A 57,671-nucleotide genomic window follows, 5' to 3' on the forward strand; every position below is an offset into this window, starting at 1 on the left:
TCTAATTTTAACTGTTCTGGTAATAATTTGAATGTTTTCCGATGGTATTTAGTCGCACCAAATTCACGAATAGCATCCCGATGTTGTTTAGTTGGATATCCTTTGTTTTGTTTCCAGTTGTATTGAGGAAATTCAGCATGAATTTTTTCCATAAACTCATCGCGATACGTTTTTGCTAATACAGATGCAGCAGCAATACTCATAAACTTGGCATCACCTTTTATAATAGTCTCAAAGGGAATTTCTTTGTAAGGTTTAAATTTATTTCCGTCAACAATAATGTATTCTGGTTGTGTATGCAATTGGTCGATAGCGCGATGCATTCCTGTAATGGAAGCTTGTAAAACATTTAACTCATCTACTTCTTCTTGATGGATAAATGAAACAGCGTAGGCCAAAGCATTTTCTTCAATAAAAGGCTTCAGTTCTTGTCTTTTTTTTTCAGAAAGTTGTTTTGAATCGTTAAGAAGAGGATGGTCGAATTTTTCTGGTAAAATAACAGCAGCAGCTACTACAGGTCCCGATAAACATCCGCGACCAGCTTCGTCTGTACCTACTTCTAAAGAAAAACCACTATAGTTGAATTTTAACATGTAACAAATTAACAGTTTTCAAAGAAATTATTGGCTTTTTTTCTCATTTTATTATTCTATTTTTGTTGCTATGAAACAATTATTTCCGCTATTATTTTTATTGGTATTACCAACACTTGTTTTTTCTCAAATTAGAAAACTAGATAAAGGTTTAGGAGGTTTTAATGGGGTGAATCAAAGTACAGATTCTCTTTCTAATGATGAAATTAATGTTAAGTTAAGCGGAAAGACAAAATATACAGATTATAAAGTTATAAGTCATACAAACGACACCACTTACATAGATACAACGCTTACGATTCAGAAAGTATATAAATTTAATTTCCGAAGAAAAGATAACTTTGAATTATTGCAGTTTCATAATCAGGGACAAACATTCAATAATTTAGCCTACGATTTTAATTCTGTTTCGCTTTTTCCAGATATTGGTTTTAGAGCAAAGCAATTTAATTATATGAATATTGAAGACATCGATTATTATCATGTACCTACGCCAACTACCGAAATAATGTATAGAACAGGACAAGAGCAGGGTCAGGTGTTAGATGCTCTTTTTACGTTGAATTTTTCAGAAAGATTAAATGTTAGTGTTGCTTATAAAGGTTTACGTTCGTTAGGACAATACCGTCGTTCGTTAGCGGCTACAGGTAATTTTAGAACTACATTAAGTTACCGAACTCCGAAAGAACAATATGCAATTAGAGCACACATAACTACGCAAGATTTTACCAATCAGGAAAGTGGAGGATTAACCGAGGCAATGTTGCAAAACTTTATTGAAAATGATCCAAACTTTATAGATAGAGCTAGGTTAGATGTAAATCTTAATAATACAGAGAATTTATTAGAAGGAACTCGTTTATATATAGATCATAATTATAAAGTGTTTTCAAGTAAAGATAGTACGAGTCAAAAAGATTTTAGTAATCTTAAAATAGGACATGTACTTACGTATGAAAATAAAACGTACAATTTTATACAATCTGCAACTACCGATTTTTTTGGAGAAGCTTATACTTCTGGAGCTTTAAATGAAGGAACAAAAAATAGGATAACCAATAATCAAGGATATCTTGAATTTAATTCGAAATACATCCTAGGAAGATTTAAGGTAAAAACTAATTATACGGATGTTAGCTGTGGATATGATTCTGTTTATAATCCGAATTCTGATATTCCAAAAATAAAATTAAAAGGGAAAGCAGTTTCTTTTGGAGCCGAATGGAATGGTAAAATAGGAAACTTTCAAGTAAATGCAGATGCAACTGTTGCTCCAGGAAGTGGTCATTTAGCAGGAAACTATCTTAAAGGTGACGCTTTGTATAAAAAAGATAGTTTGTTTACTGTAAAAGGGAGTTTACTAATAAGTTCTAAAGCGCCAAATTTCAATTTTCAATTATTTCAAAGTACTTATGATGATTATAATTGGAGTAATAACTTTACAAATGTAGATACAAGAAATATTGGATTTTCTTTTGATTCGAAATGGGGGAGTGCTTCTTTAGATTTTACAAATATTGAGGATTATACGTACTTTGATGAAGCTAATAGCCCACAACAATTTGGAGGGTCTATTACGTATTTGAAAGTGAAAGCAAATAAAGAATTTAAATACAGAAAGTTTGCATTAAATAATACGGTAATGTATCAAAATGTGTCTAATGGAAGCACTGTGTTTAGAGTTCCTGAATTTGTAACTAGAAATACCTTGTATTATATGGATGATTGGTTTAAGGGAAAGCCATTATTAGTACAAATAGGAGCAACGTTAAATTATTTTACAAAATATAAAGCCAATGCTTATAATCCGTTATTAGCTGAATTTACTTTGCAAAATGATACAGAAATTGGATATCCGACCTTAGATGTGTTTTTTAATGCAAGAGTGCGTAGAACACGTATTTATTTCCAAATAGACAATGTGACTTCCGGATTTACAAGTAAGAATTATTTCTCAGCACCTAATTATCCGTATCGCGATTTTTCTATCCGTTTTGGATTGGTTTGGAATTGGTTTATATAATTTTAAGAATAATTTTTCTTAAACCAAACCTTTTTCCATTCTCTTTTTAAAACTAAAAAGGCAACTTGTTCAGACAACAATGCTATGTCACTTCCGTCTAATTGTTTTATTTTTTCTTCGGAGATATCTATTATATAAAGCAGATTTAAATAATCAGAGAATCGTTCTTGTATAAGTTTGTACAGTGCTTCGTGAAGTATTTCTTTTAATTGAATAGGTTGTGTGTTGTCATCTAAATCTATTTCAATGTTTGCATACGTAAAATCCTTCTTCAATTGAATAATTAAATTATGATACAACTGATGTTTTTCAGAAGTTGAAACAATATCTTGTATCGATTTTAATTCCGATGACATATTATATAATAGGTAGCTTTATTTAGTAGTTAATTGTTTGATTTTTATGCGGAAAGCAGCAAATAATAATGTCATAAACGGACTTAAATAGTTAAATATCGCATATATCGCATATTCGCCAACGCTAACTCCTAAAACACCAGATTGGTATGCTCCACAAGTATTCCAAGGTATTAAAACAGAAGTTACAGTTCCAGAATCTTCTAAGGTTCTACTTAAATTTTCTGGAGCTAAACCTTTATCTTCAAAAGCTTTTTTAAACATTTTTCCTGGAATTACGATTGCTAAATATTGATCTGAAGCAATAGCATTTAATCCTAAACAACTAATTACAGTACTGGTAAATAATCCAAAAACTGAAGTAGCAACAGATAATAGAGCGTTTGTTATTCGTGCTAAAGCTCCAATTGCATCCATAATTCCTCCAAAAACCATCGCGCAGATAATTAAAAAGATCGTCCAAAGCATTCCATTCATTCCACCAGCACTAAACAGTTCTGTTAATTTATCATTATCGGTTTGTATTTGAGTATCTATAAAAACTGAATTGATGATTGATTGAAAGTTAGATTCAGATAAACTAGCTAAAACATCTGACTGAAAAATAAAAGAAAAAATTGCAGCTAAAATTACTCCAGTTCCTAATGCAATTAAAGGTTTAGTTTTTAATAAAATCATAGCAATAACTACTACAGGAACTATAAATAACAAGGGAGAGATATAAAATGTATTTTTAATAGAATTTAATAAATTACTTACATCTGCAGTTCCCGTAGTATCAATAGTTCCGCTTAAAATAGCAAATACAATTAGTGTGATAATAATAGTTGGTACTGTGGTATATGCCATGTATTTAATATGTGTAAACAAATCGGTTCCAGCCATGGCTGGTGCTAAATTTGTGGTGTCTGAAAGTGGAGACATTTTATCACCAAAATAAGCGCCAGAAATTACAGCTCCAGCAATCATTCCAGAAGGAATTCCTAAAGCACTTCCAATTCCAACTAAAGCGATACCTACAGTTGCAGACGTTGTCCAAGAGCTTCCCGTCGCAACAGAAATAATTGCTGCAATGATAACAGATGCAGGTAGGAATATTTCAGGACTCAATACTTGTAAGCCATAATAAACCATTGCAGGTATAATTCCACTCACCAACCAAGTACCTGCAAGTGCTCCTACTAAAAATAAAATCATGATAGGTACAAAAACACTTTTCCAGTTTTCCCATACTTCAACAACCATTCTTTGTACAGAAACTTTGTTAAAAAAACCCACTCCCGCAGCAACTAAACCTCCAATTAATAAAATAAACTGATTAGAATAATCTCCTAACCAAGTACCTTCTTTAAAAAAAATATTATAAGCTAATAATCCCATTAAAACGACAACAGGAATAAAAGCTTCCCATATATTTAACTCTTTATTGTCAATAATTTTTTGGTTATCAATATTAATCTCAGAAATATTCTTGCTGTCTTGCATTTGTGGTAATTTTTGGAGTGTAATGTTACGATTTTGTAAAGAGATACACAAGTGAAAACCGTTTGTTACATTTGTGATATATGGATTCATTAACTCAAATAGTTTTAGGAGCTGCTTGTGGAGAAATTGCTCTCGGGAAGAAGATTGGAAATAAAGCATTACTATTCGGAGCAATAGGAGGAACAATACCTGATTTAGACGTTATTTTAGGAAAAGTTTTTTATTCAAATTCTATAGATCAATTAGCGTTTCATAGAGGGTTTATGCATTCTATTGTCTTTGCTATTTTGGGTTCATTCCTTTTTGGGTATTTGGTTTTTAAACTTTATGATTCTGGGAAGAGAAAAAACACCACGACTGTAAAAGAATGGATTTGGTTATTCTTTTTATCCATTTTCACACATCCTATTTTAGACAGTTTTACACCTTACGGAACTCAATTGTTTTTACCGTTTTCTGATTATCGTGTAGCGTTTAACAATATTTCTGTTGTAGATCCTTTGTATACGCTGCCTTTTTTAATTTGTCTGGTTGTTGTGATTTTTTATAAAAGAAGTACTTTGAAGAGAAGATTATGGACAAAAACGGGGATTTATATAAGTACTGCATACATGTTGCTGACGATCATGAACAAATTATATATAGATAGTGTTTTTAAAAAGTCATTTAAAAAAGCTGGAGTAGAATTTAGTCGTTTTTCATCACAGCCAACTATTTTTAATAATGTTTTGTGGTATGGAATTGCAGAAACGGAAGAAAATTATAGTGTTGCTTTTTACTCATTATTGGATAAAAGTTCTCTGGCACAGAATGTATTAAGCTTACCTAAAAATCATGAATTGTTAGATATGAATAATTCAGATCTAAGTAGGTTAAGGTGGTTTAGTAATGATTATTATAATTTATTACCGATTGATAGTTCATCAGCAGTTCGTTATAATGATTTGCGTTACCCGTTACTAAATCCTGAAAATAAAAACTCATCAATATTTAGTTTTGAACTTAAAAAAAATGACAATCGCTGGGAAGCGTTGCCATTATTTGATAAAACTCCTACAGAAAATGATATGCAAAAGTTTTGGAAGAGAATTTTAGGCATTTAATTATAAGACACCAACTTTTTTCATGCATTCTTTCATCATTTGGTAAGTACGCTCAATGTCGTTATCTAATCCGATAGAAAAACGAATCAATCCATCAGTTAACCCCATCTCTTTTTGTTCTTCTTCTGGTATTTCAGAGGAAGTTGAGGTTCCTGGAGCAGAAAATAATGTTTTATAAAACCCTAAACTTACTGCCAAATAACCTAAGTTTTTCTCTTGCATTAATTCCATCAATTCATTTGCTTTGTCTAAAGAACCAGCATCAATGGTTAACATTCCACCATAGCCATATTCTTCATTCATCATAGATTTAAAAACATCGTGTGATGGATGTGATTTTAGTCCTGGGTACACAGTTTTTAATCCATCATTTTCAAACTTTTCAGCTAAAAAAGCAGCATTTTTACTGTGTTGCTTCATTCGTATATGTAGAGTTCTCATGTTTTTTAAAATTGAAGCAGCACGTAAACTATCCATTGAAGGGCCTAATAACATACTTGCTCCGTCAATTACACTTTTTAATGAATTTACAAATTCAGAAGTTCCGCAAACAACACCACCCATTGTATCTGAAGCACCGTTAATGAATTTTGTTAAACTATGAATAACAATATCAGCTCCTAATTGCGCAGGTGAAATTGATAAAGGTGAAAATGTATTGTCTACCACTAATTTTAAATTGTGTTTTTTAGCTAATACTGCTAAACCTTTAATATCTGCAACTTCTAATAACGGGTTACTTACAGTCTCACAATATAAAACCTTGGTGTTTTTAGTAATAGCAGCTTCTACAACAGCTAATTTTGTAATATCTACAAAAGTTGTTTGGATACCCATTCTTGGTGTGAAATTTTTTAAGAAAGCATAGGTTCCTCCATAAATAGTTCTACTCGAAACAATATGATCTCCAGCACCGCATAATTGTAATAACGTTGGTGTAATTGCACCCATACCAGAACCAGCAACATTAGCTGCTTCTGTACCTTCCATAGCGGCTAAAGCTTCACCTAAATACAAGTTTGAAGGAGATGAATGACGAGAATATAAGTAGCATCCATCTGTATTTCCTTCAAAAGTATCAAACATGGTTTTTGCGGATAAAAATGTATAGGTTGATGAATCTGAAATGGATGGATTTACACCTCCGAACTCTCCGAAATATTGTAAATCTTGAATCTTGTTTGCTGGTTTGAATTTCATGGTTGTTAGTTTTTGTCTCTCAAATTTAAGTTTTACATGAATATAAATCAATCATTTTGGCTTTGGGTAGAATATTTTTCTGTTTTTAAATGTTATTTTAGTTTTAATATTTGTTTTTTTGTTAAAATTAATTAGTAAATAGAAATATTTTCAGAATGAAGTTAGATGCAATAGATAGAAAGCTAATCAACTTACTGCAAAAAGATAGTAAGCAAACCACGAAACAGTTATCGTTACAATTAGATTTATCGGTAACAGCAGTTTATGAGCGCGTTAAAAAGTTAGAAAAAGAAAAAGTAATTTCTAAGTATGTAGCATTAATTGATAATCGTAAAGTAGATAAATCTTTTTTAGTGTTTTGTCATGTAAAGTTAATTCAGCATTCACGTGAATATTTATCTGTTTTTGAGCGAGAAATTTTAAAACTTGATGAAGTCTCCGAATGCTTTCACATTGCTGGAGATTATGATTATCTCTTAAAAATTTATGTAAAAGACATGGAGGAGTATCGTGAGTTTATGGTAAACAAACTCACAACAATTAAACATATTGGTAGTACACAAAGTTCATTTACGATTGGGGAAGTTAAAAATTCTACAGAAATAGCTTTATAATATTTCTTGCTGATTTTTATAAAATGAGTCTGTTTGTAACTTCATGAGGTCGCGAGCCATTTTTTGCTTGTAGTTATATAACTCTTCTTCTGTTTTTAAATCAGAGTAAATTTTATCGTTAAGATTAATATCAGTTTTTAAAATAGCTTCTCGTTGATGAACTTGTTGCTGTATCCAAGTTTTGACTATTGATTCTTGGTTTTCTAATTTATAATCATATTCACTTTTTGAGCTGATCAATTTTGCGAAAATAGGCGAGGTTTCAATAGCTAGAAATAATAAGAAAATAAAAAACGAAGGTAACCAAGGTAATTTATTTAAAGCATTAGTACGAGCCATGAGTCCGTCAAAATTTGAAATAATAGGTTGTGTTTTGGTTTCAGTTTCTTTTTGTTGTTGAATTAAACTAGCAATAGCTTCTTCTTTAACTTTAATTTTTCCAGCATTGTTATTTTTTAGTTTATTTAATTCTGCTAAAGCTACATTATGCTTTTCTCTTTTTTCTTTATAAACAGGTCCTTTTCCAAGTAATTTTGTTCCTTTTCTACCTTCTGCTTCTGCAATATAAGTTTCATATAAAGCATTTACTTCATTTTCTTTCGTAGTCAGTTCCTCTTTTAAAAAGTTTATTTCCGTGTTTATTTTTTCAATTTCAGGAGTGAATTGTTGTGCAATCTGCGTTTTATTATCAAGTGTCATTTGATTTTTTTCTGCTAACAAAACCTGATTGATTTCTTTTTCAAAGATTTTTAACTCCAACGGTTTTGAAATTACCACGGCTATTATCATTGCCAAAATCAACCGTGGAATGACCTGAACAATTTCCTGACGTTTAGAATTTCTCTTTTTTATGGTAGAAACAATAAATCTATCGAGGTTAAAAATTAATAGTCCCCAAAGAATTCCGAAGAAAATAGAAGTATAAATGTTGTCAAAAACAGTATATAAAGCATAACTGCTGGCTATGCTTGCCATTAAAGCAGTAAAAAACACGGTAGCACCAATACCAGCGTATTTGTTTTGTTCTCCATTTGAGCAATCTTTAATTAAATTTTGATCAACACCAGAACAAAGAAGGAAAAAATGTTTTATCATAAAAATAAGCTTACACTTTTATGAACGAGTAGATTATAAAAATGTTGCAAAAAAAGCCTCATTTAAGAGGCTTTTAACATTAATGAATTTTTTATTATTAAGTTTATGGGGTTGAAATAATTGAAACACCACTTTTAATGTCTTCACGAATCATTCTATTTTCCAAGTTATCAAAAAACTTACCAGATTTATATCTACAAAGTTCGATCTATTAAAAAGTCATCACTTTGTAAATGCTTAACTAATTTTTTTGTTATTTCCTTTTGATTTGATATCTAAGACAGTAATAGATTCATGTCTAGAGTAAAATAAACAGCTACTTTTCAGTTGATTATTTTCAAAAACTAGCGCTCCTTTAGATATGTAAAGTGTTTCGTTATGGCTACCAGTAATTTTGGTTGTTTCCCAAAAGATTTTAGATTTTTTTACATCAGTTTTATAAATTTATTGACTGAAGATAGAGACAGGAACTAATAATATATTTAAAAATAACACTATTAATCCTAATTTTTTCATTTTCCTATATTTTTGACTACTATTGTTTTGTTGATAGTTAATAAAGCTAATTACAATAGATTATTTATTTATTCAGACAATTCTGTGAAATATTTATAAAAGTATGGAATGGTTTCTATCCCTTTTAAATAGTTCCAAACACCAAAATGTTCGTTTGGAGAATGGATCGCATCACTATCTAAACCAAATCCCATTAAAATGGTTTTACTTTGTAATTCTTTTTCAAACAAAGCAACAATAGGGATACTTCCTCCGCTTCGTTGTGGAATTGGCTTTTTACCAAAGGTTTGTTCATACGCTTTACTTGCTGCTTGGTATCCAATATTATCGATTGGCGTTACATAACCTTGGCCTCCATGATGCGGTTTTACAACAACTTTTACACCAGATGGAGCAATACTTTCAAAATGTTTTTTGAATAATTCTGTAATCTCTTTCCAATCTTGATTTGGTACCAAACGCATAGAGATTTTAGCATACGCTTTAGAAGCAATTACAGTTTTGGCTCCTTCCCCTGTATAACCACCCCAAATTCCGTTTACATCTAATGTTGGTCGTATAGAGTTTCGTTCGTTGGTTGTATAACCTTTTTCGCCATATACATCATCAATAGCTAATGCATTTTTATATTTTTCTATAGAAAAAGGAGCTTTTGCCATTTCATCTCTTTCATCTCTAGATAATTCTTCAACGTTATCATAAAAACCTGGAATGGTAATATGGTTATTTTCATCGTGTAGTGAAGCAATCATTTTTGTTAAAACATTAATTGGATTAGCAACTGCACCACCATATAAACCAGAGTGTAAATCACGATTAGGACCTGTAACTTCAACTTCAACATAGCTTAAACCACGTAACCCAGTTGTTATTGACGGAATATCATTGGCAATCATACCCGTGTCAGAAATTAAAATAACATCGTTTGCTAATTTTTCTTTGTTTCTAGGTACAAACCAAGCTAAACTTTCTGACCCAACTTCTTCTTCACCTTCAATCATAAATTTTACGTTACAAGGTAAAGTTCCTGTAGAAGTCATGTATTCTAATGCTTTTACATGCATATACATTTGTCCTTTATCGTCACAAGCTCCTCTTGCATATATTGCTCCTTCTGGATGTGAATCTGTTTTTTTAATTATGGGCTCAAAAGGAGGAGAGTTCCATAAATCAATTGGATCTGCAGGTTGTACATCATAATGACCATAAACTAAAACGGTTGGTAAATTAGGGTCAATTATTTTTTCACCATATACAATTGGATATCCAGGAGTGTCACAAAGTTCTACTTTATCACAGCCGGCTTTTTTTAGAGCATTTAATACTGCATCTGCAGTATTTAAAACATCTTGAGAATAAGCTGTATCTGCACTAACAGAAGGGATTTTTAAGAGTTCGATAAGTTCGTTAATGAATTTGTCTTTGTTTTGAGAAATATAGGATTGTATGTCTTGCATTTTAAATATTAAAAAAATTTTATCAAAAATAAGAAAAATATTACGCATGTGCTTTGCAGTTTGTGTGTATTGTTTATATTTGCAAACCAATTTTTAGTAATTAACGCGGGCGTGGTGGAATTGGTAGACACGCTAGACTTAGGATCTAGTGCCGCAAGGTGTGAGAGTTCGAGTCTCTCCGCCCGTACAAATTTAAAACGCAACTAATTATTTTATAATTAGTTGCGTTTTTTATTTTTTAATAAATTTGCTCCCAATAAACTTATTAATTTACCTCTAAACCCTTAATTAAAAAAAGTGAAAAAGTTTTTAAAAATTGCTATAGTATCCCTGTTAATTCTTCTTATAGGTTGCACTAAGGCAGAAAATGAAAAGAAGTATGTTGTTGGTTTTTCACAGTTTACTTCAAATGATGATTGGAGAAAATCTATGAATCAATCTATGAAAATTGAAGCAAATTTTCATGATAACATGAAACTTTTAATACTCGATGGAAAAGGAAGTATTGATAAACAAATAGCGGATGTTGAAGAGCTTATTAATAAAAAAGTTGATGTTCTTCTAATTTCTCCTATAGCGCCTAAACCCTTAAAAGCATCAATAAATAAAGCTATAGAAGCTGGAATACCTGTAATTATTCTTGATAGAAATATTGAAGATGTTAACTACAATTCGTTTATAGGGGTTAATAATTATGAAGTTGGCTTAAATGCTGCAGAGTATATTGTTTCACTAAAAAAGAAAGCTAAAATTGTTGAAATAAAAAGCTGGGCAGGAACAGTACCAACTATTCAAAAAAGCTTAGGATTTAATGAAGCTGTCGAAAAAAACAATGATTTAACTATAGTAGGAACTACTCAAGATAGTTATAATGGATCAGGAATAAAAAAACACTTTAAACAAATTCTTGAAGAGAATGATGGTGTAGATTTTGTATTTGCTCATACAGATGCTTTGGCTTTACAAGCTTACGAAGTAGCAAAAGAACTCGGTTTGACTGATCAAATAAAGTTTATTGGTGTTGGAGGAGTGAATAGCCCTAATGGGGGGATAAATTTAGTTGAGAGAAAAATTTTAGAAGCGACTGTTTTTTATCCAACTGGAGGTAAAGAGGCAATAAATATAGCAATGAAAATCATCAACAAAGAAAATGTTGGGAAAAATTATGCGTTACCTTCTCTTATTATAGATGCTGATAATGTAGATGTTTTAAAAAGAGGATTGGAATTAATAAGTAGTCAGGAATTAGATATTGAAAAGCAACAAAGTAAAATTAATGATCAACTGCAGTTATATTCATCTCAAAGAGATTTCTTAAAATATACATTACTTTTTTTAGGATTAATAGGATTACTTCTTTTTTTAACATTACGAGCAAAACAAACATTATCAAAGCAAAAGAAATTATTAGAAGAATTAATTGATAAAATCGCAAATCAGAAAACAGAGATTGAAGAAATAGCTGAAAATTTGCGAGTAACTAATGAAGCGACTAATAACTTTTTCACAGGAGTTTCACACGATTTTAAAACTCCCCTTTCACTAATACTTTCGTCCACAGAATCATTATTAAGTAAAGGAGAAGAAAAAAAGCCAGAAGAGTTTGGACTTATCTATAACAATTCTAAGAGACTGTTAAGAATGATTAACCAATTATTAGATTTTAGACGTGTTGAAAGTAAAAAATTTAGGTTAAAAGCAGCTAAAACAAATATTTATTCTTTCGTGAAATCTATTTTCTCTGATTTTAAAAATGAAGCAGAAAAAAATAAAATCGATTTTTCTTTAACAACTAATACAAATGAAGCAGAGCTATATATAGATCGAGATTTACTCGACAATGTATTGTTTAATTTACTTTCTAACGCATTTAAGTTTACACCTATTAAAGGAAAAGTTTCTATTAATATTGATGAGGCTGATGAAGGGATTTTTATATCTGTTAAAGATTCTGGAATTGGAATTGTAGCAGCAGAAAAAGATAAAATTTTTAATCAGTTTTTTTTAGGGTCAAATAATAAGCAAACGAGTTCAGGTATTGGTCTTTATTTAGCAAAACAGTATGCGAAATTACATGGGGGAAGTTTAGAGGTTTTCTCAACGGAAGGGAAAGGTGCTGAATTTAAAATATATATTCCTAAAGGAAAAGCTCATTTTAAGCCTGAAGAAATCATTGTTGGCGACGAAATTAACACTAGTGAAACTATCGATTTAAATGCGTTCACATTTGAAGAAAATGAAGAAACTGTTCCTGATGAAAATAAAGAGTCCTTACTAATTATTGAAGATAATACAGACTTAAGAGGTTTTTTAAAAAGTAAGCTTTCTGAAACATATAATGTATATGAATCTGATGGAATAGATGCAGTTAATAAAGCAATAGAAATTATTCCAGATATAATTATTAGTGATGTTAACCTACCAGAAAAAAATGGTTTTGAAATATGCGAGGCGTTAAGAAACGATATTCGTACATCACACATACCAACTATTATTTTAACGGCTTTAACATCAGATGCTGCGCATTTACAAGGATTAAAGAGTGGTGTTGATATGTTTTTAACCAAACCATTTAATTTATCTGTATTAAATCAATCATTAAAAACACTTTTATATAATCGTAAGAGATTACAACATTTTTATAAGCAAAGTTTTTCTATTGAAGAAAATAGGGATAAAAAGGAAATAAGGTCTAAAAAGGATAAACAAAAGGATGTTGAAAGTGAATTTTTTAAGACTATTAATAACATTGTTCAAAAAAGTCTAGATGATTCTACCTTTACAGTTGAGATTTTAGCAGAAGAATTAAAAATATCAAGAGTTCAATTGTATCGTAAAACTAAAGCAGTTTTAGGAATTAATATTAGCGATTATATTCAAAATATAAGACTAGAGAAATCAAAAGAATTATTACAAGATAAAGAGCTTACAATTGCTGATGTAGCGTATTCAACAGGCTTTTCATCTCCTAATTATTTTTCTACCTCATTTAAAAATAAATACGGAAAATCTCCAAATCAATATAAAAAAGATAAAAAATAAGAAACAAGAGTAACATTTTCAAAAGAATAAAAAATAAATAACTGAAAATAAATAATTTAAAAAATTATGTTCCAAAGTAACAATTTCGAATGTAGTAAAAGTAACACCATAGTACATTTACATTATGTTCTTTAAGGAAAAGAATTGGTTTTGGGGATTATCAATTCTTACTAAAAAAACAAAATAAAAGATTGGGGAATATTTTATTTTGTTTCTAATTCATAATTAAAGATTCTGTAAAACGCGACATAATATTTGTGTCGTGTTTTTTCTTTTTAAGAACCATTTATTTAATTGTACTAATGTTACCTGGTTATAGAAATAAAACTTTTTTAATATTTAAAAACCTATAAATCAGCTGGTTTAAAAACATTTGTACAAATGAAACAATTTTGAAATAGTAAATTGTCTAGCGTTAGTATCTTTGCAGTGTAATAATTGAATGGTTAGTTTTATTTTTTATTACAAAGCAGAAAAAGAAAGCTGTATAGATTAGCTGGGGGGCACGATTTGTAGAGTTATTAAAATTTCTGAAAAAGAAAGAGAAAAAAAAGCAACACTTTTGTGTTGCTTTTTTTTGTTAAAATTTTCTTGAAGTATATAAACTAGGAAATAAAAATCATTGGTAAGAACATAAATGAAAATTTCGATAGCAATGTTACCTAGTTATAAAAAAACAAAACTTTTAGCAATATAAATGCTTGTAAATAAAGTTATTATAAATTATTTTCATAGATGAAACAATTTTGAAATAACATGTTCTAATACGTTGGTATCTTTGCAGTGTAATAATTAAATGGTTAGTTTTATTTTTTATTGCAATGCAGAAAAAGAAAGCTGTATAGATTAGCTGGGGGGCACGATTTGTAGAGTTATTAAAATTTCTGGAAAAGAAAGAGCAAAAAAAGCAACACTTTTGTGTTGCTTTTTTTGTTTATCTAAATGACCAGTTTTTGTAATTGCTATAAGCTTCCAATTTGTTTTCAATATCATCAGGAAGTTCAGGAAAAAAATCAATACCAGTTTTTTGTTCTAATTCATCAATAGAAACAACAAATTCATACAACGGACGATTACTATCTTCGTGAGGGAATAAAAAAGCAATAGCTTTTATTTCTGGTTCTGTATAATCTAAGATGACTTTATAAAAAGCTTTAGGAACACTTACTTTATCTTTCCCTATAGATTTTAAATTACTGTCAGTTAAAATACCACCAGTTACTACATATATGCGCTTATACTTTTTTGCCCAATAACGTGTTTTTTGTTCTAGAGTGTTCCAAATGCCAGAATTAAAATCATGCTGTTGAGGTGTAACGTTAGATGTGTAAAAAGTTTCATTATATAATTCTTCAGTCAGTCTTCTATCTCCGGCAGGGCATAAATGTCCGCGATCATAACCAGAATTTTTATAACTTCTCCAGTGTGCAGATTTAGTTTTCACTTTCGGGTCATAAATAAAATAAGGGCGTTTTCTATCGATATATGAAATATCAGTTTCCCTTAAGGAGTAGGCTACCCATTCTGCTTGTTCGTGAGCTTCACTGTAAGATAAATTATATCCTTTGTGATTTACGATAACTCCAGTAGTTGAAGTTGGTAAATAATTAAAATCTAATCCAATTTCTATCTGTTCATCACCCATAATGGTAGGGTAAGCCGAACTACTTTTTTTCTGCTGAAAAAAATAAGCAACAATTACAATTAGTAATCCAATGATTGATATTATTTTTCTGCTATTTTTCACTTTTCAATACTATTTCAGTAAAATCATGAGTTTTTTCAGCATCAGTAAAAATTTGTTGAAATTTTGATGGAGGTATCGTTAATTTACGTTGCACTAAATCTAACCATGCTCCATAAACCGTAACAATTGCAGATAATTTACCAGCGCCATTAAATACTTCGTGTTGAATTTTCCAACGTTCTCCTTTACTTGATAATCCTGTAATCTTTAAATTTACGCTGATATCCTCTCCCATATGAATTTCCTTTAAAAAGCGGGTGTTTTCTTCAAATAAAATCGGACCTACTTTTTCTCGAGTAAAATCATGTATGGTAATACCAAATTTATTAAAAAAACGCAGACGTGCTTCTGCACAATAATCATTATATGCTGTGTGACGCATATGTACGTTTGCATCAAAATCTGCCCAACGGGTAGTGAAATTTACTATAAAACTCATTTGTTTTTATTTTAGAAGAAGCGAAGTTACAAAGTTAGCTTTTCACATCCAACGCATCTCGAAGTGAATTTCCTAAAAGCATAAACGCCATTACTAAACTCATAATGGCAACTCCAGGAATTAATGCTAAAAAGGGCTTTCCTAAAACAATATAATTGTAGTGATTTTTAATCATAGCTCCCCAAGAAGGAGTTGGAGGCTGAGCGCCAATTCCTAAAAAACTCAAACCACTTTCAATTAAAATAGCCGCAGCAAAATTGGCTGCAGAAATTACAATAACTGGAGCTAAAATATTGGGTAAGATATGTTTAAAAATAATTCTAAAATTAGAAAAGCCAAGCGCTTTGGCGGCTTCCACATATTGTTGTTGTTTGGTAGTAATTACTTGTCCGCGAACGACACGTGCAACTTCTACCCACATAGTTAAACCAACAGCAATAAACACTTGCCAAAAGCCTTTTCCTAAAGTTAAGGTAATAGCAATTACTAATAGTAAGGTTGGAATAGACCAGGTAATATTGATAACCCACATAATAAAAGTGTCTATTTTCCCTCCAAAATAACCAGCAATTGCTCCGATTGGGATGCCTATTAAAAGTGAAATAAAAACAGCGACAAACCCAATAAAAAATGAAATTCGAGCTCCTATTAAGAGTCTACTGAGCAAATCTCGTCCGTATTTATCGGTTCCAAAATAAAAAGTTTTGTTATCAATGAATTTTTCTGGTTGATTATTAAAAAGTGAAAGATTAAACTCTTTAGTTAATCCATCAGAATATTTTACAACTTCTAATTTGTTCTTGGTAATTATATAGGATTTTATCGGAATTTCTGTAAAAGTTGATTTTCTTCCATTAGATAAAATGGAAAACCAAGATTGGTTAATTTCTCTTTGATTCGGAATTTTAAGAAGCTGTACTGAAAAACCTGGTGGTTTTGAATGAATTTCTAAATGCATTTGATTGGCATCACTACTATTATCGGGTGCTAAAGCATAACAAAAAACAGCAATAAATCCACAAAAAATAATAAACCATAAGCTAAACATACCTGTTTTATTTTTTTTGAATTTAATGGTAGCAAGCTGCCACAAAGATGTGGCTTGTTTATTTTTCACTAGTTTTTTGATCTTTCAAATTAATAATATCTACACTTGATGGGGTTTGAAAAACTTCTAAATCAAAATATTTTACAGATGCTAAAATATGGTCAAAAATATTAGCCATAACACGTTCATAATCTTGCCATACTTTTTCTTTACTAAAGGCATATATTTCTAAAGGAATTCCATTAGAAGTAGGTTCTAACTGACGCGACATTAATAACATGTCTTGATTTATCTGTGGATGATTTTCGATATACTTGTCTAAGTATACTCTAAAAGTTCCAAAATTAGTAAGATTTCTACCATTTAATAGAACAGATTTGTCAATATTATGTTCGTCATTATATTTTTTTACTTGATTACTAGTTTTTTCAATATAATCAGAAATTAAATGAATTTTCTTATAATACTCAATATCTTCATCAGTAAGAAACCGAATACTATTTATTTTAATTAAAATAGCCCTTTTTATTCTTCTTCCTCCCGAACTGTTCATTGTTCTCCAGTTTTTAAACGAATCAGAAGTTAAATAGTAGGTGGGAATACTCGAAATAGTATTGTCAAAATTTTGAATAATCACAGAGGTTAAATTAATTTCAACGACATCACCATCGGCGCCATATTTATCCATAGTAATCCAATCGCCAATTCGAACGGTATCGTTTATAGAAACTTGAATACTTGCAACAAAGCCTAAAATGGTATCCTTAAAAATTAACAAAAGAACTGCAGAGAAAGCTCCAAGAGCAGTTAAAAATTTAATAAGAGGTTTGCCAGTAAGCACAGAAAAAGAGGTGATAACTGCTATTAACCATAAAACCACCATAAATATTTGTACGTAACTTTTTAAAGGTTTGTCTTTAAAAGTATTTATAGTGCTTAAAAAATCTTTAGTGGTCATTAAAATACTTTTAACAAACCAAACAATTGAAAAAATAATTGCTATCGTTATAATGCGTTCAGCATAGTTTAGCAAATCAGGAAAATCGATAAGAATTCCTTTTAAAGAATTAAAAATAATAACAAAAATAACTATTCTTGATAAGCTTAAAAATACGCGATTTTTAATCAGTAAATCATCAAATTTTGTAGATGTTTTAGATGCCATTTTACTGACGATTTTTCTTCCGAAGTAGCGAAAAATTTTAAACAATAAAAACCCTAAAAGAGCAAAAATAATGAGATTAAATATCAAATTTAGATAAACAGAAGTAACTTCTGAAAATGAAAATTGATTTTTAAAAATCCTATAAAAAAACTTATTAAACATGGTTTCGTGATTTCTTAAAAAGTGGTTAATTCTTCCCCTACTTTTAAGTTGAATTTTCTTTGGAACAAATATACAACTCCGTATAAAATAGGCGTGTCTAAAGCAGCAATAATCACTTTAAATAAAAAACCACTAATCAGTAAGCTATTAAATATATTCCAAGGAATTACTCTAAAAGAGCATAGTAAAAAAAGTACTGTAAAGGTATCTATAAATTGAGAAGCGAAAGTTGAAAAATTATTGCGTAACCATAAATGTTTTCCTTTCGTAAAGTCTTTCCAGAAATGAAAAATACGGATATCGATAAACTGAGCAAATAAATAAGCTAACATAGAAGCTAATACTGCTAGTGGAGATAGACTAAAAACTTTAGAAAATATACTATCGCTAATAGGGGAGTTTTCGATAGCGGGTGCGTTATCAGCAAGAAAAATAATAAGCATAGAGAAAAAGGATGCGAAAATACCAGCAATAACAACTTGATTAGCTTTCTTTTTCCCATAGATTTCAGACAAAATATCTGTAATTAAAAAGGTAATAGGATATGGTAAAATTCCTACTGAAATTTCAAAACGATATAAACCGAAGGGGTTCCAGTAAAAAAATTTTTGAAAAATTAAATTAGAGGCTACTAAGGAAGCAATGAATAAAGAGGCTAATATTAAATATATATTTTGTGCCAGTAGTTTATTTTTCTCGGTCATTGAACGAAAATAACAAATTTTAAATTGATTATGTTTGCAGTATTAAAACAAACAACAAAATAAAAAATATAAATGAAAGCATATATTTTTCCTGGTCAAGGAGCACAATTTACAGGGATGGGATTAGATTTATATGAAAAATCACCTTTAGCACAAGAATTATTTGAAGAAGCTAACGATATATTAGGGTTTAGCATTACTGATATTATGTTTGAAGGGACTGCTGATGAATTAAAACAAACCAAAGTTACACAACCCGCTATATTTTTACATTCGGTAATTTTAGCAAAAGTTTTAGGAGATAATTTTAAACCAGAAATGGTTGCGGGGCATTCTTTAGGAGAGTTATCAGCATTGGTTGCTAACGGAGTTTTATCATTTCAAGACGGATTAACCTTAGTTTCTAAACGAGCTTTAGCAATGCAAAAAGCTTGTGAAATGCAAGAATCTACGATGGCGGCTGTTTTAGGTTTAGAAGATAAGGTAGTTGAGGATGTTTGTGCAGAAATAGATGGAGTAGTAGTAGCAGCGAATTACAATTGCCCTGGACAGTTAGTAATTTCTGGTGAAATTGAAGCTATAAACAAAGCGTGTGAAGTATTAAAAGAGAAAGGAGCAAAACGAGCATTGGTTTTACCAGTAGGTGGTGCTTTTCATTCACCATTAATGGAACCAGCAAGAGAAGAATTAGCAGCAGCAATTGAAGCAACTACGTTTAACGAGCCAACTTGTCCAGTATACCAAAACGTAACGGCAAGTGCGGTGACAAATCCTGAAGAGATTAAAAAGAATTTAATGATTCAGTTAACGGCTCCTGTACGTTGGACGCAATCGATTCAACAAATGATTGCAGATGGAGGAACAGAGTTTATAGAAGTTGGTCCTGGTAAAGTTTTACAAGGATTAATGCGTAAAATTGACAGAAATGTTACTGCTAGCGGAGCTAGTTTAGAAGAATAAATTTTAATTGAGTTAATAAAAAAGCGAACTCAATAAGTTCGCTTTTTTTATTCTTCAATTTTTATTATTTGATCAGATTGATTTTTCCAAATCCCATTTTCTAAAATAATTAATCCATGTTCGGGATGAGAATAATAATTTCCCAACTCAAAATTAGATTCTTTACCAGCTAGGAACTCTGGAATGCATATTTCTTGTCCGTTAACAGTATGCTCTTTATAGCCTTCGTTGCATCTGTCTTTATTACAGTTAAAAAAAAGAAAAGCAATTAGTAAAATTAAAAAGTATTTGTTTTTCGTAGTTATATATAAATTGATTATTGTTTTTCTTGCCATTTCCAAGCAGAAAGTAATGCTTCTTCTAATGTTTTTTCAGTTTTCCAGTTAAGTTCTTTATTTGCTATTGTGGTATCTGCGTAGGCAGCGGTAATATCTCCAGCTCGTCTTCCTACAATTTTGTAATTTAAAGATTTGCCAGTAGCTTTTTTAAAAGCATTAATTACTTCTAATACAGAGCTGCCAGTACCTGTCCCTACATTAAAAAACTCAAAATTTTGTTTGTTTTTGTTTTCTAATAAACGTTTTAAAGCAGCAATATGAGCTTTTGCTAAATCGACTACATGAATATAGTCTCGAATGGCAGTTCCATCTGGTGTTGGATAATCGTCTCCAAAAACTGAAAGTTGCTCACGAATTCCTGCAGCTGTTTGTGTAACAAATGGAATTAAATTCTGAGGAATACCTAAAGGAAGTTCTCCAATTTTTATACTGTCATGAGCGCCAATTGGATTAAAGTAACGTAAGGCGATAGCCTTTAATTCATAAGCATTACAGCTTTCCTTAATAATTTCTTCACCAATCTGTTTCGTGTTCCCATAGGTTGATTCGGCTTGCTTAACAGGGGCATTCTCTGTAATAGGCAATTCATCTGCTTGTCCGTAGACAGTACATGATGAGCTAAAAATAAAATTATCTAGTTTTCTATCGCGCATTTCTTGAAGCAAGTATACTAAACTCCCAATATTATTTTCATAATACTCTAGAGGTTTTTCAACACTTTCACCCACAGCTTTAAATGCAGCAAAATGGATAATTCCATCTACTTTATTGTTGTCAAAAAATTGTTTTACATCTGCTTTTATACGTAGGTCAATTTTATGAAAATCTGGTTTTTTTCCTGTGATATCTGTTATGTTGGCTAGTACATCAATAGTAGTATTAGACAAATCATCGATAATAACTACATCAAAACCTGAATTTTGTAATTCAACTACGGTATGAGATCCTATAAATCCTAAACCTCCTGTGACTAAAATTTTTTTCATAATTAATTTATTTCTCTATTTCAGCGCTTTTAATATTTAAAGTCTCTAAAATTTGATGTTCTTTAGGAGCTAAAAGAATCATGTAGATTAAAACGACAACGCCAAAGAGTATAAAATCTGGTTTTAAAAATAAAATAATAAAACAAGCCCCTTCTAAAATTGCCCATTTAATAATTGAAGCGCTTTGGTAAACAGCAAACTTTTCATCAATAGAACCATCTTTTTTTATATTGTTTAATATGTTTTTAAACATAAAATTACTCATTACATAAGCTATCGCTGGGATAAATGAATAAACTAAAGAAGAGTTGTCTATTTCTAAATTTAAAATATTTTTAAAATCACCTATTAAAAAATAAGTTAAGGTTACTCCTCCAACTAAAGCTAAGTGAATAATTTTTAATGTTTTTATTTTCTGATTCATAGCGAGTAGACAATTAATTATTTTATAAAATTGTTAATTGTTTTTGTAATGAATTCTAATTGTTCTTTATCTAGTTCTGTATGCATAGGCAAAGAAAGAACAGTGTTAATTAGTTTATTGGTAACTCTAAAGTCTTCTTCTTTATAACGATCGTCGGTATATGCTTTTTGCTTGTGTAAAGGAACTGGATAATAAATCGCATTCGGAATTCCGTTATCTAATAAATGTTGATGCAATTCATCTCGTTTTCCGTTTGTGATTTGTAAAGTATATTGATGGAAAACATGCGTTGTAAAATCACTAATTTTTGGAGTAATAATATTCTTGTTATCAACAAAAGCATCTGAATAATAAGCAGCAGCTTTTCTACGAGCATCACAATAAGCATCTAATAAAGGAAGTTTCGCTTTTAAAACAGCTGCTTGAATACTATCTAAACGAGAATTTACGCCAACAACATCATGGTAATAACGTTTATACATTCCGTGGTTTACCATTCCGCGAAGCGTATGAGCTAATTCATCATCGTTAGTAAAAATAGCACCACCATCACCATAGCAACCTAAGTTTTTAGAAGGAAAGAAAGAAGTCGTTCCAACATTACCCATGGTTCCCGCTTTTTTCTTGGTTCCGTTACTAAACGTGTAATCTGCTCCAATTGCTTGTGCATTGTCCTCAATAACAAATAAATTATGTTCTTTAGCAATTTCTAAAACGGCTTCCATATTAGCACATTGACCAAATAAGTGAACAGGGACAATTGCTTTTGTTTTTGGTGTAATAGCTTTCTTTAAAGCTTCAATATCTATATTAAACGTATCAGGTTCAACATCAACTAAAACAGGAGTTAATTTTAATAAACCAATTACTTCCACAGTAGCAGCAAACGTAAAGTCTGCAGTAATCACTTCATCTCCTTGCTCTAGACCTAACCCCATCATTGCAATTTGCAATGCGTCAGTACCATTGGCACATGGAATTACATGTTTTACACCTAAATATTTTTCTAAATCCGTTTGAAATGCATGAACATAAGGTCCGTTAATATAAGCTGATGAGTTTAATATTTCTTCAATAGAAGTATCTACAGTTTTCTTTATTTTTTGGTATTGACCTTGTAGGTCAACCATCTGAATTTTCTTCATAAAATGAATTATTTAGTACTTCAAAAATACAAACAATCTTCGATTGATAGGATACACAGCTTGAATTAATTTTGGATTATATATTTAAACGATGACTTGGATAAGTAGAATATTAACATTTCTATAAATCCTTATATTTGGTAAAATTCCTAACCATAATGAAACTACTAAAAAAACTGTTTAAAATAGTATTAATACTTATCGCCTTACTATTCGTTGGAGGGTGGTTGTTTACCGTAACACTGCATCCAAAATACAATGGTGAATTAGAACTTAGTAATCTTTCTGAAAAAGTTACTGTTTTTTATGATGAAGTAGGTGTGCCACATATAAATGCTAAAAATCAAAAAGACGCTTTTAGGGCCTTTGGATATGTGCATGCACAAGATAGATTATGGCAAATGGAAGTTATTAGAAGAATTTCCGCAGGAAGATTGAGTGAAATCTTCGGTAAAGATGTTGTGCGAGTCGATAAATTTATGTCGGGATTAGGTATTGAAGAAGCAGCATATAAAACGATTGCAGATATAGATAAGAACTCAGAACCTTATAAATTGACAATGGCTTATTTGGATGGGATCAATCAGTTTATAGAAAAAGGACCAACACCTTTAGAGTTTTACTTAGTGGGTGTTGAAAAAGAAAAATATACCATAAACGATATTTATAATGTTTTCGGTTACATGGCATTTAGTTTTGCGGTAGCGCATAAAACGGATCCTCTTTTAAATGAAATTAAAGAAAAATTAGGAGCTGAATATCTAGAAGAGTTAGGAATTCCGTTGTCGGAAACAACATTGTTAAAAAATACAAACAAACGAGAAATTAAAGCTGAGTTTTCATTAGCAGTTAATGAGATTATGGATAAACTGCCAATACCGAGTTTTATTGGTAGTAACTCTTGGGTATTAGGTTCAAATAGAACCAAAAACGGAAAAGTGATTTTTGCGAACGACCCGCATATAAATTTTGGACAACCTTCGGTTTGGTATCAAAGTCATATTAAAACTCCTGATTATGAAATGTATGGTTTTAATCTTGCATTGACACCATTTCCGTTATTAGGGCATAATAGAAATCATGCTTATGGTTTAACAATGTTTGAAAACGATGATATCGATTTTTATATAGAAGAAAATAATCCTGAGAATGCATTAGAATATAAAACACCTGAAGGATTTTTACCTTATAAAACTATAGATAAGGATATAAAAATTAAAGGGAGGCAAAACGCAGCGTATCAAATTAAAGTAAGTAAACACGGACCGATAATGAACGGTATTATTGAGCACTTACAAGATGAAAGACCGATTGCAATGAAATGGATTTACACACATTTGCCAAATAAATTATTAGATGTTGCTTATGAAATGTCACATGCTGAAAACTTACAAGAATTTAAAAATGGAGCATCTAAATTACATGCGCCAGGTTTAAATATGATGTATGGTGATGCTAGTAATAACATAGCTTGGTTTGCTGCGGGTAAGTTGTATAAATATAGAGATATCCTGAATAGAAAAATCTATTTAAACGGAGCGTCTGGAAAGGATGAAATAGTACGTTATTTAGATTTTGAAGAAAATCCGCAGGCGGTAAATCCTGCTTGGGGATATGTGTATTCTGCAAACAATCAACCAGATTCGATTGCAAATATGTTGTATTCAGGGTATTATTTACCAGAAGACAGAGCAAAACGTATAGTTGAAATTGTAGAGCCAAAGCATGATTTTACTAAAGAAGATGTGGCTAAAATGATTTACGATGTAAAATCATCAGTAGCACCAAAAGTAATATTAAATGCTACAGAAGTTATTACAGTAGATGATTTGTCAGTTTCCGAAAGAAAAGCCTTAGAAATTTTAAAGAAATGGGATGGAAATTATTTTAAAACAGAAGTGGCGCCAACGATTTACAATCGATTTGTATATGAATTTTTAGTCAACACTTTTAAAGATGAAATGGGTAAAGGTTTTAAGCAATTTATGGATGGAACCATGATTCAGAAAAAAATGATTGCTGTGCAAATGAGTAAATCACAATCGGTTTGGTGGGATGATGTCACTACAGAAGGTAAAATTGAAGATAAAAAAGAGATCATAACCAAATCATTTAAAAATGCAATTAGCTTTTTAAATGCTCAATTAGGAGAAAATGTGGAAGATTGGACATGGAATCGAGTTACTACTGTGGAGCATGAGCATCCGATAGGAAAAGCTGGCGGACTTTTGCGTAAAATCTTTAATGTAGGTCCTTTTGAAACCAATGGAGGAAATGAAGTATTAAATAATCATATTTTTAAATTAGATAGTACGGGATATTATAAAGTAACAGGAGGTCCTTCTACACGTAGAATTATTGATTTTTCTGACATTGAAAATAGCATCACCATTATACCCACAGGACAAAGTGGTAATGTGTTTAGTGATCATTACAAAGATCAAGCTCAAAAATATTTAGATGGGAAGTTTGTAAAAATGAAGCTGAATCAAAAAGAAATTGAACAATCAGAAAATAGGTTGGTGTTTTTGCCTAAAAAATAATTTAACTACAAATAGCAATAGAAAGAATCGTTACTGCAAAGATAAAAACTCCTCCAATTATTTTATTGTTGAAGTGATGAGCAAATTCATCATAATGTGTGCTATTTTTTTCAGGTCCGAACAAATATTCTGAATATTTGAATTTTGGCTTGTTGAAAATAGTTCTCCAAATTGAACCATAAAACCACCGTATAGTCCCACCTACGAAGTTTAGAATTGCTTCAAAAATTACGAAAAGAAAAAAATCTTCCAATACTAAACCTCCTTATAAACCTCTTCAAAAGGGATTCTAAAACGTTCGCCGTATACGCCTTCGGGTTTACGAATTCCGCAAGAAATAATCATATTTATTTCCGCAGAAAAAGGGAGTCCTAATACGTTTTTTACGCGGCAAGTATCCGAACCTTCCATAGGGCAAGTATCATAACCAATTGCAGCCATACTTATCATAAAGTTTTGCGCAGCCAAACCTGCACTTTTATGTGCAACAATTCTCATGTCGCTATTGCGTACTTGTCGGTAAATAGGTCTAAACATTCCAGTGATACTCACCAGTAAAAATTTTAACCAACCAAAAATCCCGAAGAAATCAGCATAGGTGAACGGAATTAATTTTCCGTAGTAGTTTCTTACCATTTTTTCTCTACTGCTTTGTTTAGATTTAGGGTTGTTTTTGCCATAAAGACCATCCATAAATTCTAAATTAGCTTTGGCGCGTTTACTCCATAAATCTTTTCGAACAACTACAATTACCAGTTGCTGCGCAGTTTTTGCAGCATTTTGGTTAAAACACATCGGAGCAATTTTTTCAAGAATATCTTTTGAAGTGATATGGTAAAACTCCCAAAGTTGCATATTACTGCTATTAGGCGCTAAAGTAGCTTGTTCGATACACTTTTTTACTACGGATGTTTCTATAGGCTTTTCAGCATCATAAATTCTTACGGAACGACGAAAGTTAATTGCCTCCGAAACGGTTTTTTCTTGCATATTTAAGTTGTTAAGGGATTTATCCAAACTTCATTAAGGTTCGTAACATTTTCATTTTTCCTTTGTAAGGAGCGTATCTAGTGGTAATATCCAGCCAATTATAGCGTTTTACAACTCCTTTTTTATGCGAAAAAGTATCAAAAGTTCGTTTTCCGTGGTAACCACCAATTCCACTTTCACCAACACCACCAAAAGGTAATCTGTGATTTGCAAAATGAACCGTAGTATCATTAATAGTTCCGCCACCAAACGAGTGTTTTTGTATTATTTTTTTAGCGAAATCATTTCTAGTAGTAAAAACATATAAAGCCAAAGGTTTTTCATATTTACTGATAATGGTATCGATTTCACTTTCATCAGCATATGAAATTACAGGAGAAATAGGTCCGAAAATCTCATCCTTCATTACTTCACTATCTAAACTTGGTTCGTCAACAAGTGTTGGCGATATATAACAGTCCTCTCGATCAACTTTACCACCAATAATAAATTTTTCATTTTCAAGTAATGATGCTAGTCGATCAAAATTTCGAGTATTAACAATACGTGGGTAATCTTTTGATGCTTGTGGGTCATCTCCATAAGCATTGTATAATTCAGCTTTAAATACTTCAACAAATTTTTCTTTGATCGATTTATGAATCAACCAATAATCGGGAGCAATACACGTTTGACCTGCATTGATAAATTTACCCCAAACTAAGCGTTTTGCGGCTAGTTTTATGTTAGCAGTTTTGTCAATAACACAAGGATTTTTTCCACCTAATTCTAGGGTAACTGGCGTCATATATTCAGCAGCTGCTTTAGCTACAATTTTACCCACTTTTACACTTCCGGTAAAGAAAATATAATCCCAACGTCTTGCTAATAGTTCTTGCGAAACTTCTACACCACCTTCAACAACGGCAACATGGTTTTTATCAAAAACAGTTTCAATTATCTCGCGAGTAACTTTGCTTGTATGTGGAGTTAATTCGGAGGGTTTTAAAATGACGGTATTTCCTGCGGCAACAGCACCAATTAAAGGAGCTAATGCTAATTGATAAGGGTAATTCCATGGCGCAACGATTAATACTCTTCCGTAAGGCTCTTTATAAATTTTTGCCGAAGAAGGAAAGTTTAATAACGATGGAGTTACACGCTCTGGTTTTGCCCATGAGTTCAGTTTTTTAATCGTCATCTTTAATTCTGATAACACAATGCCAGTCTCTGTCATTACGCCTTCATATTCTGATTTTTTGAAGTCATTATGTAATGCTTTTAAAATATCATCTTCTCGTTTTATCAGTTCTTTTTTTAATCGCTGTAAACATGCTTTTCTGAAAGAAATATCTTTGGTTTGTTGTGTTGCAAAAAACTCTTTTTGCGATTGCACAAGTTGAGAAATAGTCATAAAATTAAATTTCTTGTATTTTTTTATTCATCATTTTAAACCATAATGGTGGTATTAAAGAAAGTAACATCATTCCTGGGTAGCCTGTTGGCATTTGAGGGCTATCGGGTAACGATTTTAAAATTTGATAATGTTTACTTCCGTTATAATGATGATCTGAATGACGCGATAAATTAAATAATACTAATTTACCAATTACATGATTTGAGTTCCACGAGTGGTTGTGTTTAACGCGTTCGTATCTGCCATGTTTATTTTGAGTTCTTAACAAACCGTAATGTTCTATATAGTTTATAGTTTCTAGCAATAAAATACCCAGTGTTGCTGCCGCTAAAAAAGCAAGAACACCTTTCCATCCAAAGAAAAAATAAATTCCACCTACCAAAGTAAGATTACAAAAAGTGTAAATTAACATTCTGTTTTGATAATGAAACCAACTTCTATCAGAGTTTTTTAACCGCTTATTTTCTAGTTTCCATGCTTGAAAATAACTCATAAAATGAGAGCGAAACCAAAAAACATATAAGGGCTCGTTTTTTCGTGCTGTTGCTGCGTCGTTGGGCGTAGCTACATTAAAATGATGGCCTGCATTATGATAAGGTAAAAAATGACTTTCTAAAGAAGTGGTAAGTAAGATTTCTCCTAAAAGTTCATCAAAACGATTATTTCTGTGCCCAAGTTCATGACCAACATTTATACCTATAACACCGCACATAATTCCCATGGCAGAAATTCTTCCGATATAATCTAAGGTTGTTAACCCTGTATCTTGAATTACAAATAAAAACCAAGTTAAAAAACCAACTTGAACAGGTAGTGTTAGGTATAATATGTACGTGTAAAGATTATTGTTTTTTTCAATTTCTTCTTGTTCCTTGTCGAAGTTTTTAGCATCTATGTTAAAGAAAAGATCAGATATCGGTACTATTACAAAAACATAAATAAGAGGTAAAAAGGTAATCCAGCCTGTTGAGGTAAATGAAATATACGCTGTTAGAGGGATGGTGAAAACCAATAAATATTTTAAAGCTTTCATTTATAATAAGTTTGAGAAACTAAATATACGAATTAGTTACAAGCATCCCAAATAGGGTCGCTAGGGAGAGGAGCAATTATTTTAATTTCCTCTTTGTTTACAGGGTGTATAAAGTTTATTTTTCTTGCATGAAGATGTATGCTTCCGTCTTTATTACTTCTTGAGGCACCATATTTTAAATCACCTTTTATATGAGCGCCAATTGATGAGAGTTGGCAACGAATTTGGTGATGACGACCCGTTTCCAAATCAATTTCTAATAAAGAATAATTGTCGAGTTTTTTGAGGATTTGATAATGTAAAACTGAACGTTTACTTCCTTCAATTTCTTTTTGAAAAGCGGTTGATTTATTATTCTTTGGATTCTTCTTCAGATAATGAATTAGTGTACCTTTTTCTTTCTTCGGGTGATTTTTCACCACCGTCCAATATGTTTTTTTGATGGTTTTGTCGCGAAGCATTTTGTTAAGACGTTCGAGGGCTTTAGAAGTGCGAGCAAAAATTACAATGCCTGTAGTTGGTCTGTCTAGTCGATGAACGGTTCCGAGAAAAACCTCTCCTGGTTTGTTGTATTTATCTTTAATGTATTCTTTAACAACATCACTCAGAGGTTTGTCGCCAGTTTTGTCTCCTTGAACAATATCGCCAGATCTTTTATTAACAATAATCAGGTGATTGTCTTCGTGTAATATTTGAAGATTTTCTTTGGTAGAATGCATCGATAATTATTTAAAATCGTCTGCGACATCTTTATTTACTTGGTCAATAAAGTTGAGTAATTCATCTCTTCCTATGCTAGTAGAAGATGAGGTTAAAAAATTAGTAGGTTCACTTTCCCAAAACTCAAGTAATTTTTTCTTATAAGAAGCAATTTGTTTGTCTAGTTTTGTGGGAGCTAATTTATCTGATTTGGTAAAAACAATACAAAAAGGGAGGTTATTTTCACCTAAAAATTGCATGAATTCTAAATCTATTTTTTGTGGATCGTGTCTAGAGTCAATTAAGACAAAAGTACAAACCAGTTGTTCTCTTTCCTTAAAATAATTTTCTATAAAATATTGAAAGATGGTTCTCTTCTTTTTAGAAACTTTAGCGTATCCGTATCCTGGTAAATCAACTAAAAACCACTCATCATTTATTTTAAAATGATTAATTAGTTGCGTTTTTCCTGGTTTTCCTGAAGTTTTAGCCAAGTTTTTACGCTCCATTAACATATTAATTAATGAAGATTTCCCAACATTAGAACGTCCAATAAAAGCGTATTCGGGTATTCTGTCTTTTGGTGCATTAGTAACATTGCTGTTACTCATAACAAATTCAGCAGATTTTATCTTCATCTTATTAGATGTTACGTTCTTTTAACCAGTTTTGTAAAACTTCATTAAATTCTTCTGGGTGTTCCATCATAGCGGCATGACCACATTTGTCGATCCAGAATAAATCACTATCGGGTAATAATTTATTAAAATCTTCAGCAACTTCAGGTGGAGTAACTGTATCATTCTTTCCCCAAATTAAACAGGTTGGCTGTTTCATATTAGGTAAATCTTTAGCCATATTATGACGAACAGCACTTTTTGCAATTGCCAAGGTTCTAATCAATGTATTTCTATCATTAATTACATCATAAACTTGATCAACCAGTTCATCAGTAGCAATTGATTTGTCGTAAAAAACTTCTTCAGTTTTGTTACGAACAAAATCTTTGTCTCCTCTTCTTGGGTAATTATTTCCCATAGAGTTTTCGTACAAACCTGAACTACCTGTTAAGACCAATGCAGAAATGTCTTTCGGATAATGTTTTATGTAGTATAAAGCGATATGACCTCCTAAAGAATTACCCAGTAAAACGGCCTCTTCTAAGTTTTTAAACTCAATAAAGTCATGTAAAAATTCAGCTAAGTTTTTTACATTAGTTTTTAATAACGGAAGTGTATACAATGGTAACTCCGGAATTAAAACTTTGTAACCTTTTTGAGAGAAATATTCAAAAGTATCATCAAAATTACTCAAAGCTCCCATTAACCCATGTAATATGATTAATGGCCTACCTTCACCAGCTTCTGCATATGTAAACTTGCCTTCGGTTTTTAAAATTTTTGTCATTCAGTTAATCATTGGCTTAACCGCAAATGTAACTTTTTTTTATTAGATATCAATCTCTTTTAATCTTAGCGATTATCAACAAGAGTAACTTGCTGAGTGTCTTTTAAATACTGTATTTGGAACAACTTATTAACAAAGTGGTAAAAAGTGGTAAAAAGTGGTAAATATTTTATATTTTTGACAACAAACTATATTCTTACAGGTGATAAATCTAATCGGTACATACGAGTGTAAAGCTGATGCTAAAGGGAGGTTGATGGTTTCATCAGCGTTCAAGAAGCAGTTGGCTCCTGTGTTGCAAGATGGTTTTGTTGTTAAGAGGTCTGTGTTTCAGTCTTGTTTAGAGTTGTATCCGATGCAAGAGTGGAATTTGATGATGGCGAAAATTAATAAGCTAAATCGTTTTGTTAAGAAGAATAATGATTTTATTCGAAGATTTACAGCTGGAGTGAAAATGGTAGAAATGGATGCTTCAGGAAGAATATTAATTCCGAAAGATTTATGTGTTTTTGCAGGAATCGAGAAAGAGATTGTTTTATCGAGCGCGGTGAATATTATTGAAATTTGGGATAAAAATAAATATGAGGAAGTAATTGAAGATACAACGTCTGATTTTGCTGAGTTGGCTGAGGAAGTAATGGGAAATTTTGATGTAGATGAATTATCATAATCCAGTATTGTTAAAAGAGAGTGTAGATGCGCTTAATATCAAAGAAGATGGGGTGTATGTGGATGTTACGTTTGGTGGTGGAGGGCATTCTCGAGAAATATTGAGTCGTCTTGGGGAAAAAGGAAAGTTGTTTGCTTTTGATCAGGATCCAGATGCGCAACAAAATAAAATAGAGGATGAGCGTTTTGTGTTGATTGGGGAGAATTTTCGTTTTATTTCAAGGTTTTTGCGTTTTTACGGAATAAAGAAGGTGGATGGTGTTTTGGCTGATCTAGGTGTTTCCTCGCATCAGTTTGATGAAGCGGAAAGGGGGTTTTCGACAAGATTTGATGCTGATTTGGATATGCGAATGAATCAGAAATCTGAATTATCAGCAAAGAAAATTATTAATAAATATGAAGAAAAAGAATTGGCAGATATTCTTTATTTATATGGTGAATTGAGAAATGCTAAAGCGCTTGCGAAAACAATTATAGAGGCAAGAGAAGAGCGAGAGATAAGTACGAGTTTTCAGTTAAAAGAGGTTTTGCAAAGGCATCTTCCGAAAGCAAAGGAGCATAAAATATTAGCGCAAATTTTTCAGGCATTTCGTATAGAGGTAAATGAAGAGTTGGAGGTGTTAAAAGAATTTTTACAGCAGATTCCTGGACTGTTAAATGAAGGGGGTAGGTTGAGTGTGATTTCGTATCATTCTTTGGAAGATAGGTTGGTAAAGAGATTTATACAGTTTGGTTTGTTTGTAGGGGAGCCAGAGAAAGATTTTTATGGAAACATAGATGTTCCACTGAAAAAAGTTGGAAAATTAATTGTTCCAACATTAAAAGAAATAAAAGAGAATAACCGTGCTAGAAGTGCAAAATTAAGAATTGCAACATTAAAATAATATGACGACAAAAACTAGTGGTATATATGATTTGTTACGGGGGAGTTTTCTTACAGACGAGTCTTCTGTGAAAAACTGGCGTATTATCATGTTTGTAGTTGGGTTGTTGTTAATTATGATTTGGAGTGCACATTCGGCAGACGCAAAAGTAGTTCGAATAGCTGAATTGAATAAAGAGAAAAGGGAGTTGCGGGCAGAGTATATAGATACAAGTACTATTTTAATGCGGATGAAATTAGAGAGTAGTGTTCGTAAAAAAGCAAATGAAATAGGATTGGCACCTGCAAAAACACCGCCACAAAAAATAAAAGTAACAAAAAAACGATAAAAATTGACAGCAATAAAAAAAGGCATATTAAACAAGCTCTATGTGGTTACGGTTTTAATGACCCTTTTTTTAATCGTAATTGGAGTTAAGATTTTTGATCTTCAATATTTAAATGGAGATAAATATCGAAAACTAGCTAAAGAAACTACTGTTAAAAATGATACCATTTTTGCGAATCGAGGAAATGTGTATGCTTCTGATGGTAATTTATTGGCAACCTCGATGTCTAAATTCACGATAAGAATGGATGTAGTTGCAGTAGATGATAATGTGTTTGAGAAAAACATTGCTGCTTTGTCCAATGAGTTGTCGAAATTATTAGGTCATTCTTCAAAACACTATCAAAATAAACTTAGAGAGGCTAAAAAAAGCAGGAATCGATATTTGTTAATTGCTCGAAACATTGGGTATAATGACTATTCGAAAATGAAAGAGTTTCCAATTTTTAAATTAGGAGTGTATCGAGGTGGTTTTATTACAGAGCAAAGAACTGTAAGAGCACATCCTATAGGTAAAATTGCAGAAAGAACAATTGGGTATGATGATTATCGTGGAGGAGCAGGGATTGAAGGTGCTTTTGCAAAGTATATGGAAGGTAAAAATGGTTTGCGATTAAAGCAAAAAATTGCCAAAGGACAGTGGAAGCCGATTAATGATGTAAACGAACAAGAGCCAATCGATGGTCGAGACGTAATAACAACGATCGATGTAAACATTCAAGATATTACACATCATGCTTTGCTGAAACAAATGGAATATTTTGAGGCAGATCATGGTTGTGCAGTTGTTATGGAAACAAAAACAGGAGAAATTAAAGCAATATCTAACCTAGGCAGAACTTCTAATGGAAGATATTATGAAAAGCGAAACTATGCAGTTTGGGAGAGTCAAGAGCCAGGTTCTACTTTTAAATTAGCGAGTTTAATGGCGGCTTTAGAAGATAAGGTGATAGATACGTCTACTGTTATTGATACAGAGAAAGGAAGAATATTTATAAATGGCAGGAAGGTAGAAGATAGTGAGTATGGAGGTCATGGTGAAATTTCTATGGCTCGTGTTTTTGAGGTGTCTTCTAATGTAGGAGTCGTTAAGGCAATTCAAAAAAGTTATCATAAAAATCCTGAAAAATTCATCAAAAGGATAAAACAATTTGGATTAGATAAACAAACGGGGGTGAAAATTAAAGGCGAAGGAAGGCCGTTTATTCCTTCGCCAGATAGTGATCGTTGGAGTCCGATAACTTTAGAATGGATGGCTTGGGGGTATGGAGTTTCACTTACGCCATTACAAACATTAACTTTTTATAATGCGGTTGCTAATAATGGTGAAATGGTGCAACCAAGGTTTATAAAAGAATTACGTATTGGAAATAAAGTTGAAAAAAGCTTCGATAAGGTTATTTTAAAGGAAAAAATAGCTTCTCAAGTCACGTTGGATAAAATGAGAAAAGTAATGGAGAATGTTGTTAAAAGAGGAACAGCTAAGGATATTTATTCTCCTAATTTTTCTATGGCAGGAAAAACAGGGACCGCTAAAAAGTGGATTCCTCGACATAAAAATGAAAAAGGAGAAACTATCGCTGGGCATTATTCAAATAGTAGGTATGTGGCTTCTTTTGCTGGCTTTTTTCCAGCTAAAGACCCAGAATATTCATGTATTGTAGTGGTTCACGATCCTAAAAAAGAGAAGGGTTATTATGGGGCAATGGTAGCTGCTCCAATATTCAAAGAAATAGCACAAAAAATATATACAACAACTCCGATTAATAATCAGTCTGTTTCAGATACTATTGCCTTTGCGAGCCTGGATAAAGATTATAATAACTACTATTCAACGTTGCGAAAGTATAAGACAATTATGCCACAGCTTGTTGGTATGAGTGGAATGGATGCGGTTTCATTGTTAGAAAACATGGGGCTAGAGGTGAGGTTTTCAGGCATGGGTAAAGTAACTGAACAATCAGTGAGTAAGGGAGAAAAAGTGCAAAAAGGAGCCGTAATTTATTTAAAACTATCATAGTTGAAGATTTTAAAAGACATATTATATAAAGTTTCAGTTAACACGGTATTTGGAGATACAAATATTGAGGTTAATAAAGTTGTTTTTGATAGTCGAAAGATTAAAGAGAATGGTGTCTTTGTAGCACAGAAAGGTGTGCAGGTTGATGGTCATCAGTTTATTGAAAAAGCTATTGGTTTAGGTGCTACTTCAATTATTTGCGAAGACATTCCTACTGATAAAAAAGAAGGAGTAACCTATATTCAGGTGGAAGATTCTAATATAGCGTTGGCGATTATAGCATCTAATTTTTACGATAACCCATCTTTAAAATTACAGTTAGTTGGGGTTACAGGAACAAACGGAAAAACTACGATTACGACATTGCTTTATAATTTATTTAAAAAAGCAGGGTATAGTGTAGGGTTGTTATCAACTGTGAAAATAATGGTTGATGATATAGAATATAAGGCTACCCATACAACTCCAGATTCATTGGCAATCAATATGTATTTAGATAAAATGATTGATGCTGGTGTTGAGTATTGTTTTATGGAGGTAAGTTCTCATGGTATTCATCAAAAGAGAACAGAAGGATTGCAATTTATAGGAGGGGTTTTTACAAACCTTTCTCACGATCACTTAGATTATCATTCGTCGTTTGCAGAATATAGAGACGTAAAAAAATCATTTTTTGATGGGTTACCAAAATCAGCATTTGCTTTGGTAAATATTGATGATAAAAATGGTAATGTAATGTTGCAGAACACTAGTGCAAAAAAGCAAACTTACGCACTTAAAACTTTAGCAGATTTTAAAGCTAAAATTTTAGAAAAAAGCTTTTCGGGTACGTTGCTTACAATTAATGGGACAGAGGTTTGGACGAAGCTTATAGGGGAATTTAATGCATATAATTTATTAGCGATTTACGGAACTGCTGAACTGCTTGGATTGGAAAAACTAGAGATTCTTAAACTTATAAGTGAGTTAGATAGTGTAAGCGGACGTTTTCAATATATCGTTTCTGAAGATAATATTACAGGGATTGTTGATTATTCTCATACGCCAGATGCATTGAAAAACGTGTTGGAAACAATTAATGATATTCGCACGGGAAATGAAAATGTAATTACAGTTGTGGGTTGTGGAGGTGATAGAGATAAAACAAAACGTCCCAAAATGGCGCACATTGCTTCTCAGTTAAGTAACCAAGCTGTTTTCACTTCTGATAATCCGAGAACAGAAAATCCACAAGTTATTATTGAAGAGATGGAAGCTGGGGTTTCTCCAGAAAACTATAAAAAAACAATATCAATTTTAGATAGAAGACAAGCGATAAAAACGGCTTGTAAATTAGCGCAGGCAGGAGATATTATTTTGATTGCAGGAAAAGGCCACGAAAACTATCAAGAAATTAACGGAGAAAGACATCATTTTGATGATTTGGAAGAAATAACCCACTGTTTTAATCAACTAAAAAACTCATAAAAAATGCTGTATTATTTATTTCAATATTTAGAAAATGAATTTCATTTAACAGGAGCGAGTGTGTTTCAGTTTATCACATTTCGTTCGGCAATGGCATTCATTTTATCCTTGTTGATTTCAATGGTGTTTGGTAAAAGAATTATCAACTATTTACAAAAGCAACAGGTTGGAGAAAGTATTCGGGATTTAGGTTTGGTAGGGCAAGTACAGAAAGCAGGAACACCAACAATGGGAGGAGTTATTATTATTATGGCGACTTTAATTCCTGTGTTATTATTAGCTAGGTTAGAAAATATTTACATCATTATTTTATTGATAACTACTGTTTGGATGGGGCTAATTGGTTTTGCTGATGATTACATAAAAGTATTTAAGAAAGATAAAGCAGGCTTAAAAGGAATTTTTAAAGTAGTTGGTCAGGTAGGATTAGGATTAATAGTTGGGTCTATGCTTTATTTTCATCCAGATGTAATTATAAAAGAGCAATTACCAAAAGGGGAACAAATTGTTCAGCAAGATGGAAAAATAAAAGTATTTGGAGATGAGCATAAATCGATGAAAACGACAGTTCCTTTTTTAAAAGATAATGAGTTAGACTACGCTAAAGCGGTGAGTTTTTTAGGAGATGATTATGAAGATTATGCTTGGTTGATTTTCATTCCAGTTGTAATTTTTATCATCACGGCGGTATCAAACGGAGCTAATTTAACGGATGGTATAGATGGTTTGGCAGCGGGTTCATCTGCAATAATGGTAGTGGCTCTGGCAGTTTTTGCTTGGGTTTCTGGGAATATCATTTTTGCTGATTATTTAGATGTAATGTACATCCCGAAGTCTGGAGAAATGGTGGTGTTTATTTTAGCATTTGCAGGAGCATTAATAGGTTTTTTGTGGTATAATACATTTCCTGCGCAAGTTTTTATGGGAGATACAGGAAGTTTGACAATTGGAGGTATCATAGCGGTAATTGCCATTGCTATTCGAAAAGAATTATTGTTACCTGTGCTGGCCGGAATTTTTGTTGTTGAAAATTTATCAGTGGTGTTGCAGGTAGGATATTTCAAATACACAAAAAATAAATATGGTGAAGGGCGACGCATTTTTAAAATGTCACCACTACATCATCATTATCAAAAGTTAAAGTATCATGAAAGTAAAATTGTAACCCGTTTTTGGATTGTAGGAATTCTATTAGCAGTATTGGCAATCGTAACTCTTAAGTTGAGATAATGAAACGATTGGTGATTCTTGGGGGTGGAGAGAGCGGTATAGGAACTGCGATTCTAGGAAAACAAAAAGGTTATGAAGTCTTTGTTTCAGACAAAGGAAATATAGCGGAAAAATATAAAAAAGTTCTTATACAGAAGAGGATTGATTTTGAGGAAAATCAGCATACAGAAAATAAAATATTCAATGCTGATGTGGTTATGAAAAGTCCAGGAATCCCTGACAAAGTTAAGTTGATTCAAGAGCTGATTTCAAAAGGAATAAAAGTTATTTCTGAAATAGAATTTGCGTCAGAGTATACAGAGGCAATAATTATAGGAATTACAGGGTCAAACGGTAAAACAACCACCACAATGTTAACGCATCATATTTTAAAAAAGGCGGGGTTGAATATTGGAGTTGGTGGAAATATAGGAGATAGTTTTGCACAACAAGTAGCAGAAAAATCGTACGATGGTTATGTGTTAGAGTTGAGTAGTTTTCAATTAGATGGAATAGAGAATTTTAGACCTCATATTGCGATAATTACCAATATAACACCCGATCATTTAGACCGATATGAATATGATTTTGAAAAATACATAGCTTCAAAATTCAGGATTACAAAAAATCAAACAAAGGAAGATTTTTTGATATATGATGCAGATGATGAAGTGATTAATAATTGGATCAAAAAGAACCCGATAAAAGCAAAATTAGTTCCATTTTCAATTGAGAAAAAATTAGAATACGGAGCTTTTTTAAAAGGAGATAAAATAATAACGAGATTAAATACAGAAGAATATATAATGAGTATTTCTAAACTAACATTACAAGGTAAGCACAATACGAAAAATGCAATGGCATCTACGTTAGCCTCACAATTATTGAAGGTAAGAAACCAAACAATTGCTGAGAGCTTATCTGATTTTGAGGGAGCAGAACATCGTTTAGAAAAAGTGTTAAAGGTGAACGGTGTTGAATATATAAATGATAGTAAAGCAACAAATGTAAATGCAACATTTTATGCTTTAGAATGTATGGATAACCCTACAATATGGATTGTTGGGGGAGTTGATAAAGGGAATGATTATTCAGATTTGATGCCGCTAGTTCGTGAAAAAGTAAAAGCAATAGTGTGTCTGGGTTTAGATAACCAAAAAATTATAGAAACATTTCAAAACGTAGTGGATATAATTGTTGAAACAGCTGGTGCAGAAGAAGCTGTAAAAGTAGCTCATAAAATTGCGCAAAAAGGTGATGCAGTATTGTTGTCGCCAGCATGTGCAAGTTTCGATTTGTTTGAAAATTATGAAGATAGAGGGCGAAAATTTAAAGAAGCTGTTAGAAATATTTAAAAAATAAACAAAGTTTTATAAATCTAAAATGAAACATATTTTTCAACATATAAAAGGAGATAGAGCTATTTGGGCAATAGTTACCGTTTTAGCAATATTTTCATTTATGCCAGTATATAGTGCTAGCACAAACTTGGTATATGTTGTGGGTAATGGGTCTACATTTGGTTATTTAATAAAACACATTGTGTTGTTAATTGTTGGTTTTCTAATTATTTATGGGACACATAAAATACCGTATCGTTATTTTAGTGGTGGCTCTGTCCTATTCTTACCTATTGTTGTTTTATTATTGATTATAACCATAGCTCAAGGAACAACGATTGGAGGAGCAAATGCAAGTAGGTGGATACATATTCCGTTTGTGGGAGTTGGGTTTCAAACATCAACCTTAGCAGGTTTGGTATTGATGGTGTATGTGGCCAGATACTTAGCTAAAAATAAAGAAAAGGAAATTCTATTTAAAGAAAGTTTATTTCAGTTATGGTTACCTGTAGGGGTGATTTTAATATTGATTTTACCTGCGAACTTTTCTACAACAGCAATAATGTTTAGTATGATTTTATTGTTGACTTTTATAGGTGGTTATCCTTTAAAATATATAGGCTATATAGTAGGTATGGGAGTATTTTCTTTGGCTTTTTTTGTTTTAGTAGCTAAGGCTTTTCCAGATGCAATGCCAAATCGTATAAACACGTGGCAAAGTAGAATTGAAAATTTTAGTAATTCTGACGGGGCAGAAAATTATCAAGTAGAAAAAGCTAAGATAGCTATTGCAACAGGAGGTGTAGCAGGAAAAGGACCAGGAAAAAGTGTTCAAAAGAACTTTTTACCACAGTCTTCATCCGATTTTATTTATGCAATTATTATAGAAGAATATGGTTTAATGGGAGCTTTAATGGTGATTTTTATATACTTTTTATTGCTTTTCAGGATTTTAATAACAGCAAAAAAATCAACTACCATTTTTGCAACATTGTTAGTGGTGGGTGTTGGGCTGCCAATTATTTTTCAAGCGATGATAAATATGGCTGTGGCAGTGAATTTATTTCCTGTAACAGGACAAACATTGCCGCTTATTAGTAGTGGAGGAACTTCCATTTGGATGACGTGTTTTGCATTGGGTATGATTTTGAGTGTAAGCGCGTCTAAAAATGAGACAGAAGAAACAATTTTAGATGATAACCCTTTAGATATTTTACATGAAGCAATCGATTAATGTTATTATAAGTGGAGGAGGAACTGGCGGACATATATATCCGGCAATTGCTATTGCGAACGAAATAAAGTTACGTTACTCGGGAGCAGAAATTTTATTTGTTGGAGCAAAAGATAAAATGGAGATGGAGAAAGTTCCACAAGCGGGATATGAAATTAAAGGGTTGTGGATTTCAGGAATTCAAAGAAAATTAACATTAAGTAATTTGATGTTTCCTTTTAAGCTGATGAGTAGCTTGTGGAGTGCTAATAAGATTATAAATAAGTTTAAACCAGATGTTGCTATTGGAACTGGAGGATTTGCAAGCGGACCAACATTGATGATGGCGAATAAAAAAGGAATTCCGACATTAATTCAAGAGCAAAATTCATATCCAGGAATTACGAATAAATTATTAGCAAAAAAAGCAGGAAAAATATGTGTGGCATACGATAACTTAGAACGTTTTTTTTCTTCGAATAAAATTATAAAAACAGGAAACCCTGTACGACAGGATTTATTATTTATTCATTCGAAAGATAAGGATGGAAAAGATTTTTTTAAGCTGGACGCTAAAAAGAAAACGGTATTAATTATTGGAGGAAGTTTAGGAGCAAGAAAAGTAAATCAATTAATAGAAACTCAATTAGACTTTTTTAAGAAGCAAGGAGTTCAGATTATATGGCAATGCGGAAAATTATATTTTGAAGAATATAAAAAGTATAATAAGTTAGAGAATGTACAAGTACATGAATTTTTAAATCGAATGGATTATGCGTATGCAGCTGCAGATTTTATTGTTTCGCGTGCAGGAGCAAGTTCGGTGTCAGAACTTTGTATTGTTGGTAAGCCAACCATTTTTATACCATCGCCTAATGTAGCAGAAGACCATCAAACAAAAAATGCAAAATCTATCGTAGACAAACATGCGGCTTTAATGATTAAAGAAAGTGAGTTAGATACTTTTCCGATTGTATTTGAAACATTGGTGAAAGATAAGGGTAAACAAGAAAGTCTGTCAGAAAATATTAAAGGATTGGCACTACCTAATGCCACAAGTGATATTGTAAACGAGATAGAAAAATTAATTAGTTAGTGAATTTAAATAAGATACATAGTATTTATTTTGTAGGTATCGGTGGCATCGGTATGAGCGCTATTGCTCGTTATTTTTCTGTAAACGGTAAAAAGGTTGCGGGTTATGATAAAACACCGTCATCCATTACAGAAGGGTTACAAAATATTGATATAGAAATTCACTTCGAAGATGATGTTAAAAACATCCCTATTTCATTCTTAGATAAAGAAAACACTTTGGTAGTGTATACACCTGCGGTACCTAAAGGTCATTCAGAATTAAATTATTTCATTCAAAATAACTTTACTGTTTTAAAGCGTGCAGAAATTTTAGGAAGAATTACCGAAAGCACCTTTTGTTTGGCTGTCGCAGGAACTCATGGTAAAACAACAACGTCATCTATTTTAGGTCATATTATGCAGCCTTCAAAAGCAACAGCTTTTTTAGGAGGTATAGCAGAAAATTATAATTCAAATTTAATCCTAGGAGAAGACAAAGTTTCTGTTGTTGAAGCGGATGAGTTCGATCGTTCATTTTTACAGTTATCACCAAATATTGCATGTATAACCTCTATGGATGCAGATCATTTAGATATTTATGGTGAGCATGAAGCGCTAAAACAATCGTTTATAGAGTTTTCTAATAAAGTTTCTAATACACTAATTGTAGCAAAAGGAATTCCGTTAAAAGGATTAACTTATGCGATTGAGGAAGAGGCAAGCTATAAAGTATTTAATTTAAAAATAGATAAAGGAACTTACTATTTTGATGTTCAAACTCCAACATCTGTAATTAAAAATATTGAATTTAATTTACCAGGGAAGCATAATATTATGAATGCGCTTGCAGCATTGGCTATGGCAGATGTGTATGGAATTTCCTTAGAGGAAATAAAAAAGCGTTTAGCAACTTTTAAAGGTGTACAACGTAGATTTTCATACAAGATAAAATCAGACAAAGTAGTTTTAATTGATGATTATGCACATCATCCAACAGAAATAAATGCCGTAGAGAATTCGGTGCGAGAAATGTATCCGAAAGAAAAAGTAGTGGTAGTATTTCAGCCACATTTATTTAGCAGAACTAGAGATTTTGCGGATGAGTTTGCAGCAGCATTGTCAAAGTTTGACGAGGTTATTTTGTTAGACATTTATCCAGCAAGAGAGTTGCCAATAAAAGGAGTTAGTTCCTCTTGGTTATTAGATAAAATTGATTTAAAAAATAAACAATTATCAACCAAAGAAAGATTGGTGAATAATGTTTCCAAATCTTCTGCAAAAATTGTAGTTATGTTGGGTGCTGGTGATATTGGTTTGTTAGTTAATGATGTTAAAGATGCATTAGAAAAAGAATATAATTTGTAATGAAGAAAATATTAACATATCTGCTTTTTCCTTTATTGGTAGGATTGTTGTTGTTTTTATATGGCTTTTCTTTACATAGAAATCAACAAAAAAAGGTTGAAAGAATTGAAGTGCAATTTGAAGCGGGAGTGAATCCTTTTTTAACACATGAGTCGGTTAATAAATTGTTAATACAAAATAATGCACCAGTTAAAAATCAACCAAAAAGTGTTATAGATTTACATGAATTAGAAAAGATTGTATCAGTAAATCCTTATGTAGAAAAAGCTTCTGTTTTTTTAACGCCAGAAGGATTGTTAAAAACACACATCAAACAACGGGAACCTTTTGCGCGTATAATCACTAAAAAAGAAGTGTATTATCTTGATAAGTATGGGGTTAAAGTTCCTTTGTCAGCAAATTATTCGGCGAGAGTTCCGTTAATTTTAGGTGTAGAATCCTCTGAAGATATTAAAGAAATAACGCAATTAGTTACGTTGTTTTCGAGAGATGAATTCTTGAAAAAAGAAGTCGTTGGCGTGCAAAAATTAAAAACCGATGAGTACGTTTTTGACGTTCGAAGTGGGGATTATAAAATTTATTTCGGAAAGTTTATCGAAGTTGATGAAAAAATTAAAAAATTGAAAGCGTTTTATAACAAAGCTTTGTTAGACAATACAATTCATAACTATAAAATAATAAATGTAAAGTATCACAACCAAGTTGTGTGCACAAAACAAAATCAGGATGGAAAACAATAAAATAGCAGTTGGTTTAGACATTGGTACTACCAAGATTGTTGCCATGATTGGACGCAAAAATGAATACGGGAAAATAGAAGTTCTTGGTATTGGTAAAGCGAAAAGTTTAGGTGTAAAGCGAGGTGTGGTAAATAATATTACTCAAACCATTCAATCGATTCAACAAGCTGTTGATGAGGCAGAAAGTGTATCGGGTCAAAAAATAAATGATGTTGTTGTGGGTATTGCAGGACAACACATTCGTAGTTTACATCATAGCGATTATATTACACGATCAAATGCAGATGAAGTTATAAAGGCTGATGATATTGATAATTTAGTGAATCAAGTACATAAATTAGTAATGCTTCCTGGAGAAGAAATTATTCATGTATTGCCACAGGAATTTAAAGTAGATAGCCAACCGGATATTAAAGAGCCAGTAGGAATGTATGGTGGCAGACTAGAGGCTAATTTTCATGTAGTAGTTGGTCAAGTTTCCTCGATTAGAAATATTGGGAGATGTGTAAAAAGTGCGGGTTTAAATTTGGCAGATATTACGTTAGAGCCGTTGGCATCAGCTTCCGCAGTATTAAGTAGAGAAGAAAAAGAGGCTGGTGTAGCTTTAATTGATATAGGAGGTGGTACAACAGATTTAGCCATTTTTAAAGACGGAATTATTCGTCACACAGCGGTGATTCCTTTCGGTGGAAATGTAATTACGGAAGATATTAAAGAAGGTTGTTCAATCATCGAGAAGCAAGCAGAATTATTAAAAGTCAAATTTGGTTCTGCATGGCCAGGAGAAAATAAGGAAACAGAGATTGTTTCGATTCCAGGATTAAGAGGAAGAGAACCTAAAGAAATCACTTTAAAAAATCTTTCAAAAATTATTCATGCAAGAGTGCAAGAAATTATAGAACACGTGTATTTAGAGATTAAGAACTACGGACACGAAACTCAAAAAGGAAAATTGATTGCAGGAATTGTATTAACAGGTGGTGGTTCTCAATTAAAGCACCTTCGTCAGTTGGTAGAATATATTACTGGAATGGATGCTAGAATTGGTTATCCAAACGAGCATTTAGCTGGTGATAGTGATGATAATTTATCTAGTCCATCATATGCAACTGCTGTTGGTTTGTTAATGGAAGGATTAAATAAGCAAACTAAAGAATCTTTTATTGAAGAAAAAGTTTTAATTAAAGAAAAAGAAGAAATAGTTGTTGAAGATGATAATCAAAAAGTAGAAGAAAAAAGAGTATATCAACAAAAACCAAAAAATAAGTCGTTTTTCGAAAAATTTACAGAACGATTTAAAGAGTTTTTAGATAATGCAGAATAAAATAAGTCCTAATTAATCCCCAAAAAAAGGACAATATAAAGTAATTAAAAATTAAAAAAAGAAGAGTTATTATGAGCGCAGAATTCGATAACATTTCATTTGATATGCCAAAATCTCAATCGAACGCAATTAAGGTTATTGGTGTAGGTGGGGGAGGGAGTAATGCTGTAAATCACATGTTTAGCAAACAAATTCACGGGGTAGATTTCGTAATTTGTAACACCGATGCACAAGCATTAGAAAACAGTCCAATTCCTAATAAAATTCAATTAGGAGCACACTTAACATCTGGTTTAGGTGCAGGCGCAAACCCAGAAGTAGGGGCACAAGCAGCAGCCGAAAGTATTCAAGACATTCAACAAATGTTGAGTACACATACCAAAATGGTATTTATTACTGCGGGTATGGGTGGTGGTACAGGTACGGGAGCTGCGCCAATTATTGCTAAAATTGCAAAGGATATGGATATTTTAACGGTAGGTATCGTTACAATGCCATTTCAGTTTGAAGGGAGAATGCGCTCAAAACAAGCTCAAGAAGGAATTGATGAACTACGTAAAAATGTAGATTCATTAATTGTAATTAATAATAATAAGTTGCGAGAAGTTTACGGGAATCTTGGTTTTAAAGCAGGATTTTCTAAAGCAGATGAAGTATTAGCAACGGCAGCAAAAGGAATAGCAGAGGTAATAACACATCACTATAAGCAAAACATCGATTTACATGATGCTAAAACAGTTCTTTCTAATAGTGGAACTGCAATTATGGGGTCTGCAAGAGAATCTGGAGCTAATAGAGCTAAAAATGCCATTGTAAAAGCATTAGATTCTCCATTGTTAAACGATAATAAAATTACAGGAGCAAAAAATGTTTTATTATTAATAGTTTCTGGTACAAATGAAGTTACTTTAGATGAAATAGGTGAGGTGAATGATTACATTCAAACTGAAGCAGGTTTTGATGCAAACATTATTATGGGAATTGGTGAAGATGAGTCTTTAGAAGATGGTATTGCGGTCACAGTGGTTGCAACTGGTTTTGCTCCAGATCAACAAAGTACTATAACCAACACAGAGGTTAAGAAAATTGTTCATACATTAGAAGATGAGCAAAAAGCAACCTATAATTTTGATGCTAAAACGATCTCTAAATCACCAACTTTTGACGAACCTTTAGCTTCTAAAGAAGATAAAAAAGTTGTACATGTTTTAGACTTTGAAGAAGAGATAAATGAACCTAAACAAGATTTAGTTCCAACAACGGCTTTTATTCAAAATACTGAAGTTGTATATGAGGAAATTAACGTAAATAATGTTTCTGAGGAAGAATTTATTATAACAAATATGACATCTCCAGTTGTAGAAGAAGAATTAGTTGAGGAGCCAATTCAGCAAGATTTATTGTTTGATTTACCGCTAAATTCTTACGAAGAGATCAAACCAAACAGTAAATTGGTTGATACTACAGAAGCAATAAAAAATATAGAAGTTATAGCGGAAGAAGTTAAACCAAGAATTGAAACTCGTTTTGTATTAGAAGATTTTGAAGTGCAACCAACAATTGGTAAAAGTTCTACTCCGTCAGTTAAAAAAGAAATAGAAGAAGAATTGCAATTAGAGCTAAGAACAAAAACTAAAGAGGAAATTAATCAAATAGAAACGACTAGTCAAGAAGTTTCTCCTTTGAGTTTAACTATTTCAGAATTAGAAAAAAGAGCACAGGAGCGTCGTGATAAAATGAAAGGGTTTAATTATAAGTTTAATGACCAATTGAACAAGAACATAGATGAAATTGAGCGTCAACCTGCATATAAAAGATTGGGAGTGGATTTAGATGGGAATGCTCAAATTAGTAAAACGAAAACTACTTTGAGTACAGACAATGATGATATTCAATTCCGTTCTAATAATTCATTTTTACATGATAATGTAGATTAATAAAAAAGAGATTTATAAAAGCTTCTGAGAAATCAGAAGTTTTTTTTATATGTATATTTGAATTTCAAAATTTTAAAAGATGAGTTTGCAAAAAGAAGTAATGGATAAAATGAAAGAAGCTATGAAATCGAAAGATACTGTGGCTTTAACTGCATTAAGAGCATTAAAATCTGCTTTTATGTTAGCTAAAACAGAAACAGGAGTAGCAGAAGAAATAACAGAAGAGCAAGAGTTGAAAATTGTACAAAAACAAGTAAAGCAACGAAAAGATAGTGCCGCTATTTTTGTAGCCCAAAACCGTAATGATTTAGCAGAACCAGAATTGGCTGAAGCAAAAGTTTTAGAACAATTTTTACCTGCAGCATTATCTGAAGAAGAAATTGAGAAAGTAGTTGTTGATACGATTGCGAAAGTAAATGCAGAAGGTATGAAAGATATGGGAAAAGTAATGGGAATTGTTTCTCAAGAATTAGCAGGACAAGCAGATGGAAAAACAATATCAAGCATCGTACGTGCAAAATTAACATAATAAAAAAAGGCTCCGTAGTTCAACTGGATAGAATATCAGATTTCGGCTCTGAGGGTTGGGGGTTCGAATCCCTCCGGTGCCACCAAAGAAAAAACACTAAAATTGAAGATTATTGTTTATTTATAAACATCTTGTTTTTAGTGTTTTACTTTTTTTTGTAGTTTCTATATTATGAGAGAATTATTAAAATAAATCAAAAACTTCCCTAAAAAATACCAAAAAAAATAAAGTGGGAAGTTGTAATTTTAAATAGTTTTAGTCTTTTCTTTCAAAACATTTTTTAACCCTGTTAAATTTAATGTTTCTAAAATTATTACACCAGTATTAGCTTGAAGTGTTAAAGTGCTGACAAATGATCTTAAATAAGGAAAAATAATAGCTATTGCATTTGTGTAAAAATATTCAGGAATTTCTTTTAAATCAATTACTTCTGAAAATTTGAAAATTCCAACAACCTTAGCAGAAATAACATTTTGGTTATTATCACCATTATTTCCTTTGAAGTCAAGAATTAGATTAAATATCCCATCAGCTTTTTGATATTCTCCGCTCACATCAAAAGATAAATTTAATTCTGGATTCTCTTTTGATTCATTATAAGAAAAATTAGGTACTGCAAATTTCTTTAAAGTAAAAGAAGCTTTTTTTGTTTCTGTCATGGTGCAAATTTAAATAAAAAAGACTTTGATTATAATCAAAGTCTTTTTTATTTTTTGGTATAATTTTATCCCAAATGGATTTACTTCTGGGTATAGGTATATCAAAACTAATAAGATTAATATTGTGAAATTCATATTTAGGCGAATTATCAATTACATAATCAACTGGTAAAGGTGTATTTATAAGTTGATATTCACATTCTTCATTAAGAGCACTTAATTCTAATATCGGATTTTCAATAGAAATTAACACATTGTCGGAGATGAATAATATTTCTTCATCTGGGAATGTCTCCTCAAAAATATCTTCTAAGCCAATTTGTTTAACAACATATTTTTTGTCATTAGAAAAAGACTCAATAGGCTTAACTTCTATAATATGAGTGTTAATATAATCACGATACTCATACTTTATTTCTAAATATGAAAGCTCATTATATAATTCCTCAAGTTTATTTTTTAAAAAATATATAGATTTCATTAAAGTTTTGTGTTTATTAATTTTATAATCTCTTTACTTAGTCTTAATGCTTCTTTACTTTTTTTCATCGTAACAGATTCATTTCTATAATCAGACAATACTCTATAAGTTTTGAGTAGGTTAATTTTATCCTTTACACCTTTTCTGAAAATAATGTCTGATTTTTTTTCAACTTCAGTTAGAATCAATTTAATTGGATAATCATGGGAATTCAAAGTTCTGGCAGCACTTTGTCTAGAGATCGAAATATCACTGTCAATTTTTTCGTATGAAAAACCAATTTTATTCAATTTTGATTTAATAAACTGAAAACACCCAAAGTATGAACAATGAACACTCGGGGCAAAATTATCATATTCATCTATTAATACTCTTGCAGCTTCTAAATTAAATTCAGACTTGTTTTTTAAATGACTCAATAATAGCAAATTTGTTACAAAAGTACAATAATATACATTAAAATCAATACTGTACTAAATATACATATTTTTATTGAATTATTTATTTGAGCATAAATTTTTATTTAAAAATATAGTTTTAACTTCGTTATAATAATGAGGTTATAAATAATTGAAGTTGTAATACGATGAAAGAAATATTAAAAAATAGACGTAAAAAACAAACAAAATACCCAATTACTACCCAGTAAATTTATTAAAATATTTATTTTCAATAAGTTAAATGGTTTTATATAATCCCTCCGGAGTCACTAAAAAATAAAAAACTTGAAGTGCAATACTTCGAGTTTTTATCATTTTATGAAACATATTTACATTTTTAAACTTATTACTTTTCTCGTTGGAGGCGCTAGTGTTATAGTTAATAGTATCGATATTGGTTATGCTTATTTTTTTAATAAACCATTGTTTGTTCACTTTTACCCAATAAAGAAAAGATTATCGAGGCAACAAAAAGATTTTTTAAAGGAGAATATTTCTTTTTATAAAGATTTAAGCGATAAACATAAGTCATACTTCGAACATAGATTAGCAATATTTATGAGAGAATATGATTTTATAGGAAGAGAAAATTTTGACATTACACCAGAAGTTAAGGTTTTAATAGCTTGTTCTTATGTAAAGTTAACCTTCGGAATGAGAAGACATGTAACATCAGTATTTAATAAGATTGTTATTTATCCAGGTACTTTTTATTCGATGATAACAAAACAATATCATAAAGGAGAATTTAATCCTGGCTTTAAAATGATTGTTTTTTCTTGGGAAGATTTTTTGTTAGGAGATGTAATTACCAATGATAATTTAAACTTAGGGATTCATGAGTTTACTCATGCTTTAACTTTCCATGGTAAAAAATCAAAAGATATTAGTGCTTCTATTTTTTTTAAGGCTTATAAACAAATTTCTATTTTTTTAGACGATGAGAAAAACTTGACAAAAATTAAGAAATCAAATTACTTTAGAGAATACGCTCTAACAAATAAGTTAGAATTTGTTGCTGTAATTATGGAGCATTTCTTTGAAATACCACAAGATTTACAGCAACAATTTCCTTTGTTATATAATAAAATTGAAAGAATGCTTAATTACAAATCGATTTCAAATTAGCAATAGTTTCAGTAGGGTTTTCGCTTTTAAAAACAAAACTACCTGCCACCAATGCATTTGCACCAGCTTCAATTAATTGATTTGCATTTTTGTCCGTAACCCCACCATCTATTTCGATTAGACAATTAGACTTAGAAAATTCGATTAAATGTTTTAACTGGCTAACTTTTTTATAGGTATTTTCAATGAAAGACTGTCCGCCAAACCCAGGATTTACGCTCATAATTAACACTAAGTCTAAATCAGTAATAATATCTTCTAATACAGCAATTGGCGTGTGTGGGTTCAAAGCAACTCCAGCTTTCATACCTGCCGCTTTTATCGCTTGAATCGTTCTGTGTAAGTGTGTGCAAGCTTCGTAGTGTACTGTTAAAATATCAGCTCCTAAATCTGCAAATGTTTGTATATATCTATCAGGATCTACAATCATTAAATGTACATCGATAGTTTTTGTTGCGTGTTTGCTAATAGCTTTTAAAACTGGCATACCATAAGATATGTTGGGTACAAAAACGCCGTCCATAATATCAATATGAAACCAGTCGGCTTCACTATTGTTTACCATTTCTACGTCGCGTTGTAAATTGCCAAAATCGGCAGCTAAAATTGAAGGTGCAATTAAATTACTCATTTGTTTGTTGTTGTGTTGTGATTTGTTTTAGCAAAAGTAGTTATATATAAAAGAAAACTCTCGAAATTAATTCGAGAGTTTTTAATAGATATTTATGTTTTAGTTTTTAAGCATGAATAAGATGCTTATAGTAATCTGAGATTACTATCCTAAATAAGTCATTAAAATTTTACTTCTAGAAGTATGCTTTAATCTTCTAATTGCTTTTTCTTTAATTTGACGAACACGTTCACGAGTTAAATCGAAAGTTTCTCCAATTTCTTCTAGAGTCATTGGTTGGTGTTCACCTAAACCAAAGTACAATTTAACAACATCAGCTTCACGTGGAGTAAGAGTTTCTAAAGCTCTATTAATTTCTATACGTAAAGATTCGTGTAGTAAAACTCTATCTGGATTTGGAGATTCACCTGAATTTAATACATCGTATAAATTAGAATCTTCACCTTCAATTAAAGGTGCATCCATAGATACATGACGACCAGAATTTTTCATCGATTCTTTTACATCATTTACCGTCATGTCTAACTTCTTAGCAATTTCTTCAGCACTTGGTGGGCGCTCATTCTCTTGCTCTAAAAAAGCATACATTTTATTGATTTTGTTAATAGAACCAATTTTGTTTAATGGTAAACGAACGATACGAGACTGTTCTGCTAATGCTTGTAAAATAGATTGACGAATCCACCATACTGCATATGATATAAATTTAAAACCACGAGTTTCATCGAAACGTTTAGCGGCTTTAATTAATCCTAAATTACCTTCATTAATTAAATCTGGTAATGTTAACCCTTGATTTTGATATTGTTTAGCTACCGATACAACGAAACGTAAATTAGCTTTTGTTAATTTCTCTAAAGCTCTTTGATCTCCAGCTTTAATACGTTGTGCTAATTCTACTTCTTCATCTGCAGTAATTAAATCTACTTTTCCTATTTCCTGTAAATATTTGTCTAACGACGCGGTTTCTCTATTAGTAACCTGTTTTGTAATCTTAAGTTGTCTCATCTAATTAAAAGGTGATTTTTAATGATTATTACTCGACCTACATTAACTTATACGTTATGTTTTAAGAAAATGTTACAAAAAAGTTTTATTTTTTGTAATTTTTTTTTTCTTGACTAATAGAAATGTTAAATTAGTTGTTTAAATAACTGTGACCTCATAATTTATTAAGTGTCTAACAACAACAACCAAATTAGTAAGTAATACAAACTATTGAAAACTATTGACGCTACAAAATTTACTGACGAAGAGCTGGTTCGTAAAATAGTAGAGAAAAATGATACTCATTTATTCGCTATTTTATACGATAGGTATGCTGGTGTAGTATACAATAAGTGTTTTGGTTTTTCTAAGAACAAAGAAGAGGCACAAGATTTAGCACACGATGTTTTTGTTCAGTTATTTATAAAATTAAGAATGTTTAAGGGTAGATCTAAGTTCTCTACTTGGCTATATTCTTTTACTTATAATTTTTGTGTTAATTATGTTCAAAGAAATAGTGCTAAAAAGAAAGAAAAAGTTACTGTAGTTACTGATGTAATTAAAGATGAAGATATTGATGACAATGAAATAGATGATTCAACATTATTTGAATTAAAATCAGATAAGTTAGCAAAAGCATTATCAAAAATAGATCCAGAAGATAAAATGATTCTTTTAATGAAGTATCAAGACGATATGAGTATAAAAGAAATAAAAGAAGTCTTAGATATTGGAGATAGCGCAGTGAAAATGCGTTTAAAAAGAGCAAAAGATAAGGTAGTTACAGCCTATAATAAATTAATCTAGTTATGGATAATCCATTTAAGAAAATATTACATAGCGAAGAGTTGCCAGAAGTACTTAGAAAAAAAGTACTTGATGATGTTGCTATGATAAAACTTACCATAGATATGGCAGATTTATTTGTGGTTAAGTATCCTAATACTTTAGGTGATTTATTTATGGGGGGAGGAACACCAGAAACTGAAAAAGAAGATTAAAATTAACTAAACAAAATAATTATGATAGCACTACAAATAGATTTTTTGAAACCATTTAAAGATATTTTAGATGATATTGTAGATTCTTTACCCACAGTGGCTGGCTTTATTGGTTATGTAATTTTTGTATGGATTTTTATAAAAGTATTCCTTTATGTTGTGAAAAAAATTTTAGCAAAAACGAATATAGATCAGTGGTCAGAAAAATTGAGTGAAACTGAAATTTTTGGCAGTACAACGATTAATATCGTTTTTACTAAGGTTATTTTAGGGGTGTTAAAATGGTTTTTGATATTGATTTTCATTATGGGAGGCTCAGAAATGTTTGGATTAACAACTGTTTCTGATGGATTAAAGAGCTTCTTTGCATATTTGCCAAAATTAATAACAGCTCTCAGTATTTTTGTTGGTGGAGCCTATTTAGGAACAATGGTAAAAAAAGCTATTCAAACAATGTTCAAATCATTAGAAATTAATGGTGGAAATTTAGTTGGAAATATTGCTTTTTATTTAATAGTTATTTTTTTATCTATAACAGCTCTAGATCAGGCAGGTGTAGATACATCGGTAATTAAAAGTAATTTAACTTTATTGATAGGGTCTGTTTTATTGGCGTTTACCATAGCTTTTGGATTAGGCGCAAGAGATGCAATAAGTAGACTGCTTTTTGGGTATTATTCTCGTAAGAATATAGAAATAGGATCTAACATTAAAATTGGTGAAATTGAAGGCGTTGTAATTGCTATAGACAATATATGTTTGACATTGAGAACTAATGAGGGGCTGATAGTTGTGCCGATTAAAGATATAGTGGACAACAAAATAATTGTGAAAAAATAATATTTATATCAAAAAAAAATTATATTTGTTGTAGAATTTGATGAATTTGATAATTATTTAGGTTTTTTACTAAAAAAACATAATTAACAATAAATCGGTAGATTTCGGGGGACTTCTATCAAAGTACTACATAACGTAGTTTTAAGGGTTACCAGCAATGGTAATCCTTTTTTTTATGAAAAAATAAAAGAAGAATATGAAGAAATTAATGAGTCAGGTACTGATAGCTGTTATAGTTGAATCATTCTAAAAAAGAGCTATCGGTTACTCTTTTCTATTCAAAAGCTAAGTGTAGAAATATACCTCTTGTCCCCATATAATTGATAGGGTCTGTCCATTGGCTTGGTGAACTGTTATCGTACTTTAGTTCATTATTAATAGCAAAAAGACCGCGAATAGAAGGGGATAATTTAAAATAAGGCAAATATAAATCAATGCCAATACCTAATTCGTACATTAAATTACTTGATTTTTGTCTGAATTGACCAGCAAAATTATCATCTCCATTACTTTCATTGCTAGAAAAGTTATAGTCGTAAGAAAATCCGCCTAAAACATATGGGCGAATATTATTAAGCCTATCTGTACTAAATTTAAATACTAAGGGTAAATGAAGGTAAGTATTACCAACATCTTCTCTTGTTCCCTCTACTTCATTAGTAATATGTTTGAAACGAAGAGTTTTTGTGTTGGAAATTAAGCCTGGTTCAAAACGGAGGTTTATATTTTTGTGTAATCTTAAATCAGCAATTAAACCAACATTAAAACCAATAGATGAAGAAGATTCAATATCAGGGTTTGCAATACTACTTGGTTTATAATCAATCTTAAAGTTATTATCATTTAAACCTAAATAAAAACCATAATGGAATAGTGGTTTATCAAAATTAGGAAGGTTTTCTATTTTCTCTTTTTGAGCAAAAACAGTACTAATTATCAATAGAAAAAAACTAAAAAGAAGGATTTTTTTAAGCATATTATTTTGTTGATGAATAAATAGTAGCAACGCCAAAGGTTACTGGTAAATTCTTTGCATTCTTAAACCCATTTTTTTGTAAAATATTGTTGAAAGCTTTTCCAAAAGGAAAAGAATTTGCACTTTCAGATAGATATGAATATGCAACTTTATCTTTAGAAAACAATTTTCCAACTATAGGAAGAAAGAAATTTGTATACAATTTATAGCCTTGTTTAAAAGGAAATTTGGTCGGATTTGAAGTTTCTAAAACCACAAATTTACCTCCTGGCTTTAATACACGATAAATTTCAGTTAAACCTTTGTCTAAGTTTTCAAAATTACGAACACCAAAAGATACAGTAATAGCGTCAAAAGTATTGTCTTCAAAAGGCATGTTTTCACTATCGCCAACAATCATTTCGATCTTGCCTGATAAATTAGCTTTGGCTATTTTTTGTTTACCAACTTCTAACATACCTGCAGATATGTCTAAACCAACAATGCGTTCTGGGTTTAATTTAGCCATCATTAAAGCTAGATCTCCTGTTCCAGTAGCAATATCTAATATTTGTTTAGGATTGTTTTCTCCTACTAATTTAACTACTTTTTTACGCCAGCTTACATCAATACCTAAAGAAATAACACGGTTTAATCCATCGTAATTTTCAGATATATTGTCAAACATTTGAGCAACTTGCTCTTTTTTTCCTAAATTAGAATCCTTATAAGGTTTTACTTGTTTACCCATTGATTGCTACTACTTCGTTAATTTGATTTGGTAACATATCCTTTAATAAGGTTTCAATACCATTTTTTAATGTTGCTGTTGATGATGGACACCCACTACATGCTCCTTGTAAAATTACACTTACACGTTTAGTTTCTTCATCGTACGATTGAAATGCAATATTTCCACCGTCAGATGCTACTGCAGGTTTTATATATTCATCTAAAATATCTACAATTTTTGCTGAAGTCTCAGATAAATTTTCTTTCTGAATTTCAACATTTTGTTTTGTTTCTTTCTTCGGAAGTTCTGCAATAATGGTTTTACCATCTTGAATATAACTACGGATGAATGTGCGTACTTCTTGGTATACATCATTCCACTCAACCATATCGTATTTAGTGATAGATATGTAGTTTTCAGATATAAAAACTTCTTTAACAAAAGGAAAGTTAAACATAGCTAATGCTAAAGGAGATGATTTGCTTGCCTCATCAATGTTTTTGTACTCAACATCTGTTTGTGTTAATGCTTTGTTGGTTCCAAACTTCATTACTGCTGGGTTGGGAGTAACTTCTGCATACACTTCAACAGCATCCTTTTTAGTAGCTGTTTCTTCTTTTACAACCATGTTACCATCTTGTAAATAGACTTGTATTTGTTCACGAACTTCCTCTTCTACATCACTCCATGCTACAATGTCATATCGTTGAATTGCAATAAAGTTAGCAGTGATAAAAACCTTCTTTACAAAAGGTAAATAAAAAAGTTGTTGTGCTAAAGGCGAGTTTTTAGCTTCGTCTATATTGTTGTACTCGTAACTACCTCCATTTATTAAAATTGAATTACTTACAAACTTAATAATGGTTTCGTTAGCGGTTTCTTGTATGTTTATTTTAATCTCGTTCATGTTCTGTAAATGAAAGGCAAAATTACGGTAAAAAACTGAGATTATTAGGTATAAAAAAAATCCCGCATTTAGCGGGATTTTTTTATATTTTCTTTCAGATTTATAAGTTAAACGTAATTGTTCCTGTAATTCTTGAAGTGTTATTATCAATATTTAAGTCTCCTGTATTATAAATACTATAAAACTCTTTATTTTCTGAATTGGTATACCCTAAGTCGAATTTTGTGTTTCCGAAGCTGTAACCTAAACCTAAAGAAAAACCTCGAATATTGTCTTTATTTGTGTTGCCACCAGCTACAAGGTTCGGATCCTTTTCATAATGATATCCTCCACGTACACTCATTCTGTCAAAACGCCATTCAGTACCAATATTTAGAGCTTGTGTATTGCGGTAATTATTTTTAAAATTAGAGTTTTCTTGTTCAAAATTTCCATCTCTGTATTTAATGCTTTTGTAGTCTTTGTATGTATAATCTACACTAATTAATCCTTGTTTACCAAAAATATAAGCACTACTTGCAGTAATTCTACTTGGTGATTTAAAACTATAGTAAAATGATTCGGTACCAATTATATCAATATACTCATCAATATCTAAATCTTCAACAGCATTCATGTATAACTCATCATAATAGTCTTCAATCACTTCTTGATACCAAGTTGGGGTTTCATATGCTAAACCTAAACGTAAGTTTTGGTTGAACTTGTAGATAAACCCTAATCCTAAAGAAAAACCACTTCCTTGAATATAGCTTTCGGTGTAATTTTCGACATCTAGAACATTTCCATTAACATCATCATTGACTTCGTTGAAAAATGAAATTCTAGTTAAATCCAAGTCATGGAAGTTTAAAGATGCTCCTACAAACAATTTGTCCTGATGAACTGCTGAAAAACCAACATTAAAGACGCTTGATTGTCCGCTTGTACTTGTAGAGATATATTGATCTATACTACCATCAAATTGGTTTGGAACTGCATTAGTGTCAGCAAAATGTTCGTTGTAAAATAGACGATTACTATTTCCTTGAGCGGAATAAAAACCATCAAAATCTTTTTTCATTCTGTAGTTAAAAGAGAAAGCAAAACGATTCCAGTCAGAATTATAAGCAGTATCAAAAACAAAAACACCACCTACTTGTGAGATATTAAAGTAGTCATCTTGATAATTTGTGGTATTTCCATAGTAATTACTGTTGTAATCAGTATTTCTATTTCCTAATGTAAAAGAAATTTTATTGTTTATTGCAATAGCTCCACCCGCAGGGTTAATTCCTATCGCAGAAATATCACTGCCTAAAGCTCCGAATGCACCACTCATTGCTTCAAAACGAGCTGTTCCGTAATTATCATCTTTAGAGAATAATATTCCTAACTCATTATAGTTTAATAACTGGGAATAAGATGAGTAAGTTAATGCAGTAAAAGCTACAATTAGTAAAATCCGTTTCATTTTAAGTCTTAATTTGTTAATTAATCATTTAAGTTTGATTAAATTATCTTCTTCTACTAGATCGAGAGCTACTTCCGCCAGAGGTATTTCTTGAACTTGAATAATTTCTTGAGCTACTAGATGCTGAGCTATTTCTACTTGATGAGCTACGTGAACTTCTGTTTGAAGAATATTCTCGTGTGTTTCCTTTACTGGAACGTCTTGTTGAACTAGAATTGGTACGAGTACTTTTTGAACGAGCAGTAGTACCTCCTCTAGAAGTTCTAGTACTTCTTGTGCTTCCGCTTGGTTTATAACCACCAGTCCTAGTTCCTCTAATAGATCTAGTGCTTCTTGTGCTGCGGTTTGTTCTTGAATCGCTACGCGTATTTCTGGTTGCTCTTGTTGAACGAGTTGAGGTGTTACTTCTTCTATATACGTTTGATGATCGTCTTGATGATGAGGTGGCTTTACGAGATGAAGTTCTTCTAGAATTAGAAGCTAATGTGCTTCTTCTGTAAGGATTCGACCCTCTTCTAACATTTCTGTAGTAACGATTGTTGTAATAACCATATCTATAAGGCGATCCATAATAACCGTAGTTTCTGTAGTATGGAGGATAATAATAAGGATTATAATAACCTACACCAACGTAAAACCCATAGTCCCAGTAGTAAGGAGAGTGATAAGGATGCCAGTAAGGATT

At 31.4% G+C, this 57,671-nt stretch carries 56 protein-coding genes and 2 tRNA genes (2 of these 58 cut by a window edge); 26 read left to right on the forward strand and 32 right to left on the reverse strand.

The annotated features are described in order from the left end of the window. Window positions 1-593, reverse strand: the 5' portion of a protein-coding gene (locus C7447_RS04825) for a ribonuclease HII (protein ID WP_148869288.1). Its footprint begins 7 nt before the window's first position; the window shows 593 of its 600 coding nt (coding positions 1-593); its start codon is at window positions 591-593; its stop codon lies off the left edge, out of view. A 70-nt stretch (window positions 594-663) separates the two neighbouring features. Between C7447_RS04825 and C7447_RS04830 the strand changes: the two genes are divergently transcribed. Next, window positions 664-2,616, forward strand: a complete 1,953-nt coding sequence (locus C7447_RS04830; RefSeq protein ID WP_148869290.1) for a putative porin — start codon at window positions 664-666, stop codon at window positions 2,614-2,616. Window positions 2,617-2,618: 2 nt separating this feature from the next. Here C7447_RS04830 and C7447_RS04835 read toward each other — a convergent pair whose 3' ends face one another. Beyond that, window positions 2,619-2,972, reverse strand: coding sequence for a hypothetical protein (locus C7447_RS04835; protein WP_148869292.1), 354 nt, complete (start codon window positions 2,970-2,972; stop codon window positions 2,619-2,621). Window positions 2,973-2,990: 18 nt separating this feature from the next. After that, the gene (gene nhaC, locus C7447_RS04840) at window positions 2,991-4,457 is read right to left on the reverse strand and encodes a Na+/H+ antiporter NhaC (protein ID WP_148869502.1); all 1,467 of its coding nucleotides are present in this window, start codon (window positions 4,455-4,457) and stop codon (window positions 2,991-2,993) included. Window positions 4,458-4,537: 80 nt separating this feature from the next. On the opposite strand from nhaC, the gene C7447_RS04845 reads away from it, so the two are divergent. After that, window positions 4,538-5,560: a metal-dependent hydrolase gene (locus C7447_RS04845; protein WP_148869294.1), complete on the forward strand. Its 1,023-nt coding sequence runs from the start codon at window positions 4,538-4,540 to the stop codon at window positions 5,558-5,560. Here the strand turns inward: C7447_RS04845 and C7447_RS04850 are convergent, their stop codons facing one another. Then, a complete protein-coding gene (locus C7447_RS04850) occupies window positions 5,561-6,760 on the reverse strand; it encodes an aminotransferase class I/II-fold pyridoxal phosphate-dependent enzyme (RefSeq protein WP_148869296.1) in 1,200 nt (399 codons plus the stop codon). A gap of 155 nt (window positions 6,761-6,915) precedes the next feature. Between C7447_RS04850 and C7447_RS04855 the strand changes: the two genes are divergently transcribed. Further along, complete coding sequence (locus C7447_RS04855; RefSeq protein WP_148869298.1) at window positions 6,916-7,374, forward strand: Lrp/AsnC family transcriptional regulator; 459 nt, start codon at window positions 6,916-6,918, stop codon at window positions 7,372-7,374. Here C7447_RS04855 and C7447_RS04860 read toward each other — a convergent pair. Then, window positions 7,369-8,469: a DUF4407 domain-containing protein gene (locus tag C7447_RS04860; protein ID WP_148869300.1), complete on the reverse strand. Its 1,101-nt coding sequence runs from the start codon at window positions 8,467-8,469 to the stop codon at window positions 7,369-7,371. The genes C7447_RS04855 and C7447_RS04860 overlap by 6 nt on opposite strands. A 584-nt stretch (window positions 8,470-9,053) precedes the next feature. Then, complete coding sequence (locus C7447_RS04865) at window positions 9,054-10,442, reverse strand: dipeptidase (RefSeq protein WP_148869302.1); 1,389 nt, start codon at window positions 10,440-10,442, stop codon at window positions 9,054-9,056. A 105-nt stretch (window positions 10,443-10,547) separates the two neighbouring features. On the opposite strand from C7447_RS04865, the gene C7447_RS04870 reads away from it, so the two are divergent. Both C7447_RS04870 and C7447_RS04875 read left to right on the forward strand, forming a co-directional pair. Beyond that, window positions 10,548-10,629, forward strand: a tRNA-Leu gene (locus C7447_RS04870). Window positions 10,630-10,739: 110 nt separating this feature from the next. Next, entirely contained in the window at window positions 10,740-13,484 is a 2,745-nt protein-coding gene (locus C7447_RS04875) for a substrate-binding domain-containing protein (protein WP_148869303.1), read from the forward strand. A gap of 934 nt (window positions 13,485-14,418) precedes the next feature. On the opposite strand, the gene C7447_RS04880 is transcribed toward C7447_RS04875, so the two are convergent. From C7447_RS04880 to C7447_RS04900, 5 genes are all read right to left on the reverse strand, one after another. Then, entirely contained in the window at window positions 14,419-15,231 is an 813-nt protein-coding gene (locus C7447_RS04880) for a DNA/RNA non-specific endonuclease (RefSeq protein ID WP_394343751.1), read from the reverse strand. Next, window positions 15,221-15,670, reverse strand: a complete 450-nt coding sequence (locus C7447_RS04885; protein WP_148869305.1) for an acyl-CoA thioesterase — start codon at window positions 15,668-15,670, stop codon at window positions 15,221-15,223. The genes C7447_RS04880 and C7447_RS04885 overlap by 11 nt, the downstream gene beginning before the upstream one ends. 34 nt (window positions 15,671-15,704) lie before the next feature. Next, window positions 15,705-16,787, reverse strand: coding sequence for an ABC transporter permease (locus C7447_RS04890; protein WP_246143016.1), 1,083 nt, complete (start codon window positions 16,785-16,787; stop codon window positions 15,705-15,707). Further along, window positions 16,777-17,883 (reverse strand): mechanosensitive ion channel family protein, encoded by a 1,107-nt coding sequence (locus C7447_RS04895; protein ID WP_246143017.1) that lies wholly within the window; start codon window positions 17,881-17,883, stop codon window positions 16,777-16,779. The genes C7447_RS04890 and C7447_RS04895 overlap by 11 nt, the downstream gene beginning before the upstream one ends. A 176-nt stretch (window positions 17,884-18,059) precedes the next feature. Further along, window positions 18,060-18,749 (reverse strand): queuosine precursor transporter, encoded by a 690-nt coding sequence (locus C7447_RS04900; RefSeq protein ID WP_148869308.1) that lies wholly within the window; start codon window positions 18,747-18,749, stop codon window positions 18,060-18,062. Window positions 18,750-18,821: 72 nt separating this feature from the next. Between C7447_RS04900 and fabD the strand changes: the two genes are divergently transcribed. Next, the gene (gene fabD / locus C7447_RS04905) at window positions 18,822-19,709 is read left to right on the forward strand and encodes an ACP S-malonyltransferase (RefSeq protein ID WP_148869310.1); all 888 of its coding nucleotides are present in this window, start codon (window positions 18,822-18,824) and stop codon (window positions 19,707-19,709) included. Between the two features lie 47 nt (window positions 19,710-19,756). Here fabD and C7447_RS04910 read toward each other — a convergent pair whose 3' ends face one another. Genes C7447_RS04910 through C7447_RS04925 form a run of 4 tightly spaced genes read right to left on the reverse strand, consistent with a single transcriptional unit; the run spans window position 19,757 to window position 22,602 of the window. Then, on the reverse strand, window positions 19,757-20,044 hold the full coding sequence (locus C7447_RS04910) for a hypothetical protein (protein ID WP_148869312.1): 288 nt from the start codon (window positions 20,042-20,044) through the stop codon (window positions 19,757-19,759). Further along, complete coding sequence (galE, locus tag C7447_RS04915; protein ID WP_148869314.1) at window positions 20,026-21,033, reverse strand: UDP-glucose 4-epimerase GalE; 1,008 nt, start codon at window positions 21,031-21,033, stop codon at window positions 20,026-20,028. Before galE ends, C7447_RS04910 begins: the two co-directional genes overlap by 19 nt. Before the next feature lie 7 nt (window positions 21,034-21,040). Then, window positions 21,041-21,457, reverse strand: a complete 417-nt coding sequence (locus C7447_RS04920) for an MFS transporter (RefSeq protein WP_148869316.1) — start codon at window positions 21,455-21,457, stop codon at window positions 21,041-21,043. Window positions 21,458-21,474: 17 nt separating this feature from the next. After that, window positions 21,475-22,602, reverse strand: a complete 1,128-nt coding sequence (locus C7447_RS04925) for a DegT/DnrJ/EryC1/StrS family aminotransferase (protein ID WP_148869318.1) — start codon at window positions 22,600-22,602, stop codon at window positions 21,475-21,477. Window positions 22,603-22,760: 158 nt separating this feature from the next. On the opposite strand from C7447_RS04925, the gene C7447_RS04930 reads away from it, so the two are divergent. Next, window positions 22,761-25,145, forward strand: a complete 2,385-nt coding sequence (locus C7447_RS04930) for a penicillin acylase family protein (protein ID WP_148869320.1) — start codon at window positions 22,761-22,763, stop codon at window positions 25,143-25,145. A gap of 1 nt (window position 25,146) precedes the next feature. On the opposite strand, the gene C7447_RS04935 is transcribed toward C7447_RS04930, so the two are convergent. The 7 genes from C7447_RS04935 to C7447_RS04965 are packed head-to-tail and all read right to left on the reverse strand — an operon-like array spanning window position 25,147 to window position 30,670. Beyond that, window positions 25,147-25,398 (reverse strand): hypothetical protein, encoded by a 252-nt coding sequence (locus C7447_RS04935; RefSeq protein WP_148869322.1) that lies wholly within the window; start codon window positions 25,396-25,398, stop codon window positions 25,147-25,149. Window positions 25,399-25,400: 2 nt separating this feature from the next. Beyond that, on the reverse strand, window positions 25,401-26,135 hold the full coding sequence (locus C7447_RS04940) for a nitroreductase family protein (RefSeq protein WP_148869324.1): 735 nt from the start codon (window positions 26,133-26,135) through the stop codon (window positions 25,401-25,403). A gap of 19 nt (window positions 26,136-26,154) precedes the next feature. Then, window positions 26,155-27,528 carry an aldehyde dehydrogenase gene (locus C7447_RS04945; RefSeq protein ID WP_148869326.1) on the reverse strand — a complete coding sequence of 458 codons (1,374 nt, stop codon included), beginning with the start codon at window positions 27,526-27,528 and terminating at the stop codon, window positions 26,155-26,157. A gap of 4 nt (window positions 27,529-27,532) precedes the next feature. Further along, the gene (locus C7447_RS04950) at window positions 27,533-28,564 is read right to left on the reverse strand and encodes an alkane 1-monooxygenase (RefSeq protein WP_148869328.1); all 1,032 of its coding nucleotides are present in this window, start codon (window positions 28,562-28,564) and stop codon (window positions 27,533-27,535) included. Window positions 28,565-28,596: 32 nt separating this feature from the next. Next, a complete protein-coding gene (locus C7447_RS04955; protein ID WP_148869330.1) occupies window positions 28,597-29,283 on the reverse strand; it encodes an RluA family pseudouridine synthase in 687 nt (228 codons plus the stop codon). Window positions 29,284-29,289: 6 nt separating this feature from the next. Next, on the reverse strand, window positions 29,290-29,901 hold the full coding sequence (yihA, locus tag C7447_RS04960; protein ID WP_148869332.1) for a ribosome biogenesis GTP-binding protein YihA/YsxC: 612 nt from the start codon (window positions 29,899-29,901) through the stop codon (window positions 29,290-29,292). 4 nt (window positions 29,902-29,905) lie between these two features. Then, entirely contained in the window at window positions 29,906-30,670 is a 765-nt protein-coding gene (locus tag C7447_RS04965) for an alpha/beta fold hydrolase (RefSeq protein ID WP_148869334.1), read from the reverse strand. A 202-nt stretch (window positions 30,671-30,872) separates the two neighbouring features. On the opposite strand from C7447_RS04965, the gene mraZ reads away from it, so the two are divergent. The 15 genes from mraZ to C7447_RS05040 all read left to right on the forward strand — a co-directional run bounded on the left by mraZ (window position 30,873) and on the right by C7447_RS05040 (window position 46,856). Beyond that, a complete protein-coding gene (gene mraZ, locus C7447_RS04970) occupies window positions 30,873-31,340 on the forward strand; it encodes a division/cell wall cluster transcriptional repressor MraZ (RefSeq protein ID WP_148869336.1) in 468 nt (155 codons plus the stop codon). Continuing rightward, window positions 31,327-32,223 carry a 16S rRNA (cytosine(1402)-N(4))-methyltransferase RsmH gene (rsmH, locus tag C7447_RS04975; protein WP_148869338.1) on the forward strand — a complete coding sequence of 299 codons (897 nt, stop codon included), beginning with the start codon at window positions 31,327-31,329 and terminating at the stop codon, window positions 32,221-32,223. The genes mraZ and rsmH overlap by 14 nt, the downstream gene beginning before the upstream one ends. A gap of 1 nt (window position 32,224) precedes the next feature. Further along, the gene (locus C7447_RS04980; RefSeq protein WP_148869340.1) at window positions 32,225-32,551 is read left to right on the forward strand and encodes an FtsL-like putative cell division protein; all 327 of its coding nucleotides are present in this window, start codon (window positions 32,225-32,227) and stop codon (window positions 32,549-32,551) included. A 57-nt stretch (window positions 32,552-32,608) separates the two neighbouring features. Next, window positions 32,609-34,570 (forward strand): penicillin-binding protein, encoded by a 1,962-nt coding sequence (locus C7447_RS04985; protein ID WP_148869504.1) that lies wholly within the window; start codon window positions 32,609-32,611, stop codon window positions 34,568-34,570. Then, complete coding sequence (locus C7447_RS04990) at window positions 34,571-36,037, forward strand: UDP-N-acetylmuramoyl-L-alanyl-D-glutamate--2,6-diaminopimelate ligase (protein ID WP_148869342.1); 1,467 nt, start codon at window positions 34,571-34,573, stop codon at window positions 36,035-36,037. It begins immediately after the preceding gene. 3 nt (window positions 36,038-36,040) lie between these two features. Further along, window positions 36,041-37,267: a phospho-N-acetylmuramoyl-pentapeptide-transferase gene (gene mraY / locus C7447_RS04995; protein WP_148869344.1), complete on the forward strand. Its 1,227-nt coding sequence runs from the start codon at window positions 36,041-36,043 to the stop codon at window positions 37,265-37,267. Beyond that, entirely contained in the window at window positions 37,267-38,601 is a 1,335-nt protein-coding gene (murD, locus tag C7447_RS05000; RefSeq protein WP_148869346.1) for a UDP-N-acetylmuramoyl-L-alanine--D-glutamate ligase, read from the forward strand. Before mraY ends, murD begins: the two co-directional genes overlap by 1 nt. Before the next feature lie 28 nt (window positions 38,602-38,629). Next, window positions 38,630-39,820, forward strand: coding sequence for an FtsW/RodA/SpoVE family cell cycle protein (locus C7447_RS05005; protein WP_148869348.1), 1,191 nt, complete (start codon window positions 38,630-38,632; stop codon window positions 39,818-39,820). Next, window positions 39,804-40,895: an undecaprenyldiphospho-muramoylpentapeptide beta-N-acetylglucosaminyltransferase gene (gene murG / locus C7447_RS05010; RefSeq protein ID WP_148869350.1), complete on the forward strand. Its 1,092-nt coding sequence runs from the start codon at window positions 39,804-39,806 to the stop codon at window positions 40,893-40,895. The genes C7447_RS05005 and murG overlap by 17 nt, the downstream gene beginning before the upstream one ends. After that, window positions 40,895-42,241, forward strand: a complete 1,347-nt coding sequence (gene murC, locus C7447_RS05015; protein ID WP_148869352.1) for a UDP-N-acetylmuramate--L-alanine ligase — start codon at window positions 40,895-40,897, stop codon at window positions 42,239-42,241. Before murG ends, murC begins: the two co-directional genes overlap by 1 nt. Continuing rightward, a complete protein-coding gene (locus tag C7447_RS05020; protein ID WP_148869354.1) occupies window positions 42,241-42,981 on the forward strand; it encodes a cell division protein FtsQ/DivIB in 741 nt (246 codons plus the stop codon). Before murC ends, C7447_RS05020 begins: the two co-directional genes overlap by 1 nt. Next, window positions 42,968-44,305, forward strand: a complete 1,338-nt coding sequence (gene ftsA / locus C7447_RS05025; protein ID WP_148869356.1) for a cell division protein FtsA — start codon at window positions 42,968-42,970, stop codon at window positions 44,303-44,305. Before C7447_RS05020 ends, ftsA begins: the two co-directional genes overlap by 14 nt. A 71-nt stretch (window positions 44,306-44,376) precedes the next feature. Further along, window positions 44,377-46,242, forward strand: coding sequence for a cell division protein FtsZ (gene ftsZ / locus C7447_RS05030; protein WP_148869358.1), 1,866 nt, complete (start codon window positions 44,377-44,379; stop codon window positions 46,240-46,242). 79 nt (window positions 46,243-46,321) lie between these two features. Next, entirely contained in the window at window positions 46,322-46,771 is a 450-nt protein-coding gene (locus C7447_RS05035; protein ID WP_148869360.1) for a GatB/YqeY domain-containing protein, read from the forward strand. An 8-nt stretch (window positions 46,772-46,779) separates the two neighbouring features. After that, window positions 46,780-46,856, forward strand: a tRNA-Arg gene (locus tag C7447_RS05040). 160 nt (window positions 46,857-47,016) lie between these two features. Here C7447_RS05040 and C7447_RS05045 read toward each other — a convergent pair. The 3 genes from C7447_RS05045 to C7447_RS05055 are packed head-to-tail and all read right to left on the reverse strand — an operon-like array spanning window position 47,017 to window position 48,330. Beyond that, window positions 47,017-47,430, reverse strand: a complete 414-nt coding sequence (locus tag C7447_RS05045) for a protein-export chaperone SecB (RefSeq protein WP_148869362.1) — start codon at window positions 47,428-47,430, stop codon at window positions 47,017-47,019. Beyond that, entirely contained in the window at window positions 47,378-47,911 is a 534-nt protein-coding gene (locus tag C7447_RS05050; protein ID WP_148869364.1) for a hypothetical protein, read from the reverse strand. Before C7447_RS05050 ends, C7447_RS05045 begins: the two co-directional genes overlap by 53 nt. Beyond that, on the reverse strand, window positions 47,911-48,330 hold the full coding sequence (locus C7447_RS05055) for a hypothetical protein (RefSeq protein WP_148869365.1): 420 nt from the start codon (window positions 48,328-48,330) through the stop codon (window positions 47,911-47,913). The genes C7447_RS05050 and C7447_RS05055 overlap by 1 nt, the downstream gene beginning before the upstream one ends. Window positions 48,331-48,669: 339 nt before the next feature. On the opposite strand from C7447_RS05055, the gene C7447_RS05060 reads away from it, so the two are divergent. Next, window positions 48,670-49,479, forward strand: a complete 810-nt coding sequence (locus tag C7447_RS05060) for a zinc-dependent peptidase (RefSeq protein ID WP_148869367.1) — start codon at window positions 48,670-48,672, stop codon at window positions 49,477-49,479. Here C7447_RS05060 and rpe read toward each other — a convergent pair. Then, complete coding sequence (gene rpe / locus C7447_RS05065) at window positions 49,454-50,110, reverse strand: ribulose-phosphate 3-epimerase (protein WP_148869369.1); 657 nt, start codon at window positions 50,108-50,110, stop codon at window positions 49,454-49,456. The two genes, C7447_RS05060 and rpe, sit on opposite strands and share 26 nt — an antisense overlap. A 144-nt stretch (window positions 50,111-50,254) precedes the next feature. Then, a complete protein-coding gene (locus C7447_RS05070) occupies window positions 50,255-51,118 on the reverse strand; it encodes a sigma-70 family RNA polymerase sigma factor (protein WP_148869371.1) in 864 nt (287 codons plus the stop codon). Window positions 51,119-51,328: 210 nt separating this feature from the next. On the opposite strand from C7447_RS05070, the gene C7447_RS05075 reads away from it, so the two are divergent. Genes C7447_RS05075 through C7447_RS05085 form a run of 3 tightly spaced genes read left to right on the forward strand, consistent with a single transcriptional unit; the run spans window position 51,329 to window position 52,938 of the window. Continuing rightward, window positions 51,329-51,904, forward strand: coding sequence for an RNA polymerase sigma factor (locus tag C7447_RS05075; RefSeq protein WP_148869373.1), 576 nt, complete (start codon window positions 51,329-51,331; stop codon window positions 51,902-51,904). 2 nt (window positions 51,905-51,906) lie between these two features. Then, on the forward strand, window positions 51,907-52,098 hold the full coding sequence (locus C7447_RS05080) for a hypothetical protein (RefSeq protein ID WP_148869385.1): 192 nt from the start codon (window positions 51,907-51,909) through the stop codon (window positions 52,096-52,098). Between the two features lie 21 nt (window positions 52,099-52,119). Next, on the forward strand, window positions 52,120-52,938 hold the full coding sequence (locus C7447_RS05085; RefSeq protein ID WP_148869387.1) for a mechanosensitive ion channel family protein: 819 nt from the start codon (window positions 52,120-52,122) through the stop codon (window positions 52,936-52,938). A gap of 274 nt (window positions 52,939-53,212) precedes the next feature. Here C7447_RS05085 and porT read toward each other — a convergent pair whose 3' ends face one another. The 5 genes from porT to C7447_RS05110 form a co-directional block, all read right to left on the reverse strand. Further along, entirely contained in the window at window positions 53,213-53,914 is a 702-nt protein-coding gene (gene porT, locus C7447_RS05090) for a type IX secretion/gliding motility protein PorT/SprT (RefSeq protein ID WP_148869389.1), read from the reverse strand. Between the two features lies 1 nt (window position 53,915). Beyond that, window positions 53,916-54,644, reverse strand: a complete 729-nt coding sequence (ubiE, locus tag C7447_RS05095; RefSeq protein ID WP_148869391.1) for a bifunctional demethylmenaquinone methyltransferase/2-methoxy-6-polyprenyl-1,4-benzoquinol methylase UbiE — start codon at window positions 54,642-54,644, stop codon at window positions 53,916-53,918. Beyond that, window positions 54,637-55,533 carry a NifU family protein gene (locus C7447_RS05100; RefSeq protein WP_148869393.1) on the reverse strand — a complete coding sequence of 299 codons (897 nt, stop codon included), beginning with the start codon at window positions 55,531-55,533 and terminating at the stop codon, window positions 54,637-54,639. Before C7447_RS05100 ends, ubiE begins: the two co-directional genes overlap by 8 nt. Window positions 55,534-55,633: 100 nt before the next feature. Further along, window positions 55,634-56,986, reverse strand: a complete 1,353-nt coding sequence (locus C7447_RS05105) for an OmpP1/FadL family transporter (protein WP_148869395.1) — start codon at window positions 56,984-56,986, stop codon at window positions 55,634-55,636. A gap of 43 nt (window positions 56,987-57,029) precedes the next feature. Next, window positions 57,030-57,671: the 3' portion of a hypothetical protein gene (locus C7447_RS05110; protein WP_148869397.1), read on the reverse strand. 456 nt of this gene lie beyond the right edge of the window; only the last 642 of its 1,098 coding nucleotides appear in the window; the start codon falls outside the window, past its right edge; the stop codon is at window positions 57,030-57,032.

The organism is Tenacibaculum adriaticum (assembly GCF_008124875.1).
Lineage (GTDB): Bacteria > Bacteroidota > Bacteroidia > Flavobacteriales > Flavobacteriaceae > Polaribacter > Polaribacter adriaticus.

Coding starts and splice junctions, on each gene's coding strand:
- C7447_RS05085 (WP_148869387.1), top strand. CDS start 52,120: ATGATAGCACTACAAATAGATTTTTTGAAACCATTTAAAGATATTTTA.
- C7447_RS05100 (WP_148869393.1), bottom strand. CDS start 55,533: ATGAACGAGATTAAAATAAACATACAAGAAACCGCTAACGAAACCATT.
- murG (WP_148869350.1), top strand. CDS start 39,804: ATGAAGCAATCGATTAATGTTATTATAAGTGGAGGAGGAACTGGCGGA.
- C7447_RS04850 (WP_148869296.1), bottom strand. CDS start 6,760: ATGAAATTCAAACCAGCAAACAAGATTCAAGATTTACAATATTTCGGA.
- C7447_RS05060 (WP_148869367.1), top strand. CDS start 48,670: ATGAAACATATTTACATTTTTAAACTTATTACTTTTCTCGTTGGAGGC.
- nhaC (WP_148869502.1), bottom strand. CDS start 4,457: ATGCAAGACAGCAAGAATATTTCTGAGATTAATATTGATAACCAAAAA.
- ubiE (WP_148869391.1), bottom strand. CDS start 54,644: ATGGGTAAACAAGTAAAACCTTATAAGGATTCTAATTTAGGAAAAAAA.
- C7447_RS04860 (WP_148869300.1), bottom strand. CDS start 8,469: ATGATAAAACATTTTTTCCTTCTTTGTTCTGGTGTTGATCAAAATTTA.
- C7447_RS05050 (WP_148869364.1), bottom strand. CDS start 47,911: ATGAAATCTATATATTTTTTAAAAAATAAACTTGAGGAATTATATAAT.
- C7447_RS04885 (WP_148869305.1), bottom strand. CDS start 15,670: ATGAGTTTTATAGTAAATTTCACTACCCGTTGGGCAGATTTTGATGCA.
- C7447_RS04955 (WP_148869330.1), bottom strand. CDS start 29,283: ATGCATTCTACCAAAGAAAATCTTCAAATATTACACGAAGACAATCAC.
- ftsZ (WP_148869358.1), top strand. CDS start 44,377: ATGAGCGCAGAATTCGATAACATTTCATTTGATATGCCAAAATCTCAA.
- C7447_RS04910 (WP_148869312.1), bottom strand. CDS start 20,044: ATGGCAAGAAAAACAATAATCAATTTATATATAACTACGAAAAACAAA.
- C7447_RS04925 (WP_148869318.1), bottom strand. CDS start 22,602: ATGAAGAAAATTCAGATGGTTGACCTACAAGGTCAATACCAAAAAATA.
- mraY (WP_148869344.1), top strand. CDS start 36,041: ATGCTGTATTATTTATTTCAATATTTAGAAAATGAATTTCATTTAACA.
- rpe (WP_148869369.1), bottom strand. CDS start 50,110: ATGAGTAATTTAATTGCACCTTCAATTTTAGCTGCCGATTTTGGCAAT.
- C7447_RS04865 (WP_148869302.1), bottom strand. CDS start 10,442: ATGCAAGACATACAATCCTATATTTCTCAAAACAAAGACAAATTCATT.
- porT (WP_148869389.1), bottom strand. CDS start 53,914: ATGCTTAAAAAAATCCTTCTTTTTAGTTTTTTTCTATTGATAATTAGT.
- C7447_RS04945 (WP_148869326.1), bottom strand. CDS start 27,528: ATGACTATTTCTCAACTTGTGCAATCGCAAAAAGAGTTTTTTGCAACA.
- C7447_RS04920 (WP_148869316.1), bottom strand. CDS start 21,457: ATGAATCAGAAAATAAAAACATTAAAAATTATTCACTTAGCTTTAGTT.
- C7447_RS04985 (WP_148869504.1), top strand. CDS start 32,609: ATGACCCTTTTTTTAATCGTAATTGGAGTTAAGATTTTTGATCTTCAA.
- C7447_RS05020 (WP_148869354.1), top strand. CDS start 42,241: ATGAAGAAAATATTAACATATCTGCTTTTTCCTTTATTGGTAGGATTG.
- C7447_RS05105 (WP_148869395.1), bottom strand. CDS start 56,986: ATGAAACGGATTTTACTAATTGTAGCTTTTACTGCATTAACTTACTCA.
- C7447_RS05005 (WP_148869348.1), top strand. CDS start 38,630: ATGAAACATATTTTTCAACATATAAAAGGAGATAGAGCTATTTGGGCA.
- C7447_RS04895 (WP_246143017.1), bottom strand. CDS start 17,883: ATGGCATCTAAAACATCTACAAAATTTGATGATTTACTGATTAAAAAT.
- C7447_RS04900 (WP_148869308.1), bottom strand. CDS start 18,749: ATGACCGAGAAAAATAAACTACTGGCACAAAATATATATTTAATATTA.
- C7447_RS05035 (WP_148869360.1), top strand. CDS start 46,322: ATGAGTTTGCAAAAAGAAGTAATGGATAAAATGAAAGAAGCTATGAAA.
- C7447_RS05080 (WP_148869385.1), top strand. CDS start 51,907: ATGGATAATCCATTTAAGAAAATATTACATAGCGAAGAGTTGCCAGAA.
- rsmH (WP_148869338.1), top strand. CDS start 31,327: ATGAATTATCATAATCCAGTATTGTTAAAAGAGAGTGTAGATGCGCTT.
- C7447_RS04930 (WP_148869320.1), top strand. CDS start 22,761: ATGAAACTACTAAAAAAACTGTTTAAAATAGTATTAATACTTATCGCC.
- fabD (WP_148869310.1), top strand. CDS start 18,822: ATGAAAGCATATATTTTTCCTGGTCAAGGAGCACAATTTACAGGGATG.
- ftsA (WP_148869356.1), top strand. CDS start 42,968: ATGGAAAACAATAAAATAGCAGTTGGTTTAGACATTGGTACTACCAAG.
- C7447_RS04855 (WP_148869298.1), top strand. CDS start 6,916: ATGAAGTTAGATGCAATAGATAGAAAGCTAATCAACTTACTGCAAAAA.
- C7447_RS04940 (WP_148869324.1), bottom strand. CDS start 26,135: ATGCAAGAAAAAACCGTTTCGGAGGCAATTAACTTTCGTCGTTCCGTA.
- C7447_RS04980 (WP_148869340.1), top strand. CDS start 32,225: ATGACGACAAAAACTAGTGGTATATATGATTTGTTACGGGGGAGTTTT.
- murD (WP_148869346.1), top strand. CDS start 37,267: ATGAAACGATTGGTGATTCTTGGGGGTGGAGAGAGCGGTATAGGAACT.
- C7447_RS04835 (WP_148869292.1), bottom strand. CDS start 2,972: ATGTCATCGGAATTAAAATCGATACAAGATATTGTTTCAACTTCTGAA.
- C7447_RS04830 (WP_148869290.1), top strand. CDS start 664: ATGAAACAATTATTTCCGCTATTATTTTTATTGGTATTACCAACACTT.
- galE (WP_148869314.1), bottom strand. CDS start 21,033: ATGAAAAAAATTTTAGTCACAGGAGGTTTAGGATTTATAGGATCTCAT.
- C7447_RS04965 (WP_148869334.1), bottom strand. CDS start 30,670: ATGACAAAAATTTTAAAAACCGAAGGCAAGTTTACATATGCAGAAGCT.
- C7447_RS05070 (WP_148869371.1), bottom strand. CDS start 51,118: ATGAGACAACTTAAGATTACAAAACAGGTTACTAATAGAGAAACCGCG.
- C7447_RS05045 (WP_148869362.1), bottom strand. CDS start 47,430: ATGACAGAAACAAAAAAAGCTTCTTTTACTTTAAAGAAATTTGCAGTA.
- C7447_RS04950 (WP_148869328.1), bottom strand. CDS start 28,564: ATGAAAGCTTTAAAATATTTATTGGTTTTCACCATCCCTCTAACAGCG.
- yihA (WP_148869332.1), bottom strand. CDS start 29,901: ATGAAGATAAAATCTGCTGAATTTGTTATGAGTAACAGCAATGTTACT.
- C7447_RS04845 (WP_148869294.1), top strand. CDS start 4,538: ATGGATTCATTAACTCAAATAGTTTTAGGAGCTGCTTGTGGAGAAATT.